A 57,671-nucleotide genomic window follows, 5' to 3' on the forward strand; every position below is an offset into this window, starting at 1 on the left:
GATCTAAAATCAGGAATACCCTCCAGGCAAGAAACTGACGAGGGGTTCTGGAAAGCTTTGTCTTTCAGAATGATGCTTGCATCATTTTCTTGATGATGCTTGATTTGTTATTCCGCTGCGCTCTTTCCAATCACAAACGCATACGCCCGGCCCGGCTGCGGATCCAGTTCTTTGTAGACGCTGTCCACCTCGGTAAAATCATGCACCGGCACATAGACCACATCTTCCCAGGTCAGCTCCGGATTGTGGCAGACGAGGAAGTCCTCAACCGCGATCCGGTGATCATGAACGCCGACGATCGTGATATGATAGGACGTTTCATCTAATTCATTCCAGCCTTCCAGCAAGCCGCCCTGAGGCAGCGGATCTTTATACAGGAACAACAGATATTCCGAACCATCACGGCCGCCATAATAGAAAGAATGGCCGATGAATGTTTTTCCATCCTGTGCCTTGTAAAGAAGCACAATGCGTTCAAATTCATCCAGACTGGTTTTAACTCTAAACGTTTCAATCATTGTTCATCACCTCTTGATTTCAGTATAAATAGCCTGCCCCAAAAGCTCAACTACGATTTTTCAGGTTTACTAAACCTATTAAGGATTTTAATCTTTCTTCTCCCCCTTCTTTTTAACCCTTCAGGATTATATCGAACACACTATATATCACATACCCATCTAATTTTTTTCATTTTACTCTTTAAGCTCACAGCTCATTTTTAAACTTAACAGAGCGATAAACTGATCGAAACTAACTGACGCCGCTAATTCAGCTACTTCCTGAGGTTCACTAAAAATTTCTACAAGCTGATCAAAAATTTCTGAAAACAGATGACGTGAAGCTTCACTAACACCTAACAAAGCAACCAGATGAACTGTCTGAGGTTCCCAGTTCATTCCCTTCTCGCTGATCGCTATCGAAATAAAATTATGTTGGATTTCCTTAGACAGCGTGTGGGGAATCGCAACCGTATTGAAAGCCGTGCTACTCATCATTTCTCGAGCCATTACTTCTGTGTAAAAGGTCGAAGAACAATAATCAAGACGTTCAACCTCATCACACATTTTTCTCAATAAATCGGCCTTTGACATAGCAGGCAGTTCTTTATAAAACAAACTTGGATTGAAGAATTCCATCAACTGACTTTTTAACCGTTGGATTTGTTTCCGCTTGATTAATTTATCAAGCCGATCACCAAGAGCTTGGATATCACCAGCGGTCAAAAAAGGATGCAGCACTAACGCATTCGGTACGTCTGGCAGCTCTGCCATTGTTAAAGTAAGCTCCGCCGGATAACGCTGCGGGTCATAATCATTAATGGACACCGCAGTCTGGATCATCAGCTGATCGTCAAATTGTCTTCTTATTTTACTAATGATCTGTGTATATTGCGCATAATAATCGGCATACACAAAACAACCGCTGATCTTCATTTTTCCTTTCCCGTTGTTTTCAAAATAAGAACCAATATGCAAGGCAATATAAGCAATCTCATGCTCATTGATTTCTAGGTTAGCTGATTTACTTAAATACTGGGCGATAAAGACCGCAATATCATAGATCAATGGATATGACATTTTAATTTCAGCTGTCAGCGGGTTATTTATTTTGTATTGATGTTCAGCGCGGTAAAACAAATTTTGAATATGGATTGCGAATTTAGCGATGAATTCCTCTGAAAAAGATTCCAGGCAGTAATGATCTTCCACTTCCCGGACAGCGTTCCTTGCTTGCAGTAAGTATTGTTCCTCAATGAATTCTTGGATGTTGCCGGCATTGATTTTTGCTGGATCCAGCTGTGTTGTGTTGTTAACGATCACCAGTGTCAGATGGTAAAGTTCAGCTTCATTCAATTCTTTGCCGAATTCCTGTTGCAGATAGTTTGCAATTTTTAGCGCAACCGAATATCCGGGGAGCTCGGCAATTTTATTCAGATCGACGGAGTCTTCTAACGAATGACCACCGCGAATACGGTCAATCATGATGATTAAATGCAGCGTGATGACGTTCAATGCGTAATCGTTGGTAAAAATCCCGCATTGATCAAACAGCTGCCGAATCATTGACCGAAATCCCCAGATCTGATAATGAAAAGTCAGCAAGCCGATTTCCTCATCAAAAACGAACCGACTGCCAGTTTCCTGCGTAATCAGAAGGCTCATAAGTCTGCGTTTAGCTACTTCTTCTCCAACAAGCTGGACTGTATTCTGCGAACGCATTAAATCTAAGTCCATGGTTTTTAATGTTTCCCGGATCACTTTTAAGTCCTTTTCCACTGTGGCAAGACTGACAAACAGAGAATCAGACAAGTCGAAAACTGACAGACTCCCAATGATCACCAGCTCCTGAAGAATATAATTTTGACGAACCGCCGGTGTATCCTTCCGCATTCTTTTTTCCAGTTGATATTGTCGGTATGCTTCCCGGTTGAGCTGATATCCTTTATCACTGGAAAGGATCACGGGCAGTGCAAAGCCATCATTCACAGCCGCCACATATTTACGGATTTGACGGGTTGACACGCCTAGCAGTCCAGCCAAACTTGCAGCCCGGATCCAGATCTCCGGTTTTGCCTTTAACAGTTCCAGCATCTGCGTTACACGTGATTCTTTCATGTCTGCACGCCCCTTCCCATCTTCTTCTTCACTATAAGTATAATGAAACTCGCGTCGAAAAGAAAACAGAAAAAGTTCCTACTCTCCGGAACTCAAGCGATTTGTAATCATTTCGGTAATGTTTTATCGTAAAGGTGTGCTTCATGAATAGCTTCGTTTCAGTTTATGCATTGCAATCGGCCGATTGTCAACGAAAGCTACGAACATTTTAAATTTAAGTGAAGAAGGAGGAAGATTATGTTACACATCTTATTAGTTTGCGGCACTGGCGCTTCCAGTGGATTTATGGCAAAGAATATTCGCAAAGCAGCCAAAGAAGAGAATTTAGAAATCAACGTCAAAGCCCGAAGCGATTCCGAAATTGAAGAATACATCGAATCAATTGATCTGCTGCTCGTTGGTCCTCACCTCCGCTACATGCTCAATGATCTTCTGCAAATCGCTGCACCTTACCACGTTCCCGTTCGTATTATTGATGAACGGGCTTATGGTTCTTTGGATGGTAAATCCGTGCTTGATTTTGCGCTGAAATGTATTCAGGAAGAAGGAAAGAAGGTCAGTTTATGAAAAGATTCATGCAATGGATGACTGAAAGCTTTGCACCGCGTATGAACAAGATCGCCAAAAATCCTTGGATTGCATCCATCCAAGATTCAATTCTCACAACAATGCCGGTCATTCTGATTGGTTCTCTGGTCACAATCCTGTCAATCTTCCGATCATTCATTCCAGGATTTCCCGATTTTACTTTACTGTCAAGCTTCTCCTTCGGCTTATTATCTTTATTCTTAGCGTATCTGATTCCCAATACTGTAATGATCAAAAAGCATCATGCCAAGACCGCAAAACAAGCCGGCCTGGCGGGAATCGCCTTCTTCCTGATGGTAGTTAATCCATTGTTTGAAGATGGCAACATGACACTGACATTTGCGAAACTGGGTTCCAGCGGCATGATTGCAGCGTTATTGTCAGGTCTGTTTACTGGAATGATCATGAATCTTTTCGCTTCACGTTCCTTTTTCTCAGAAGATACGCCGATTCCAGATTTTATCACAGTCTGGTTTGATACATTGATTCCGATTACATTAATCCTTATGGTTGGCTGGCTCTTTACTTTCCAGCTGCACATCGACATCTTTGAACTGATCGCCCAGTTATTTCAACCATGCATCGCGATCGGTCAATCATTCTGGGGATTTGTCTTTTTAAGTTTCATTGCTTATGGCTTCTTGTATTCATTCGGCATTTCAGCCTGGGTTCTGGCGCCGATCACTCAAACGATCATGTTAAAGGGTATGGGCGACAATATGGCGTTAGTCGCAGCTGGAGCCGCCCCCACGAATATCTTTCTGAAAGAAACAGTCCGATTATTTATGGTTGGTGGTTCCGGAGTCACTTTATCATTAGCGATCATGATCGCCTTTCTGGCTAAATCGAAAAGGTTACGTCTAATTGGAAAATCAACATTAATTCCTTCCTTATGTAATATCAACGAACCGCTGATCTTTGGAATTCCAGTAGCGTTTAATCCGATCTTAATGATCCCTATGTGGATCTGCCAGTTAGTATGTCCAATTGTCGTTTATCTCGCGCTGCAATATGGATTCGTACCTATTCCTGCAGCACCGTGGGACTTTGGATTTATGCCGCAGCCAATCGTTGCTTTCTTCGCGACCAAATCTATCGCCGGATCGCTTCTGACTCTCATTAATTTCGGAATTTCCTGGATTGTTTATTATCCTTTCTTTAAGATTTACGATCGGCAATGTTGTGCTGAGGAAATGCAGGAACTCGGTTTGAAAACAGACTCTCAAAACAAGGAGGAATTGACCTATGAAATACACGAATGAAGATCTCAATCAGGTAGCAATGCAAATAATTCTGCACGCTGGTAACGGCAGAACGATCCTGAACTCAATTTTTGAAAAGTTAGACGAAAATCCGGAACATTTCTTAAAAGAAGCAAAAAAAGAAATTACGGAAGCACATAAACTTCAGACAGGAGTGCTGCAAACAACGATTAATGATGATAATTTTCATCCTACCTTGTTGTTCTCTCACGCACAAGATACATTGATGAGTATTTACAGTGAATATCACACGACTGTTAATTTATTGAAGCTAAAACGCTTCTTGCAGGATCAGCCGCATGAGTGACTATCAAACCAGCTTCCCTCAGGATTTCCTGTGGGGATGCGCCATTGCCGCCCATCAATGCGAGGGTGCATGGAACGAAGGGGGTAAAGGCGTCAGTACCGCAGATATCGCCCGGCTTGGTGGAATAGGCAAAGTTCGTCAGTTGGACGACAAGGTGGATCCGGATGTTCGTTATCCATCGCATACGGGAATTGATTTTTATCATCGCTGGCCGCAGGACATTGAAATGCTCGCTCATTTGGGAATAAAGTGCTTGCGGTTATCAATTGACTGGACGCGAATTTACCCTACGGGAATGGAAAGCAAACCAAACGCCGAGGGACTGCGTTACTATCATGCACTAATCGATACTCTGCTTGCTCACAAAATCGAACCCATCATTACGATCAGTCATTTTGAAATTCCACTGGTGCTGGCACAATCGATAGGTGCCTGGAAAAACAGAGCAATGATTGATTATTATCTTCGCTATTGTAAGACCTTATTTAACGAATTTCATGGAAAGGTGACACGCTGGCTGACATTCAATGAAATCAACCATAATGAAAATACAACCGAAGCCGCGATGGCTTCCGCCTACCGGGTATCTGGCATCCGCTACGACCAGGAATATAATATTCCTCAGATCGCGGCACAAAGTTCCTATTATATGATGCTTGCAACAGCGGAAGCGGTAAGTCTAGCTCATGCAATTGACCCTCAGAATCAAGTTGGCTGTGTATTGGCGCTGCATCCCAGTTATGCGTTCGATTGCCAACCGGAAACAGCGCTAAAAAGTTTGCAGTGCTTAGAAAATGATTTATACATCGCTGATACACTCTGTCACGGAAAGTTTCCGGATTCCAAACGTCGTCAACTGGCAAAGCGTGGGATTCAGCTGGATACAAAGCTGGAAGACGACGCAAAATTTCAAGCGGGAACGCTCGATTTCATTGCCTTTAATTACTATTCCTCAACTGTATGTATGCTTGATGAAAGTCAGTATCCTCAGGGAAATCATTTCAAGGGTGGAAAAAATCCGCGGCTGCCAGAAACAGAATGGGGATGGCAAATCGATCCTACCGGCCTGCGCTATGCCTTGAACCTTATGGACCGTCGCTATCAACTACCGATTCTAATTAGTGAAAATGGAATTGGGATGGAGGAACAACTTAGTGGTTCGGAGTTGCTCGATGATGCGCCACGCATTGCTTACTTAAAGGCACATCTGCAAGCTTTAAAACAAGCCTTGACCGAAGATCAGGTTCACTGCATTGGATATTGTCTATGGTCATGTTTTGATTTGATCTCCGCAACCACGGGAGAAATGCGAAAACGCTACGGTTTAATCTATGTAGATCAAAATGATGACGGATCTGGAACACTGCAACGCTCATATAAAAAATCAGCTGCCTGGTATGCTCAAGTCATTTTGGAAAATGGAGAACTTCTTTAATGGTATCTTTCCAGATGCAGCAAAAAAACATCATCAAGAAAAAACTGGAAAACAAAGTCAAGAAAAGAGAAGAAACGTTATGATTTCTTCTTTTTTTCGCCACTCTTGTTCTCTTGTCAATCAGAAAACACGTAGATTTTATTGGATTTCTCAGAACCGTTTCACTCCTGCTTTCCTTTTTCCATATTCGTTGTTAAGATGGAAGTAAGATAAGTTAATCCGATCCCACATGAACTACTTTTTCTGAAACTAGTCTAAACCCCCACAGTCTCTGATTTCCTGATCGATCGGATTCAGCCAACCGTTGAGAAAACTTTTCGTCACCTGATCGAAACTCAGACAAAATAAGCGAAATTCTGATTTTAGTTACGCTTTTAGAAAGTGAGAATACCTTATGAAAAAACATCGCTTTTTTCTCACCAGCCTGCTGATCCTGCTTTTGTTAGCCGGCGGTCTGACCTATCGCAACGTCAATATCAAGGTTCTGGATTCCATGGAAAATCCCACCTGCACCGGCCTCCAGGTTCGCAGCGCCCCTTTCCTGTTCGTTGATACTCAGCGGCAATTTCAGGCCGGTGATCAGATGAAAGTGGTCGAAACTCTGATCTGGGCAGAAAATTTCACGCCTGTCCTGGCTCTGCCTTCCGCTGCCACCGCCAGCTATACCACCTACCAAATTCTGCGGGAATCTGGTGAACCTGTGCTTTTCTATGTGAATGAACAACAGCGTGATCAAACTTGCGGTCTGTCCACGATTTTCAGCGGTCCCAGTGCAACACTCCGCGAATCGGGCGGTGTAAAATGGACGGAACAAACCATGGCCGTTTCAGATCCCGCTTCCTCCGGTTATTCGGCATCTGTGATCTGGACCATCAGAAATGATGACCGCTTGATCGTCATGGAACTGCCCGACATTCTGCATGATCTGATAAAACCTGCCGCTGAGGAAACATTTCTAAAATTGGCGGCCTGATTATTTCCCGGGAAAGGATACGAATCCCATTCTCTTACCCTGATTTTTAGAATGTTGAATATCCGCAGGACTTTATACAAGTTCAGGGAACGCAAAGAAATACAATGATATCTTTCAAAAGGGGGAATTCCGATGTTCACTTCTGCCCGCAGCGCTCAGGTTGCCATCAACGGCGATACGATGAATTATCTTGTCTTTGGCCAAGGTCCAAAAACACTGGTCATTCTGCCCGGATTGGGCGATGGACTGGCTCCCGTTCATGGCCAGTTTCAGGCGCTCTCTTTTGCGTTCAGCTACCGGCGGATTGCCCAGCACTTTAAAATTTATTTGTTCAGCCGCCGGAATACGCTGCCCTCAATCTATTCCACGCGGCAAATGGCTGCCGATCAGGCTCTTGCCATGAAAACATTAGGCATTAAAGCCGCTTCCGTTCTGGGCGTATCGCAGGGCGGGATGATCGCCCAGTATCTCGCAGTCGATTATCCGGAGCTTGTCAGCCGGCTCGTCTTGGCCCTCACCACAGCGCAGCCTGCTCAGATGACCCGCGATGTCCTCCAAAACTGGATCCGCATGGCAAACCAGTCGGATTATTCCAGCTTGATGATCGATACAGCTGAAAAGTCTTATTCCGAAACCTATCTCAAAAAATACCGCCGATTTCTTCCTCTGCTCAGCCGATGGGGGAAACCTCAAACCTTCGACCGGTTTCTCACGCAGGCTCAGGCTTGTCTTGATCATGACGCGCTGGAAGAAATCCATCAGATCTCCTGCCCGGTCTTCGTGATCGGGGGCGAGTGCGATCACATCGTCGGCGTTCAGGCTTCCCGCGATCTGGCTGAAAAGCTGAACACCTCTTCTCTTTTGATTTATCCGGGCTTGGGTCATGCCGCTTATGAGGAAGCCGGCAATTTTCAACAACGAATCCTTGATTTCTTAACCCGGGCATAGCGATCCGCCAAGATTGTTCCCTCTGATCATCACAGTCTGGCCTTTCTTCAAAACAAAGAAAGACTCCCCCTCATGCGGATTTTGATCATTCCGGTTGAGCGAGAGTCTTTTATTTTGCTTTTGATTCTTGATTCTAAACTGATTCCCTTGACAGTCCGCTTAATAAGCCAGCGTTGTGCCCCACTGTTCTTTATCCAGTCCGGCCCAGACGATCACATGTCCCATGCCTTGGCGCTCGTTGACCAAAACCGCGTCGGACGGTCCCATATAATCCTCATGCGCGATCATCACGGTAAACTGATCGGCGCCCTTCTGGATCACCCAGCCTTCCGCAACCGATTTCGCAAACGGACGATCCTGCCGACTCACCAGACTGACCGGAGCCGGTACGGCAAAGCACGGCGCTTTTTCCCCTTTCGGGTTGAGTGAGAAAATCGTTGTGATCGAAGTGAATCCCGCTTCGTTCAGCTCGGTTTCCAACATGACCGACGGCGTCGTCGTATTGTAATGCAGCGACAGCCGCGTGTCCGTCAGCCGGACTTCGGCCTGCTCCGCCAGCGTCAGCACTTCACAGTCGCTGTTGTTCAGCGTCAGTCCCGCCGTCTGGCCTTTCAGCGTAACCTGAGCGTCCGGCGAGAAATGCCAGCGCTGCACGATTTTATGCTTATCCTTCGGGTTGGCGTAAATCTCGTCATGGACAAGAATCAGATCTTCCCTCAGCCAAACTACCTTCCGGCTGAGGACTGCGCTGCCGGTTTCCAAATCCATGTAGCCTAACGCCGCCCCCTGCGCCAGCCGGAAGCTGCCGGCTTCGCTCATCTGCGTGTTCAGCGACCAGGAACGCTTATGATATCCCCAGGAACGCTTACAGCGAATTGACGGCTGATCGTCCAGTTCGATGACATTGTGCGCTTTTGGTCCTTTAAACTCATACCGTTCCGGCTTATCGACATACGTCAGCCGGCCGCTGTCCCGCACGATATCCTCACCGCGGTAAAACAGATCGACATGCAGCTTGTCCTCATGGGCATGCCCGCCGCCGTGGACGCCGTTGGTGAAATGCAGCCACGTTTGATCCGCGGAATCATCGCTGTGCCAGAAAATATGTCCGCTATCCGGGAAGATGACGCTGCGCTTACCGGACGGGATGGACGGCATGGAAGCATACGCCGTCGCCGCTTCCGCGCCCAGATCAAACACACAGTCAAAATCAAACTCCGGATATCCGGCGGCTTTCCAGGCTGGATTGTTGAAGCTGACGGCTGCTTTGGTGATGATGTCGCGCACGTCGATATCGTCGCTGTCGCCCATCGCCATTTCGTTTCCATCCAGTTTGCGGTGTTCGACGCAGAAGTCGATCATTTTCGCCAGCCGCTCATTATATCCGGAAGGCAAGGCGATGCCGTTGCGGTCGGCCAGAATCTTCACTTCCAGGAAATCCTGCGCGACCTCGTTGTGATACATCGTCGATTGTTCCCAGTGCACGCCGTCCGGATACACCTGCCGCTGCAGCTGCAGATCCAGCCGGCGCAGCGCTTCCTTGCGCATTTCCTCACTGAACGGATGTTCCGGCATCAACAAGGCCGCCGTAAACAAACCGTGGTTTTCCAGCACGCCCCAGTTGGAAATGATCTTCGTGCTGTTCCAGACTTCCATGATGAACTTTTCCTGTTCGATAATCGATTCCTCAAACAGCGAACAGAAACCGTCGGTCAGCGCCGGACTGTTGCGGAACAGACAGAAAGCCTTGATCCACAGATTCATCCGGATTCCCGTTTCCAATGTCCGGCAGGCATTGGCACAGTCCGGATCGCGCAGGTTGATCTGGCAGATCCAGCTCTTGCATTGTTTGACAAACGCCTCGGCATATTTCTCGTCTCCGGTCAGCACATACGCCTGTCCCATTGTGATCCAGAAATGATGACGGTTAAACGCGAAGATCCATTCCGGATCATCCGCCGGCTGATGCAGCCAGTTGATCTCCTTTTCAAACACGACTGGAATTTCGGTGTATTCCATATCCCAGCGCAGATCGAAACGAAAGCTCTGAGCGCAGGCTTCGTCTGCCCGGGCGATGATCTTGTCGATCTGATCCTGCGCGCAATGGGTTAGAACATAGTCCTTCACCGCCGCCACGTCATTGACAAAAAATTGTTTCTTCTGTGCAAAAAATTCGTTTTTCTTCATGCTTTACTCCTTACCAATACCGGTTCCAGTCCGTCACCATCCGCGTCAGGGCTTCCATATAATAGTAGTCGCCCCAGCTGCAGCACTCATCGACGCCCTTATTGCGGCAGGTGTTGGTCGGCGTGTGGCGGTTATAGGTGCTGTGAAGCAGGATGCCGTTGGTCGAATCCCAATCCTTAACCTCATAGTTGTCGATCAGCGATTTCATCATCTGATACGCAAGCTTCGTATAGTATTCCGCTTCTTCTTTGTCCAGCACCTTCGCGGCTTCCAGAAAGCCGCAGATCACGATCGCCGCCGAGGAGGAATCGCGCGGTTCGCTGCTGCCGTCGGTAAAATCGAAATCCCAGAATGGAACCAGATCCTTCGGCAGATGGCGCAGATAGTAATCGCTGATGTGGCGGAACAGCTCCAGGTATTCCGGATCCTGCGTGTATTGATAGCTCAGAATCGTACCGTAAACGCCCCAGGCCTGCCCGCGTGCCCATGCGGAATTATCACGGTTGCCCTGATGCGTGACGCCCTTGAGCGGCAGTCCGGTTTCCGGATCGAAGAAATACGTGTGAATCGTCGAATAGTCCTCCCGCACGACGCACTTCATCGCGGTGCGGATATGCTTATGCGCGATATCCGCAAACTTCGGATCGCCGGTGACCTCGCTGGCCCAGTACAACAGCGGCAGGTTTAACAGACAGTCGATGATCAGCCGGTAGCTGTCCTTATCGCCCATCTCGCCCCAGGCCTGAATGAATTCGCCTTTTTCCTGGAAGCGGGTGATCAGCTTCTCCGCTGCCATGATCGCGGCTTTCTTCGCCGTTTCATCGCCGGTCAGCTTGTAGCCTGCGACGCAGGACAGGGAGTACAGGAAACCCAGGTCATGATGATCAACGCTGAATTCCTCATTGATCCGTTTGTAGAAGTCCTCCACCTGAATCAGCGCGGCATATTTGAAGATGTTCTTTTTCGTGTGTTCATAGGCCAGCCAGATTTCACCGGTCCAGAAGCCGTTGGTCCAGTCCTTGTTGATGATCGGCTGATAGAATAAATCGGTGCTGCTGGCAGCCTGGTATGAATACGTGAACGCCGGCAGATTTTTTTCTACTTGGGCACAGGCACGGTCCAGCGCAGCGGTGATTTCTGCTTTTGTCGCTTGGGGTTTATCTAAAAATTGGATACGGTCCATGATGGAAAACCTCTCTTTCTTCTCTGTCTTGAGTTTATCATCATTTTTCGCTATGATAAATAGGAAGGTTAAGGTTTTTTTGTATAAATTAAAGAAAGAAGGAAGGGTAATGCAGGATTTCAACGTGACGTTCCGCTATGCGATTCAGCGGGAATGTACTTTAGAATGGCGGGTGAAACAGGATCGCATCAATTACAACAATCTTGTGTTCATATTAAAGGGAAAAGCATTGTATAAAATTGACGGAAACGAACAGATTTTAACCGAAAATCAGGTTCTTCTGATTCCGGCGGGCAGTCTGCGGGAAGCCGAACGGTTTGTGGAGGAATCGCTGACGCTGCAATCCTTTGATTTTTTCAGCGATCAGCCGCTGCCGGCCTTGCCTCAGTCGGTTCTGACCTTGGATTCGCTTGATTTCTATCTGCCGTTATTTCAGGATTTCAACCGGCACTGGTTGACGGAAAAGCCGTTGTCCCGGCTGCATTGCAAAGCGTTATTCTATCAGATTCTGGACGAGCTGTATCAGACAGCCTGGGCAATGCAGGAAAATCCGCATGTCCGGCAGATGAAAACTTACATCGAATCGCACCTGACGCAGAATATCACCATGGAGGATCTCGCTTGGGTCAGCGGCTTAAACGTCGTGTACTGCGGTGCGTTGTTCAAGCAGGAAACGGGGGTTACCGCTTTGCGATACTGGCGCATACTCCAAATCCGCAAAGCCACCCAGCTGCTGAGCGAACCGGATATTTCTGTCAGCGAAGCGGCATGGCAGTCAGGCTTTGACGATCTGTTTTATTTTTCCAAGCTGTTCAAGGAAATCCAGGGAGTATCACCCAAGGTCTATCAGCGGCGGCATGCAGGCAGTGTTAAACTCAAAGAAAATTATCAAAGTAACCACGGATAGCGTTGATCATGCATGACTGCAAAATTGGTCTATACTTTTCCTCATCAGAAAACAGAAAGAAATTCCTTAATCCGCGATTGAACATAATAGTGAATAAAAGAAAAGCGAATTGTTTCAAGCTTTAAATTTTGCTTGAAACAACTCGCTTTTTGTTAATCCACATTCATACAAGAACTGATTGATTTGCTTCCCATGTATATAGTTTATCTCTTTTTGATATTTACAAGATCGGCAAAGCGAACACGCAGTTTATTGAGCAGCATACGCGGCGGCAGATTCTCCGGCGACTTTTCCGGTTACCGCAGCATGCGCGTTGGCATCGCCGCAAACATAGCCGTAAGCCCGATAACCGCCAGTCGCTTCCCCGGCACTGTATAAGCCCTCGATCACGCTACCGTCTTCTTTTAAGACCCGGCATTGATCGTCCAGCGTCAATCCGCCAAAGGTCATGACACCTCCGGCTGCTACCTTAACGCAGTAGAATGGCGCGGTGGTCAAAGGCTGGGTAAAGATGGCTCGGCCAAACTCATCTTTTCCGCTTTTAACAGCCGTGTTATATTGCTCGATTGTCGCTTTGAGGGTATCCGCAGGCAAACCTACTTTTTCAGCGAGTTCTTCCACGGTGTCCGCCTGTTCCACAATCCCCATATTCTGATAAACAGAAACCTTGTAAACATTATCAGCGACATTTTGATCAAAAATTTCAAAAACAAACGGTTCCTGCGTCTCGACCACACTTTTTGACGTGTCGAACGGATCACCGGTCTCATTGCAGAAGCGGCTCCCTGTGGAATCCGTCAGGATCGCTCCGCCGGAAAGCACCATCGCTGTGATCAGCATATTCTTACTCACCTCAACCGTCGGCGAGCCATAGGCCGCTTTATCCATATCCGTTAATTTCGCTCCCAGTCTTGCGGCTTCCTCAATCATTTCACCTGTCGTTCCCGGACTTCCGGCGTAGGTCATTTTCGCATACTCGTCGCCCCAATATTTAGAAAGCATTTCAGGACTGCCGCCGAAACCACCGCTGGCAATGATTACAGCCTTCGCCGTATATTCAACCGGCTGACCCTTTTGATTGGCAACAACTCCTGTAACTTTACCCTGATCATCCGTCATTAGCGACAACACCGGCGTATCATATTGGATCATCACGCCCTTTTGACTGGCAGCGTCCACCAGTCCGGAAACCAGTTCGTTCGCGTCCGGCATGGATTGGTGTGCCCGATAGGCCGTACTGCCGACGCCCTGCGTTACCTTATCTGAAAATTCGACACCGTTATCAGCCAACCAATCCAAGGTTTCGCCGGACAAAGTGCTGACCATTTTCATCTGAACAGGATCGCGATCCGCACTGGCACCCTGTGCCATATCCAGCGCATATTGTTCCGGGGAATCTTCAATTCCCGCCTGAGCTTGCAGCTTTGTTCCGGCGGCCTGAAGAATTCCGGTCGACAGAATGCAGTTGCCTCCGGCATAGGCCATCTTTTCCAGCAGGATTACCTCCGCGCCCTGTTCCGCTGCCCGCACGGAAGCGGACAAACCGGATAAGCCCGCGCCGATGACGATCACATCGGCTTCAGTTTTGATCTGGGATTCCGCTGTCGGAACAGCGGTGGATGCGGATGGATTCTGCGGCGCTGCGGAACAGCCGGCCGCAGTGGCCAGCATCGCGCCGAGCAGAAGCAGGAAGCTTTTCTTTTTTAATGCCATAACACTTTCCTCCCTTCGATACTTAACTTGTGTATCGTTGGACAAAGTATAAGCGTTATATAAGGTTGAAGGTCAAGCGCTGAAGGTCAGAGAATTTCCCGATCTTTGATCGGCAGCCACACGTCATAGTAGTGAATTATGGTATTTTCCTTCCCCATTACCCGCGCGATACTGCGGCCAAGAATGTCCCCGGCCAACGCGAACGCGTGTTTTTCAAGATAGCTGAGAGCGGGTTGAAGGTTTTCATAGCGCAGGAGCACTTCGTTATGCGTACAGAATACCATCCGGACGCACGGCACGGCGGGGTAGTAGACGCTGTCCTGCTTGTCCAGCTCCAGCGCCTCGGCCAGCGGTGCTTCCATCGCGAATCCCCAATGCAGCGCATGCTCCGGATCCACGGCTGAAAACAGGAAGGACAGATCCGCTGCCGGCATCCAGTCAGTCCAGTTAGCCCGCGCGGTGACGGCTGCTTTCTGTGCCCTAAATTGATCCTCGATCTGATGATCCATCCGCCAGAGAGCTGGCCGCATACCCAGCGTGATCTGATTCAGCTCGGTTTCCAGACTTTCGATCAGCGCGATTTTCCGCTGGAATCCCTGCAGCAGAAGTTGTTGGCGCTCGATCCGTTTTTGTTCAGCCTGTTCCAGCTGACGGAAACCGGCGCAGTATTCCTCCAGATCCACGTCGTTCAACAACCGGACCGAGTCCTGCAGCGAGGCCCCGACGTTCTTCAGTTCCTTCATCTTGATCAGGTAGTTGCCATCCACCACGGTATACTTTCGGTATTGATTATCTTCGTCGCGATGCGGCACAACCGCGCCCTGACTGTCATAGAAGCGGATCGTCGGCGCGCTCATCGACAACAGACCCGCCATTTCCCCTACGGTATACTGGTGAAAATTCCGTGTTTTTTCCTGGTCGGCATTGATTCTATTTTTCATCGTCCTTCTCCTCATCGGTTCCCCGTTATTCCCTGGGTGGGAACCGGATCGGCGTCTTCCTTGAGCGCTTCAATATAAAAGCTGACCGGTCGGAAGCCGTCGTTGCAGGAGATCATCGCAGAGCGGGGATTTTTCATCCAGCCTTCGTAAAGATTTTCCCCGCCGTGGGCCAGCGTCATTACGAACGCTGAGAGGCTTGACCAAGCGCTATCACATAAGCCCTCCGGCTTTTCCCAGCCGTTGGCGATGAAGACCTGGCCTTCCCGCAGGTCGCAGGCATGGAGCATCGGATTTTCATAGCGTTCCATCAAATCGGTATGTTCTATCACTTTCATCACGGTAATTCTGCATTTCTTCATCGTTTATCCCTGCCTTTGTCTTTCTCATTGTAGCATATTCATCCTTGCGGATTCATGAGATTCTGCGTTTTAGCTTCATCAAAAGGAACCAACTTTCATTTCGGTTTCTGCCGCGATTCTTTTTATTTTCCAGTTCTTGATGTTTACGAATGAATCGGACAAAAACAAAAAAACCCTTGTCTGGATGGCAAGCGTCTATTTCAATCATTCAAAATTCTAAAAATCTGAATCCGCGGGTGGTCTTTTTCATTCCCTGCAGATTTATTGACAGGCAGCGTTGAATAAGTTTTCTGCCAAGTTCTCTTTGTTTACCAAGAAGTTCTTCGCCCATCTTCGTTATCCGTCAACAATCATCAGAAATGAAACTGAACGCTCAAGACCCTCGCTTTCCTTTATTCCGGCTTTTGATTCTGATTGCGGATCTCGTTGATTTCATCAATATCGTCGAAGCATTGAGAATCGAAGAACTCTTTGAGCGAAAGATTCAGCGCCAAGCAGATACTATAAATCGTCGGCATATACAACGTTTCCTGATCCTTTGACATAAAACTGGAAATCGTACTGTTGCCGCAGGCCTTCTGACTCAGCGTACTTGGATTCATGTGATATTCCCCGCACAACTCTTTAATTCTGATTCGTAATGCTTCACTAAATTTCATCGTTATAGTCCATCCTCTAAATTATCGAATAACTCACTGTCGAAGAACTGACTAAACGACATATCGAACGCGCCTAAAATCTTACAACAAGTATGAAGCGTCAGATACTTATCCGGCTCCCGCTTATAATTGTAAAATGTATTCTTGCTGACACCGCTCACCTTGGCCAGCTCATAATACGTCCAGCCCCGTTGTGCGCGAAGTTCATCGATTCTCTTAAGCGTTGCCTCGTTCAATTTCATGCCATCGCTACCTTTGCATCCACCCTGAATTAGTCAATAACTTCCAATTCCTGCTTTTATTATAACTAGCCGCATGATAAAATTGGTTTGGAGGTTATGTGCTAACTTATGGAAAACAAAGAATTCCCGGATGTCGGTTCCGCTGTGCGCCAAATCCGGATTGACAAAGGCGTGACAATCGAAGCCCTTTCCCGTATTACTAAAATTAGAATTGAAGAGTTGAACAGCCTGGAACAAGGCGGAAACTGCCCGGTTCCTGATTATTTCATGATCTTAACCGCGCTGGGTTACGATTGGGATCAGATCGTCGACTTCCTGCAGCACGGCCAGACCCCGCTGACATAAAATCACCGCTCCGGATGCCGTTCATTCCTCTGTCTGTATCCAAAAGAAAGTAAAAGAAAAGAGGATGACCCTCTTCTCCTCTTCCTCACTTACTATCCCGGAATTGAATATCTGTTTCGTTTTCCAATCCCGGCGAGCGTTTAAGGAAGCGAAGCGAAATCATCCTGCTTCTGTTGTTGGCTTAGATCCCTAAGAACTGGTAAAAATCAAATAACGGAAAAGTACCTGATAAAACAGATAAGTAAATTGACTTCATGGTTGATTACTCCTCTCTTTTCAAGTACTTGATACAAAAATTATATTATCCGAACTCAGATTAAACAAGGAAACACGCTTAATAAAGATGGTTTAAAACACGGCGCTTCCCTGTGCCGTTTTTATAGAATTTACAGTAAAGGAGAGCGAATGAAACAAGTCAACGCTTTAATAAGGATAACCCGTCTGAAAAAAGGAATTAAAGCGGCGGCGTTAGCCCATGAATGCAATATCACAGCCAGTTATTTAAGTCAGATCGAGTCCGGGAAGGAAGTCGATCCGGCGATCACTTCGAAAATCCTGCGCCAGCTGGGAATTGAGATCAAGAAAAATAACCGGCAGGTTCAGAAATACGACAGAATGATGGACGACTTGATCCACGCGGCGGCGTATTACGATCAGGCCCGGGTCAAGGAACTGATCGATCAGCTGGCTAAATCCGAGGCTGTTCTCATGGAGTCCGAGCTTGCGCTAAAGTGGATGCTGACAACCTTTATTGCACAGGTCTTGAATAAAAATAACGGGGCGATGAAAGAAACACGGGAGATTCTGAAAAAATGCGTAAAATTGTTTACTCCGGAGCTACTTCAGATTTATTATTTGTATCTGGGGATGTCCTTTGCGAACAGCCGCAGCGATTTGTTTAAGGAGTCCATGTTGAAAGTTTTGGGGATGAAGGAGAGAGAATCCGTAACTTCGATCGCCCATTACAATTTGGCAATCTGTTATGCCCGGGAAAATAATCATTTCCTGGCTGACAAGCACAATCTCAAAGCGCAGCGCGCCTTTCTCGATGAACAGAATTATCTCCGTTTGATTTTCAGTAAATCTTTCGAGGCTGTTTTGTATTCGGAAAACGGGATGATGGAGGAAGCGCTGGAAATTTCCTGTTCCATTCTGGATCAGACGACCATCAAGATTCCGCTTTACCAGCGTCAACAGGTCCTTCATAATATTCTTTTCACCTGTATTCTGGCGAAGCGCTATGAAGATGTCCAACGCTACTGCGTTCAATATAGTTCTTCTGTCGAATTGAATGATTTCCACCGCGCCTTGCAGGCCTGGGCCTTCATCAAACTGAATCGTCCCCAGGAAGCGGAAGTCTTGATTCAAAGCTGTACGCCGGATAAAAACGATCCGTTTGCCTCGCACTTTATTGCGATCGTCCATTTGACACTGGCGCAGGATGAAGCGGGACTGCAGCGTCTATTGATCCAGTTTCAAAAGTTCGCGCTCAAAGCGGGCAACGACCTTTCCGCCAAATTCATCACGGACTTGTTATGCGAGACTTATATTCGCAAGAACAATTATTCGAAAGCCGTTTATTATCAAAATCGAATTGCACGCAAAAATTAAATCCAGGAATTCAGGAAGAAAGAAGGTTACGAAGATGCCGGAAGAAGTACAAGATCTGCTGGAACAGCTGGCTCAGGACAATCAGGTAAGTGTCGATGAAATCAAACAGGATCTGCAAAATCGGATCAATCAGGCGTGGGAGGATCCGGAAGATAAATATCCCGAGTTTCGGCGATTCTTTAAAAACAAAAAACCAACCTCGGTATTTTTCCTGTATGCCTTCGATCAATTACAGAAGATGAACGATAAAATCCAGGAAATCATTGAGGAAGTTTATTTAACGGAGATGAAAGCGGGAACGGAACCCTCGATTGAAGTCGCCGCCCGGCTGGACGCCCGCCAAATGGAAGATCCGATCGAGACCTTCCTGGCAATTTTAACCTGTCTTCAAAGCAACGCGCTGATCATTGAAACCATCCGGAACATGGACATCTGAAAGTTTAATGCCTCGCTTGCTTATTGCTTTAATCCCCTGACTGATGAGCTTTTTAAAGGAAACAATAAACACTACGAGAAAAAGCTGTGATTGATAGCTCAAAAGAAAATAAAAAAATGTGCGAATTTCGGAAGGAAAAAGCACATTTTTTAGTATTGTGAATCGATGCTAAACGGATGAAGTCCATGGGAAGACTACAACGCAATTCCGCTCTCATGCTCTATGAAACTTCTATTTCGTTTAAGAATATCGCCGATACGATTTCCTTTTAAGGGAGTGCCTGGATCCGGCATTATCCATCACGGCACAGGCGGAAAGTGATGAAGATTGTGAATCGAAATAGCGGAAACACTTTAAAAATCCAGCTGTCTTCCGTTGGAAGCTATGACTTGTTGGTACCAGGCGAAGGAATCCTTTTTGATCCGGGCATAACTGCCGCGGCCTTCATCATCCCGGTCAACATAGATAAAACCATAGCGCTTTTTCATTTCGCCGGTCGACACGCTGATCAAATCCAGACAACCCCAGGCCATGTAACCAATCAGATCCACACCGTCGTCCACCGCTTTGTTCATCTCCAGGATGTGATCCCGCAAATAAGCGATACGGTAATCATCATGTATTTTTCCATCGGCACTCAGCTGATCCACGCAGCCGATGCCATTCTCTGTAATCATGATCGGCACCCGGTAACGATCATATACCTTTAACAAGGTTGTGCACAGACCGACCGGATCGATCGGCCAGTTCCACGCCGTTTCCTGCAAATAAGGATTCTTGATGCCGCCCATGATGTTGCCGCTGGTTTCTTCGCTGAATTCCTGAGTGCTTTCTGAAATACTTTGATAATAGGAGAAGGTGTAATAATCGCAGACGCCTTCTTTCAGGATCGCTTTTTCTTCCTCATTCAGCTGCAGCCGCACGCCGCGTTTTTCAAATTCATTCAATGCGTAAAACGGGTATTCGCCCTTCAACATCACGTCCGCGCAGGTATTGTTATAGAACAAATCATTCTTCAATACGAGCAGCACATCCTCGGGATGACAGGTTCGCGGATAGCGGGTGATGTGGCAGATCATCGTACCAAAGTGAAAGTCCGGGTTGATCTGACGGCCGCGGACCACCGCTCTGGCTGAGGCGATCATCATGTTGTTCAAGGCGTTGAAGCGCTCGTCAGGATCGTCTTTCTGTTGATGAATGAACTGGGCCTGCGGATCGATCAAAGCCCCCTGCCCCAGCGCGCTCATCGGCAGGAACATGTCGTTGATCTCATTGAAGGGAATCCAGTAGCGGACTTCATCCTTATAATTTTCAAACAGCGTGAGTGCATAGCGGACATACAGATCGATCACCTGTTTGTTGATCCAGCCATGATATTTCAACGCAATCGCCAGCGGAATATCGCTGTGCGAGAGAGTAACCACCGGTTCAATGTTGTATTTCTTTAATTCCGCAAAGACGTGATGATAGAATTCCAGCCCTTTGGGATTGGGAGCTTCATCGTCGCCGTTGGGATAGATGCGCGCCCAGGAAATCGACATCCGGTAGGCCTTAAATCCCATTTCAGCGAACAGCGCGATATCTTCCTTGTAATGATGATAGAAATCAACCGCAGTGTGCGACGGATAGTGATAAGCTTCGTTTTGATCCAGTGCAATCCGGCGGGGTGAGGTATGCGAGCCAGATGTGACAACATCCGCGACGCTGATCCCTTTTCCATCTTCCAGATAAGCCCCTTCCACCTGATTGGCGGCGGTGGCGCCGCCCCAGAGAAAATCATTTCTGAACTGTTTCATCGTTTACTCCTCAAATTTCAACAGACTCATGGCGATCCAGGTCACAACCATCGAAACGCCGACGCCCAGCATGTACCATGGGAAGGTTTCCGTCATCGCCAGTACGATCGTGCCAAACGGAACGAAGCCAAACGACAGATACTGAACCGTGAACGCGCCCATGATCGCGCCGCCGGCCGCCCCGCCGATCACCGTGGCCCACAACGCTTTCTTATATTTCATAATCAAGCCGAACATGACGGGTTCCGTGACGCCGATCAGTGCGGTAACGCCGGTTGATAAACCCAGCGATTTCGTTTCTTCCTTCTTCGCCTTCCAGAAAATGAACAGCGCGCAGACCGCCATCGCCGCATTTGACGCTGCGGTGCAAGGATAGATGAAATCGTAGCCGAGCGTCGCCAGATTCTGCACCGTGATCGGCGACATCGCCACCTGCATGCCGGTCATCAACATGAACGGGTACAGCGCGCCGCACAAAGCGCCGCCAACCGGGCCTAACGACGTATACAGCCAAAGGATGCCCTGGGCGACAAAGGTACCGATCCAGTTGCCGATCGGCGCCAGAATCATCCAGCCAACGACGGCGGAAAGCATGACGGAAACCAGCGGCGTGACGATGATATCGATCATCTTCGGAACTACACGCTTGCAGGCGCGTTCGACATAAGACTGGAAATAAACGATCAGGATTGCCGGAATCACGGTCGACGCATAACCGGCATAGGTGATCGGCAGAAAGTTGAACAGCTTCACCGAGGTCCCCGCCATTCCGGAGAAGGTCGGATGCATAATGATCGCGGCCGTGGTTGCCGCTAAATATGGATTGCATTTGAAACGCTTGCCTGCCGAGAAAGCGACCAGCACAGGCAGAAAGTAGAACGCGGCTTGGGAACAGGTGAAGAAGAAAGTATAGGTTTCCGAGGCCGGATCGATCAGTCCCAGCGTCTGAATGGAATACAGAATGCCCTGAAGCAGGCCGCAGGCGACGATCGCCGGAATGAACGGGGCGAAGATCGAAGACAACGTTTCCATAAACGTTCCCAACAGGTCTTTCAGCCCGCGCTTTTCCTTTGGCAGATCGCGATCGAGATTTTCTTCGATGCCTTCCTGCCGCTTGAGATCGCCGGCCTCGCAGATCGCTTCATAGACGTCGTTGACCTCGTTGCCGATGATCACCTGATACTGATTGTTGCTCCACTTGGAACCAAACACGGATGGCAGCTTATCGATCGCTTCAGCCTGTACCTGGTTTTTATCTTTGACGGTGAAGCGCAGGCGTGTAACACAATGCGTGACGAAGGAAATATTCTCCTTCCCTCCGACATGGCTGAGTATTTCGGCAGCTAAGGCTGTGTAATTTTTTGTCATACCCCAAATCTCCTTTACATAGAAATGACTTCGTTTCTTGCCTTTTCTGGGCAAGCTTGCTGACTATCGTTTTTTGATATTTCTAACTTTGAATATCTTCTCTGTGAAATCCGCTCGCGCATGCCTGCGCGGATTCGCAATTTCTTCGTTGGCGATCAGGAACGCAACCGGTTTATTTCATTCCTGATGAAACTTCATCTTACCGAAAGATCGGGCGTCCCCGGAACTTTCTTTGAAAAGGTTAAGGCTGAGTTGTCAGACAACGTTCACGGTCGCATAACCGCTGAACATGCAGGATCAGATAAAACTTTTCTTCCTCACTGACCGGATAGCCGTTCACCTCCAGATAAACCGCCATCCCGTTGACGATCCCGGCAATCTTTGCGTATTGTTCCTTCATCGTTTGATAGAGAGAATAAGAACAATTCTCGCTTACGCCTTCGTTGATCCGCCGAAGCAGATACCGCATGTGCGTCGCGAACCGGGCGTAATTGAACGAATTCAGATGGATCGTCTGATGCAGATGTGCTTCGATAATCCGCGTACACCCGGCGATTAATTCTTCTTCCTTCTGCGTGTTGGACGCTTTGACCGTCAGTTCGGAATTGATGATATTCAAAGCGATCCCGGCTTTCTCACTTGCCGGCAGACAAACCCCCAGCTGTTCCTCAATCCGTTCCAGCGCGTTCTCCGCCAGTTTCATTTCCAGCGGATAGCTGCTTTCCAGTTCATAAGTCAGCGGCATTTTCAGCTCGATGTTCTTGTTCAGTCTTTCGATACAGAATTCGAGATGATCGGCCAGGGTAAACGGCAGGTTGGGATTCAGCTCCGCCGGGATTTGATCAACGGCTTCGTTGTAGAGCTGGTCGGCAATCTGTAAGATCTGCGGATTGACCGTCTGAATCAGCCGGATGGTTTCTGAATTAAAACCGTAATAGGTCCGGGGAATGGACGAGAGATCGTTCAGCTCGCATGGCATTTTCTGAAACCCGACGCCGCGGCCTTCGACGATCACTTGTTCACCCTTGGAATCTTCGGCTAAGGCAAAGTTGTTATTGATCTTTTTCAATAGCTTCATAAGCGTTCCCCTGTCATCACACGATCGCCGGCCTCGACCCGGCTGTTTTCCAGATGCTTCTGCCAGCGTAAAGCCTGCGGTTGAGTCACGAACATCATCACCGTCAGATCATAAGCGCTTAAACGCTCGCGGTCGAAACGGATGATGGGTTCGCCCCGGCGGACTCTGTCGTTCACCTTTTTCAGTGCGGTAAAGCCCTGCCCCTGCATCTGCACCGTATCGATGCCGATATGAACCAGCACCTCCACCTCCCCGCAGCGGATGCCGAACGCATGGCGTGTTTCAAATACCATGACCAGCCGGCCGTCGCAAGGGGCGCAGACGGTCTGCGACTGCGGGATCACCGCCACACCGTCGCCCAGGTTTTTACTGGCGAAAAAGGGATCGTTGACCTGCGTGATATCGAGCAGCTGCCCGGCGGCGGGCGCACCCAGAATCATCGCTTTTTTTGAGAATAGCCCCAACATGTTAACACCTCCTTTAATGCAACAAAAAAGGGAGGCAAACCATAACCAAAACAAATGTTCTGGTTAGTTATGCCTCCCTTACGAGTTACAGTCTAACGATAATTTAAAATTACACCTGAGCACGATTTTTGTCAAGCGCTTTCATTTTATTTCTTTTGTCAATTTTTCCCTTTTCTGATTCCAAGACTCATTTTCGGAAGCCATCCTTGACAAAGGCTGCAGCGAATCTGCCTGATCTCGGATCCTCCTTTCCCCCTTCATTCGGAGAATTCGGGATTCTGTGAAATCTTGGCACAAAAAAAGAGCTGGATTAGATCCAGCCCATCTTCCTCACTTTCCAAATCAGTTGTTCACGCTTTTAGAGAAAGTGTGTGAGGTTTCTTAGAATTCCTTATTTCGCCTGATCTAAGCACTCAGTAACGCCTTTGATAACTGCGTTAGAGGAATTCGTTGCGCCGGAAACCGTATCGACTTCCGCAGAGTTTGCTTCGACGATCGCCGCGCAGACCTTTTCCATCGCTACATCGCCCAGACCTGCAGTTTCTGCCTGTTCCGGAGTTGTAACGCTGGTGATCTTGCCGCCTTCAATCTTCACTTCGACTGTGACGTCGCCGTTGTTGCCCTTCTGTGTGGATGTGTATGTGCCGTCTTTGTAGCCTGCAGCTTCGCCGCCCTTATCCTTGCTTCCGCAAGCGCTCATGGACAGAACCATCATGCCGGCCAGAGCCAATGCTAAAAACTTTTTCATCTTAATTTCTTTCTCCTTCCAAAAATATCGAACGTTGTCGATAGTTTAATCATATCAACACCGGTTTCCAATGTCAATTCCCGAACGCCGCATTCTTGTGAAAAATCGCCTTAAAATAAGGATGAAAGCGGCTTACAAGTCGTCTTTAAGCGCGGAAGCTTTCGCATACGCACTGGAACGAGCTTCAAAGAAATCCGTTTTGATCAGGTTGGCGTTGGCATACTGACTGACCCATTTCATGGATGCCGGTTCTTCTTCTTCACCCGGATACAGAATTTCCAGATGAATCGCCTTAGCCCGCAGATTGCCGAGATAGCGGATATAATCGCGGATCATCGTTTTGTTCAGCCCCGGGATCTCATCGCCCAGGATCGCACAGCCCCATTCGATTTCTTCCTCGACGCCCTGCTTTAGCATCTCCCGGTAAAGCTGTTCCCGTTCCGGTGTGAACAGCTGCGGTTCTTCCTTGCGCAGTTCCAGAATCATGCTGCGGAACAGCCACAAATGAGTGTTTTCATCGCGATTGATATAACGGATTTCCTGAACTGAACCCGGCATCAAGCCCATCCGGCCAAGGTTGTAAAAAAACATGAATCCCGAGTAGAAGTAAATTCCTTCGAGAATGTAATTCGCGATCAGGGTTTTCATCAGCTGCACTGGCGTGCGTTGTTCAATAAATTCGTTATACAGCCCGCCGATAAACTCGTTGCGCTTCAATAACCGCGGATCTTCCTTCCATTGATATAGGATCTCCGTGCGCTGATCCGGCGAACAGAAGGAATCGAGCATGTAGCTGTAACTCTGGGAATGAACGGCTTCCTGAAAAGCCTGGATTGTCAGGCACAGATTGATTTCATTGGCCGTGATCACTTCGCCGATATTCGGCAGGTTGGCCGTCTGAATACTATCAAGAAAGATCAGAAATGACAGTGTTTTATCGAGCGCCGTCTTGACGGCTGGTTCCAGTTTGGGATAATCCTTGAGATCCTGGCCGAGATTGATTTCCTCGGGAATCCAGAAATTATTCATCGCCTGACGGTACCAGTCGGACACCCAGCCATATTTCAGCGTGTTGAAGTCGTTGAGGTTGGTCGTGTTGCCGTTGATCATCCGGCGCCGGCGGACATCGGTATCGCCCTGGGCGTTAAACAGAGCTTTGCGTTTGAGTGATTCAGACATGGGTTCCTCCTTGATTGATGACGGACAGCGAGCTGCGAACGCCGCAGACTGTGTTCTTTTGATTGATTGACGCTGGGACTGTTGCTTCCTTAGCCAGACCTGCCGCTGACTTAAGCCGAACAGGATTCACATTCTTCGACTTCCAATGACTGACTGCGGACATAATAGAGGGTCTTCACACCTTTCTCCCAGGCCAGGATCATCAGATTTAATAAATCCCGCAGGGAATAATCGGTCGTGATATAGAGATTAACGGACTGCGCCTGATCAATATGCCGCTGCCGCACACCCGCGGCCCGGACAACCCAGGTTTGATCGATCTGATGCGCTTTCTTGTAATACCAATAGGTTTTTTCGTTGAGCTCGGGAGCGACGCGGGCGATGATGCTGCCTTTTTTCTCCTCGAGGAAAAATTTGTTCATAATCGGATCAATGCCGGCGCTGGTCCCGGCGATCACCGACGTGGAGCTGGTCGGCGCGATTGCCAGCAGCCAGCCGTTGCGCAGACCATACTGAGCCACTTCCTTAGCCAGTGTCTGCCAGGCGTCAGAGGTGTAGCCGCGCTTGGTAAAGTACGCGCCGGTCTGCCAGTCGGAGCCTTCGAAATCGGCATACCGGCCTTTTTCCTGAGCCAGCTGCAGACTGGCACGAATCGCGTTGTAGTTGATCGCTTCAAACAGCTTGTCGGCGGCGTTCAGGTGTTCTTCAGACTCGAAGAAGATCGAACGCTTCGCCAGCCAGTGATGCAGACCGCTGACGCCCAAGCCGATCGCCCGGCTTCGACTGGCAGTGCGCTGCGCCTGCGGCAGCGGATAGGCGTTGAGATCGATCACATTGTCGAGCGCCCGCACGGTCACTTCGATGACCGACCGCAGTTCTTCTTCATCTTCAGTATTCAGCCGGCCCAGATTCAGCGAGGCGAGGTTGCAGACAACCATCTCCCCGGCCTTCGCCTGTTCGATGATCACCGTTTCTCCATTGATCTCGGCCATCCGGGTTTCGATCTCTCCGGCCGGCGCGATATTCTGCGCGATTTCCGTGCATAAATTGGAGCAGTAAATGACACCGCGGTGACCATTGGGATTCATCGCATTGACAAGATCGCGGTTAAAGACAAAAGGCGTGCCGGTTTCAGCCGCTGATTTCAGAATCAGCCGGACAAGGTCTTTTAATAAAATCACGCGTTTTTCGATCCGTGAATCGGCGACGCATTCCTGATAGCGCTGCTCCCACAATTCTCCGGTGCAGTCTTCCAATGCGTACCCTTTGACAGTCTGGATCTGATGGGGATCCATCAGATACCAGTTCTGATCCAGACTTGCCTTCGCCATTCTCCAAAACAGATCGGGATAACAGACCGCCGGGAAAACGTCGTGCGCCTTCATCCGGTCGTCGCCGTTATTGGTGCGAATCTGAAGGAATTCCGGCAGATCCCTATGCCAGCAGTCCAGGTAAACCGCGACGGCGCCCTGCCGCACGCCCAGCTGATCGACGGCCACCGCCGTATCGTTGACCAGCCGGATCCACCGCAGGACGCCACCCGCTGCACCTTGAAAGGCGCGGATATCGCTGCCGGAAGCGCGGACCTTGCCGAAGTACAGCCCCATGCCGCCGCCTTGTTTGGAGATTTGCGCGAAGCTGTCAAGCGACTTATAGATTCCCTTCAGGGAATCCGGGACAACGTCGATAAAACACGAGGCCAGCTGGGCTTTAGGTTTGCGGGCGTTAGCCAGCGTCGGCGTTGCCATCGTGACTTGGAGCTGACTTAAAACATCATAAATCTTGATCGCCCATTCGACGCGGTGTTTCCCTTCCGGAATCGCCAGGTGCATCGCAATCCCCATGAACATCTCCTGCGGCAGTTCCAGAACTTCGCCCTGGTGATCGCGGATCAGGTAACGTTTGATCAACAATTCCAGGCCGCTGGCGTTGAACAGCTGATCGCGCTCATTGTCGATCGCCTGTTCCAGCCGGTTTAAATCGTTATAGCTGTAATGCTCGGATAAGTCTTTATTTAACAGACCCTGAGCTTCCAAATAAAGCAGCTTCTGCGCCAGCGTGCGGATTCCCTGTTGTTCCATCCGCCGGCTGACGGAGCGGCGCAGCTTGATCATCATAAATCGGGCCGCGGCCTTTTCCCAATCGGGCGCTTCCTGGCTGACCAGCTCGACACAGGCGCGGATAAGATTGTCAAGCTGTTGGGAGCGTTTCATCTTCTCCTTGGAAAAAGCCTGAATCTTTTGAATCAACGCGTCAAGCGACATCGCCGGCTGGGAAAAGTCACGCTGCAGCTGACGGCAGGCTGCGAGGATTTCCGGATCCGGAATAATCCGCCGCAGCTGATCGATCTGATCGCGCAGTCTGGCATGTTCCTGGCGGTACAGAATATAGTGGCGGGCTTCTTCATAACAATTCTGACGCATTAACGCCTGTTCTACCCAGTCCTGAATTTGTTCGACGCTGACCGGGGCCGTTTCCGCCGCGCCGCGGATCTGGACTTCAACCTGATCGAGAATGGCTTCCTTTGTCATTTCCGGCAGCGGATGGCCGACGCTGGCAAAAGCCGCGCTCACCGCCCGGCTGATTTTCCGGCGGTCATAGGCTTGAACGCTTTGATCTCGTTTGATGATCTCCATTTTGATTCTCCTTTTTCTCACACGTTCCGCCTGGCAGGTTGTGGGTCTTCTGCCGGGAAATGTCGTTCTTCTTGATTGAAATCGACTTTCCGCTTCAGGCGTTGGTGTGCTTATTATACAAAAGTTGTCCGCGCAAAGGAAAAGATATGCCCGTGATTTCCGGAGCAGCATTGAAAAGAAAGGCGGAAGATTAAATTCGCAGCCTGGAGGACAGAAAAAGAACCGCAGGGTTCAGCGGTTCCTCTTGGAATAACACTTCATTTTCAGCCCGCGGCGATTCATCAGGATTCGTCCTTCAACTCCGCCATCATCGTTAAGGCCCGGCGGCTCAGGCCGATTTCATAATCCATTCGGAAACGGTCCGACACCCGAACGGCCGGGATTTTATCACTGTTGTAGCATTGTTTCAGCCGGTCGGCAATTTCCTGCTGGCTCTGCAGAAACAGCGGGTGCGAATAAAGCTGGATGATATCGGGATCCGCGACCAGCGCATAAGTCAGGATACATTGCAGAACGGATTCTGGAAGCGTGTTGGCAGAGACGTCCTGCGTCAGCTTTTCCTGGTGAATCCATGGCAGCAATTCGATTTCGCCGGCCACATTATGGGAGCCCTTAAGCGCTTTGCCGTTGAAGACGAAGCTGGAACCAAAGCCGCACTTTCCCAGATAGAAGCTGATCAGCGACGTTTTATCATTCAAACGCAGACGCTGCCAGCTGCCTTCCGCGGAGAATTCCATATCGTTGCCTACCGCGCCCTTTAATCCGCTGGCGCATTCCAGTTCCTTGAGAATATTAATTCCTTTCAGTTCCGGGTATTCATAGCTCTGCTGGACAACTGCGCCGTCAATGTTGGCGGCGATTCCCAGCACGAAACAGCAAAGCGAGGGTTCGCTGCGGCGTACGGTCTGTAAAAGGAGCGCCATCGTTTCCAGCAAGCCGGCTTCTACGTCAATATGTCCCTGGTTCTTCGTCATCCCCAGGCTGTCCAGTAAAAACCAGTCGATGGTCTGACCTTCCAGAATCAGCACGATCGCGTTGCGGAAATCCGGATTGTATTGATATAACCGGCTGCACCGTCCGCCAGACGAGCTCTGCATGCCCATTGCCTGAAGTTCGCGAGTTTTTACCATTTCGTCCACAATCTTGCCGACGGTCGGAAAGCTCAGGCCGGTAATTTCCGCCAGCGCCGTCTTACTGAGCGAACATCCGCTGCACAGAACCGCTCGTATCTTACCGAGATTCATTTCTTTAAGAACTGCTGCATCTGCCATGATTATCCTCCTTTATCCCCGCTTTTTCAGCGGTTTTCATGATCATCATATTCTCTTTAAATTCTGACGTTGGATGAGTCCGAAGCTTAAAAAGCGCGGTTAATCAAAGGGATAAAATCCGCGCATTCATCGCTCGGTACCGTCTGGGCAGTAATCCGAACTCCTTTGGCGGCGATGTCGCGGAATATCTGAGCTTCTTCGGCGGTGATGCAGACTGAGCGGATGATGCGCACAGAGCCCAGTTTATTCGAGATATTCCCGACATTGATCACGGGCAGGAAATACCCGGCTTCCAACACTCGTTTCGCGGTTTCCGGACCCCGCATGACGATGAACAAACGATCCTGCGGATACGCTTCCTGCTGAAGCCGCTGAACTGCTTTTTCCACCGAGAGGATGGAGAGCTTAACCGTTGACGGACAGGCCATCCGCAGCGCCATTTTCTGGATGTCATCCTGCGCCGCCTGATCGTCGATGACCAGAATCCGCGTGGCGTTCAACAAGTTTGTCCAGATTGCGGCGACCTGCCCATGAATCATTCTTTCGTCAATTCTTGCGTTTACAATTTCCATTCTTTTTCTCCTCCTGAGTATTTATTAAAACGCTTTTTAAATCTATTTTAATAATAGAATGCATTTGATTTCTTGTCAATCATATTTTAAAATAATTTTAAAATGTATTTTAATTATAGTTGATCTTATGGTTTATCACCCTTTTTCCTGAAATTCCTCCGCAAAACGGAAAATCTAAGGATATCGGAAATTTCTATTACTTTCCCTCGTAAAGAATCCGTTCTCCCCTTGCTTTCCACGGTCTCCGTTAAAAGTCACGAGAACAGAACCAGAATCTGTTAAGCAAACGAAAAACACCGAAGCCTTGCCTCGGTGTACTTTCTGATCGTTCTCTCGTGATTCCTGATTATTTTGTCTTGATCATCAGTTCCTGAAGGTTTTCCAGTTCCTGACTAACCCGCTGAGCATTTTCCGCCGCCGGCTGAAACAGCGAATTGTAGCTGAAGATGGAGAATCCGGCCACCGCCGCATGATCGCGCAGTTCCAGAATCTGACGTTTCAGAATATCGTCGTGCTGCTGCCACTCGTATTTGCCATCTTTGGCATAGTTGTCCACGGTGTTGATTTTATAGGCGGCCAGCCCCACGATCAATTCGGTCGAGGTGCCTTGAGTGAGGTCTTCCCATTGTTTCAGGCATTGATCAAACGGCAGTGTGCCATGCTCGTAGCCGAAATAAATCTGCGGGAGAATGTAATCGAGATAGCCGTCGTGGCGGACCCATTCGCGGACATCGCCGTAAATGCTTTCCACGGAATATTCCAGATTGCCGGCCGGACTAATGCCGACCTGAATCGTTTCGTCAACCTGTTTCACTGCGGCGTACAGGCTGGCCACCATCTCGTTGATATTCTGCCGCCGCCAGTCGCCCAGCGACAGCTCCCCACCCGTTTGCCGGTAAGCTTGGTAGGCAACCTGATCAAAGCTTTCACTCACGCCGTCGGGATAGAAATAATCATCCAGGTGAAGGCCGTCAATCGGATAATTCTGCGCCAGCTCTTTCGCCACCGCGCAGATCAGCTCGCGGACTTCAGGATAAGCGGGATTGAGATACCAGCGGTCGCCTTCCGCAACAATCCGCGTGCCGCGCATCGTTGGATCGCTCAGCCACTGGCCGATTACCGAGCTGACAGGAATCTGACTTTCCTGATCCGTGCGGAACGAGCGCATCGGATTGATCCATGCCTCGATATGAAAGCCGGCTTCATGGGCTTGCTGAACAAACAGGCCGAACGGATCGTAAGTCACATTCTGCCCGATCTGGCCGGCGACGTATTGCGCCGTCGGATAGTATTGCGACGGATAATAGGCGTCGGTAAAAGCGGATGCGTGGACATAGACCGTATTGAAGTTCATCGCTTTTAAATTTTCCAGCATCGTTTTGACGCCTTGGATGTAATCGGCCTCGCTGCGGTTATCCAGAATCGATGACAATTCGATGTAAGAAATCCAGGCTGCCCGGACTTCGCCCATGGTTCCGGTTTTTTTGCGCGGATGACAGCCGGCGAAGATCAGCAGGATCACGAAGACGGCGATCAGAATTCGTTTTATGTGCATAAGCTCGCTCTCCTTCACCCTTACTTTATGCGCGCCGCCGGCGGCTTATGAAATCATTCAGGCCGTTTTGCCGGTGATGAATTCGCTGTACGGCAGCGTTTCGATCCAGGCGCAGAAAGCCCGCCATTCCGGCAGCCGGTGCGTGCGGCGCTGCAGATAGATGGTTTTGAGCTGACGGTAATTGGTCGTCATGCGGGCCGTAATGCGGAAACCACAGGGATTGGAGTAAAGAATCTGCAAGTAGCGTTCATTCAGCTCCGCCTGCAAAGTCTGCTTTTCCGCCGGTTCTTCCGTTTCCTTCATCCGGGCCTGCAGGTCGTTGTAGGCCTGGACTTTTTCCTTCATGATCTGAACCATCCGCGGATCGACGTAATCAATGTACGCGCTGTCCAGATCAAATTTCGTTATCCGGTGCATCGTCGACTGGCTTGAAACGAAGTCGAGGAAATGGTAGCGCTCGGCTTCCACCCAGGCTTTGTTGGTCAGCGTCAGATCCATCTGCACGATAATGCCGTTCATAAAATTGTCGTGGCCTTCGCCCTGCTTGCTGGTGGCGAGCTTGACGACGGTCGGGGTGACGTCCTCGCTGACCTTGCTCAGATCGGTCGCCATCGGATATTTGCTTCCGCGCACGCTTTCTTCTAAGCCGTAAACGTGAACGCGGGAAATCACTTCTTCATAGTTCATTGTTATTGTTCCTTTCTGTGACGTTGTTCGAGAACCATCGCGAGCATCGCGACGTCAGCCGGCGATACGCCGGAGATGCGGGAGGCCTGGCCCAGGGTATGCGGCTGGATCGCCTTGAGTTTCTGGCGGCCTTCCAACGAAAGGTGCTGAACCTGATCATAATCCAGGTCTTCCGGCAGGACGACGTGGTCCATCGCCATCATTTTCTCCGCTTCCTTGCGTGCTTTATTGATATATCCTTCATATTTCAGCTCAATTTCCGCTTGCGCGGCCGCGGCGGGGTCGAAATCAAAGTCCAGCGCCGGTTTCAGCATCGCCACAGTGATGTGCGGACGGCGGACGAGTTCCTCCGCGCTTACGCCGTCGGTCAAGGCTGCATAGCCGACCGCTTCCAGAGCGTCCTGGATCGGACTTTTCGGCGTCAGACGGCAGGTTTTCAGCTGTTCCTTGAGTTGTTCAACCTGAGCACGGCGGTGTTGATAATCCTGCCAGCGCTGCTCGCTGATGCTGCCCAGCTCATAGCCGTAGCGCATCAAGCGCTGATCGGCATTGTCGTGCCGCAGCAGCAGCCGGAATTCCGCCCGGGAGGTCAACAGCCGGTAAGGTTCCTGCGTGCCCTTGGTGACCAGATCGTCGATCATCACACCGATGTAAGCTTCATCCCGGCGCAGAACTAGCGGCGGTTGATTGCGCAGCTTGAGCACCGCATTGATCCCGGCCATTAACCCCTGGGCGGCAGCTTCCTCATATCCGGAGGTGCCGTTGATCTGACCCGCTGTAAACAAATTTTCCACCACCAGGGTTTCCAGCGAGGGTTTCAGCTGAAGCGGATCGATCGCGTCATATTCAATCGCGTAGGCATATTTGCGGATCACAGCGTGTTCCAGCCCCGGCAGCGAATGCACCATCAATTCCTGCAGATCCCGCGGCAGCGAGGTGGAAAAGCCCTGGACATAGGTGGTATCCAACGCTTCTGATTCCGGTTCCAAAAAAATCTGATGGCGCGGCTTATCGGAAAACCGCACGAGCTTATCCTCAATCGAAGGACAGTAGCGCGGGCCGACGCCTTTGACCACGCCGGAATACATGCTCGACTTTTTCAGATTGGCTAAAATCAGTTCATGCGTCTGAGGCGTCGTATAGGTCAGATAACAGAGCTTCTGATCCTCCGGCTTGCGAATCGTCTGCGTCGTCGTGGAAAAGGCGACGAACTGATCGGTGCCGGGCTGCGGTGTCGTTTTGGAGAAATCAATCGATTCCGTCAGCACCCGCGGCGGCGTCCCGGTCTTTAACCGGAAGGTTTTTAAGCCAGCCTGACGCAGCGATTCGGAGAGCTTGTTCGTGGTAGGTTCTCCATCGGGACCGCTGGGCGTGACCTCGCTGCTGATCATAACGGAAGAACTCATATAGGTACCGGTCGTCAGAATGACGGCCCGGGCTTCCAGGATCTGGCCATCCTCCATCGTGATGCCGGTAATTTTTCCGTTTTCAACGAGAATCCCGGTGCAGATCCCCAGGATCAGCCGCAGGTGTTCCTGACGTTGAATTTCTTCCTGCATCCGCCGGGCATAGGCGAGCTTATCGGACTGCACCCGCAGCGATTGTACGCCCGGGCCTTTCGTGGTATTCAACATTTTAAATTGCAAAGCTGTCTGATCGGCAGTGATGCCCATCTGACCGCCCAGCGCGTCGATTTCCCGGACGACGATCCCTTTAGCCGGGCCGCCGACTGAAGGATTGCACGGCATCTTGCCGATGTTTTCCAGACTTAACGAAATCAGCGCCGTTTCGCAGCCCAGGCGGGCCGCAATCAGCGCCGCTTCAATTCCGGCATGACCGCCGCCGACAACGATGACATCCAGCATGTTTGATCAAATCCTTTCTTCTCCCTGATTTAAAGCGTCGATGGCTCGCATGACCTCGGCAGGCAGCGGTTCTTCACCGACGATCTCAAAATGCAGCGGAATGTGATATTCGCTCCACCGGGAAAACTCCAGCTTCATCAGCGCGCAATGGCCGATCAAATACTGCAGCTTCCGGTAGAAGTCTTTTGAAGTATAGACGAATGGGATCAGGATTTCAATCCTTTCCCCCGTATAACAGACCAATTCGGTCTTGCTTCCCTTGATCAGCTCTGTAATCTTTTTCTCCTCAGCCTTCTGGTCGATGGTTTGGCGGGCTAACCGCCGCAGTCGCTTTTTCTCGCTTTCCGTGTAAAAGGAGTCGCCGGCCTTTTCAATGATCTGCGACAGCTGATGCTTGATCTGTTCCTCTTCCAGATCGAAGTTCTGGCTGAGAGTTTCGCTCATCGCCGCCATCCACATATCGACGCCGGTTTCCTTGGCTTTGTTCAGCACCTTGGACGTCGCCTGCGGGTCTTCCTTATCGAGATAGATATAGCTTTCCACTTTATTGGAGATGGCGACACCGATCTCGCTTAAATAAATTGGAGCTTGAAAAAACACAACGTCGGTGAGATACAGGCAATTCATCAGCTTCGGCATTTTCTTATTTTTAGAAACCTTGACAATCGCGTCGTACAGTTCATCCTCGCTGGCATACCCGTTTTCCGTGCCGTAGACGTTCCACATCTGACGAAAACTGAGCGTATGGGCTTTCTGAAACCGACCATAACCCACGATCCCCTTCTCGCGGTGCCGCCCGCGCTCGCTGCCTTTCGCCAGAAAAAACAACAGGTCGCCCGGCTTGAAATCCGTAAATTTCTTGGAATTGCTGGGACGCCAGAAATTCATCGTCCGGTTTCCGTTCAGGCGATGAAATTCGATCATATTCCGGTCTGTAATGTATGCGATGGATGCCATGAAAACTCACCTCTATGCCTTTTATTTTACCATTTTCCACGTGCTGTGAAAAGGAAACAAAGTTGAACAAGTCCGGAAGTTGCAGGAATTTTTCAGTGTTTCTCCTTTCTGCCCGATATGGGTCAAACTCATTTCCATTTCTATCAAAATTTTAAGTAGTTAAGGGTTCCCTGAATTCTGCATATCGCTTTGATACAGGCAATAGATTGAAAATTATTCAAGCCATTTAGATCTGTCCTTCCTCTTTTCATTGAAAAGATAAAAAAAGATGAGGCCGTTTATAACCGCTTCATCTTCTGTTATTCAATTTATCCGGGGTTTCCATACTTTTCAACCCGTTCATTTTAAGACTTAGAAAATTCCGTAGGAAATGCCCTTTTCATTGATGCCCATGTGGAGCGCCGCCGGATCCTTCGGCAAGCCTGGCATCGTCATGATGTTTCCCGTCAGGACAACGACGAAGCCCGCGCCTGCGGAAATCCGCAGTTCCTGAACATGAATATCAAACCCTGTCGGCCGGCCGACAATCTTCGCGTCGTCTGTCAGTGAATTCGGAGTTTTCGCCATGCATACCGGCAGCTTATCCCAACCAGCCTGCTTGAATTCTTCCAGCTGAGCTTTTGCCCGGTCGCTGAAGATAACCGAACGTCCGCCATAAATCTTCCGAACGATCGTTTCGATCTTTTCTTCCAAAGACAGATCGAGATCATACAACGGTTCAAATTTGGAGTCTTCTTCGCACATTCTGACGACTTCCTGCGCCAGATCCACGGCTCCCGCTCCGCCGCTAGCCCAGGCATCGGATAAGACGACGCGATGACCGTTCTCTTTGCACCATTGCAGAATTGCGTTAACTTCCGCCTGTGTATCCGCGCTGAACTTGTTGATCGCGACGATATACGGCACTCGGTATTGCTTAATGGATTCGATATGTTTTTCCAGGTTTTTGATGCCTTCCAGAATGGCTGGAACATTTTCTTCTTTCAGCTGATCCGCCGGAACGCCGCCGTGCAGCTTCAGCGCTCTGGCCGTTGCGACAATGACGACCGCATTCGGTTTCAGCTCGCCGTAGCGGCATTTGATATCAAAGAATTTCTCTGCGCCCAAATCCGCACCGAAGCCGGCTTCCGTAACGACATAATCTGAAAGCTTCAGCGCCATCCGGGTGGCGATCAGACTGTTGCATCCATGCGCGATGTTCGCAAACGGCCCGCCGTGGATGAACACCGGCGTTTTTTCCAGCGTCTGCACGAGGTTCGGTTTCAAGGCTTCCTTCATGACCAGCGTGACTGCGCCTTCAACCTGAAGATCGCCGACCGTGACCGGCTGATCGTCATAGGTATAAGCGACAACCGCCTGACTGACGCGCTTTTCAAAGTCCTGAAGATCTTTGGACAGGCACATGATCGCCATGATCTCCGTCGCGACCGTGATGATGAATCCGTCTTTGCGTTCGACGCCGTTGGTTTTCTTATCCTGCGCGATCGTAATGCTGCGCAGCGTCCGGTCATTCATATCCAGACAGCGCTTCCAGACGACCTTTGTCGGATCGATGTTCAGTTCGTTACCCTGATAAATGTGATTGTCCAGCACAGCGCTGATCAGGTTATTGGCCGCTGTAATCGCGTGCATATCACCGGTAAAATGCAGATTGATTTCTTCCATCGGCACCACCTGGGCATATCCGCCGCCGGTCGCCCCGCCTTTTAAGCCGAAAACCGGCCCCAGAGAAGGCTCGCGCAGACAGCCGATAACCATTTTATTGATCTGAGCCAGACCGTCGACCAATCCGATCGTGGTCGTCGATTTGCCTTCGCCGGCTTTCGTCGGATTGATCGCCGTCACCAGAATCAGCTTGCCGTTGCGGTTATCCGCGATTTTATCCATGATTTTTAAATCGATCTTCGCTTTGTTTTTGCCATATACTTCGAGGTAATCAGGATCAATTTTGGCCTTTCTCGCAATTTTCTCGATATTGTCCATCGTATTTTCCTGTGCGATTTGTAAATCTGTTTTCATCTTAACCCCTTCTCTCTTATTTAAGGCTTTTACGCCCTTCAAACGCTTTAATGAGCGTCAGTTCATCAGCATAATCCAGATGACCGCCCATCGGCAGACCATGGGCGATCCGGGTAACAAGCACGCCCTTTCCGGAAAGCAGCTTATCTAGGTACAGCGCTGTGGTTTCACCTTCAATGGTCGCGTTGGTGGCAATGATCACTTCTTCCGTTTCCGGTGTAATCCGCTCCAGCAGCGCATCAATATTCAGGTCTTCCGGCATGATCCCCTTCGATGTGGAAATCAAACCGTTCAGCACATGGTAAACGCCGGCGTATTCCTGCATTTTTTCCATGGCGATCACATCCTTCGGCGACTGCACAACACAGATCATCCGGGAATTGCGATCCTCGTTCTGACAGATCGGACATTCGTCCTGATCGCTGATATTGCCGCAGATCCGGCAGCGTTTAATGTCGTTCTTGCAGCTAATTAACGCCTGTGCAAACAAATCAATCTGTTCCTGCGGCGCATCGAGCATCGTAAAGGCGTAGCGTTCGGCCGTCTTGGCGCCCACGCCCGGCAGCAGCTGAAAGCATTCAATCAGTCGTTCAAATGACTTCGGATACATGCAATCAGAAAGCTCCCGGCATCTTCACGCCCTGCGTAATCTTATTCATGCGTTCTTCTTTATCTTTTACCGCGGCGGCTAAAGCGGCGTTCACCGCAATCATCATAGTATCCTGAAGCATTTCCCTGGAATCCGCAGTCAACAGATCTTCGCTGATCTCAATACTGGTTACTTCCATCTTTCCCGTCAGCGTGACTTTCACAGCGTCGCCGCCGGCCGTTGCCGTATATTCTGTGGCTTCGATCTCTTTCTCGACCTTGCCGATCTGATTCTGCATCTGCTGCGCCTGCTTTAATAAATGTTGAATGTTCATTTGTTATTCCTCCTCGATGATTTCGACATTCTCGGTCCCGAACAAATCGTACAGTTTCTCAACTACGCCTTGTTCCGGCTCGGTTTTCTCTGCATTGCCTGCTTCCTCGCAAATTTCAACCGGCGCTACATGTGCGGGTTCCGGCAAAGTTCCGCTGCGTGAGCGGGCGAGGAAATCGTTCGTTTCTATTTTAAACTGTTCCTGCGTAATCGCAAAGAGTTGTTTTCTGATTTCTAAATTTTCATAACAAAAGCGGTTGATCTGCGACTTCATGGCCGGGTCGTTGATCTGGTTGGCCAGCGCCTGATAGGACACGCAGATCAGGATGTAATTTTCTCCGCACGCCACAATGCGTCCGTTCCGCAGAAGATTGGCAATCCGCGCGCAGTTGAGATCACGGTCACGGCATTTCTGATCGATCAGCTTCCACTGATTTTCATCCTTCATCCGCATTTCTTTATTTGCGCCCGCTAAGAGCTGCATCACGAATTCATAATCCAACGGTTGAATTTCGAACTCTGGATGGACTTCGACCGGTTTTTCCTGGATTACGCGTCCGGTTTCTTCCGGGGGTGCCGGAAGCGGCGACATCATTTCTAGTGGCAGCGTATCTTCTGTCAAATCAACTTCCTCCGGCATCAGCGTCGATTCACTCTGCACTTCCGGCTGAGGCTTTCCCGCTGAGGCCTGAGGCGAAGCTGGAATTGACGGAGCTGCCGCCGGCTGGGAATAAACGGGCGGAATCACCGCAGCGGTGCGCTGGGATTGATCCAATTCCGCCATCATTTTCAATACCGCAACCTCAAAATAGGAAGCGGCGCTGCTGGCAGTGCGGTATTTTTCCAAGGTTTCCATCAAGATATCGATCAACGCTAATAAATCGCGCGAGCTTTTTCCGTTGATGATCGCATTGGCTTCTGTTTCATTAATTTTATTTAATAACGTAACATCCTGAGTATAAATGAAAATGACGCACTCTTTCAGGATTTCGATCAGATCGGAAGTCAAACGTTTAATATCGACGCCTTTTTCGTTCAACACGCGGATTTTTTCCAACAAAGACTGAGCCTGATGCTGGAAAATCCACTGAAGCATCTCGATCTTCTCACTCACGGTCGTGATCCCGTAAATTTCATTCACATGCGCGGCAGTGATGTGATTCTGTGCATACGCAATGCATTGATCCATGATGCTCAAGGCATCGCGCATTCCGCCGTCAGCCAGCTGAGCGACTAATCGCAGCGCTTCATCCTCACATTCAATGTGTTCTTGTTCCAGAACGCAGCGAACACGCGTGATGATCTCATTTTGACCGACTTTTGAGAAATCATAGCGCTGACACCGCGAAATAATGGTCGGCAGGACTTTCTGCGGTTCTGTCGTTGCCAGAATAAAGATAACGTGGGACGGGGGTTCTTCCAATGTTTTTAACAGAGCGTTAAAGGCACCGGAAGACATCATGTGAACTTCGTCGATGATATAGACTTTATAGCGTCCTTCCAACGGCGCGTATTTTACTTTTTCAATCAGTTCGCGGACTTCGTCAACGCCGTTGTTGGAAGCGGCGTCAATTTCCACGATATCGGGATGATTACCCTGTTGAATTGCCAAACAGCTGCGGCACTGATTGCATGGCGCATTCTGTTGATCTTCGCAGTTCACCGCTTTCGCCAACAGCTTGGCGATCGTTGTTTTTCCGGTTCCGCGAGGGCCGCAGAATAAATACGCGTGGGCTATTTTATTTTGTTTTACCGCGTTTTTCAGCGTAGTGACAATGTGCTGCTGACCTACGACTTCTTCAAAGGAGGATGGTCGGTAGGTCCGATATAACGCTTTATAACTCATGCCTGATTCCTCCTTCGCTGACTTACTTATTATAACAAAAATGAGCCATCATTAAAATGAAAACCCATTTTTTTACGATATTCGTTTCTGTTATTTTTTGGCGTCCTGACAGGCTTGTCCCGGATTAGAAGACGCTGTGGATTTTTGTTCTTTCTGTGCGTTTTTCTTCATTCTTTTTTGTTTGAAAAAGGTTTTAAGAAGCATGGCGCAGTCCTCGCTCAGCACTCCGCCCAGCACTTCGGGATAATGATTAAAACCCGGGATATCATAAAGGTTAAAACACGTTCCGACGCTTCCACCCTTCGGATCCGCAGCGCCGTATACAACCTTTGCGATCCGCGACTGAAGAATTGCCCCGGCGCACATCGGGCAGGGTTCCAGCGTAACGTAAAGGACACAGTCTTCCAGACGCCAGGATCCGATTTTCCGGCAGGCTTTCTCAATCGTGACGATTTCCGCATGAGCCAGGGATGATTGCTTCTTTTCCCGCAGATTATGGCCCCGGGCAAGAATCTTTCCATCATGGACAAGAACTGCTCCGATAGGAACTTCGTCCAAAGCTTCTGCTTTCCTTGCTTCTTTGATCGCCTGACGCATGAAGTATTCATCATTTTTACTTTTACTGTTTTCCGCCATGTTCTGAACCTCGATTCAAGAAAATAAAAAGGGTACACACAAACAGGGATTCTTATGGCTGCTACCTTCCGGTCCTGACCAGGTTCAAATATGTTTGTTGTACCGTTTATTATTATACTCAATCCTTGCTTAAACCGCAAGTGACTGCCTGGCTTTTTTGACACAAACTCTTTATAAGCCTTAATGAGGAAATTTTGAATGTTTCACGTGAAACATTTCAGATGAATTCAAAGAAAATATTCAGTTTTTTAATCAATCTCAAATCATTTATCCGTTATTTATGATTATTCTTATTGATCTTTGTCATTCACAACGCGGATGACTTTCCCCACTCCGACTGCGTTTCTTCCTTCCATGATTTGAAACATCTGACCTTCCTTTACCTGATCATAGTGACTGTTCTGAAAAGTAAATTTGATTTTCGCTGTCGACCAGGTGTCAAATTCTGATATAGAACAATCCATAAAGGTAATGCCCCAGTATTCATCCGGATTCTGCCCTTCGAACAGGGCATCTGGCCGGTATCCTACGACAGGCAGATATTGACGCTTGTTGGAATAAAAGAACACTTCGGATAGGATGACTTTGTTATCCTCCATAAAAACACCTTTCCTTCGATATAAACTAACAAGTTCGCATTCTTTTCATTAAACTTTGTTTAAACAACAGTTACAGAAGACTATTGATAAAGACGTAGTCTTTAAGTGTCTTCAGTTATACTTTAAGCTTAGAAATCGATTTTAATTGTCTCATACACTTCTCTTGATGGATTGCCATCACAAAACTGGATTTTCTCATCATTGAGATCATAAATCACAGACCAGACTGTATCTCCGCCGCGTTTGCGGTCATATTGACATAGAAACCCTTGTTTTCCCATTAATACGTCTTTCAAGTATTCCATACTCAGCACATTTTGATGTTGAAAGGCTTTCTGACACGTTTTCAATCGCAATCCTGATTCCATATCATCAATATTTCTTGGATTATAGGGCCTCATGGCATCGCTGACAAACTGATTTACAGAATATAAGATGGAATGAGATTGAATGATCTCGATATGCTGAGCGCTGCATTCAACAACCGCTTTATTTCCTGTGCTGTCGGCCATCGTTAAGACCTGAGATGAGCCAATCTTCATCTTTTTGAGCATAGCAATTGCTTCATCCACGCTTGCACAGTGCTCTAATAAGATCCTGACGATCATTCCAGCATTTAAGCCACAATGTTTTTGTGCGCTGTAAATAAAAGTCAGTCCAACTGCGAAGCCTTTTTCATTTATTCCGTCTTCCATTTCAACAAAAGCCGTTGTGTTACCTGTAAAAGCATAGCCTGATGTCGGTTTAATGACACAATGACTATACATTGGCTGCATCGCTGTCAAAAAATCACTGTTTCTTCCTAATAAGAGATGGCCGCGATGATCTAATCCTGTAATACAGGTACAGAAATTCATTGCGGTATAAACATACATGCTTAATAAGAATTGAGTCAATGCCTCCGCATCGCATCCATTTCCTTGCGCCACTCCTTCAATTTCTTCCAGAATTGCCGGATAATCAGATTTATACAAGAATTTTACGGATTCAGTGTACTCTTTTCGTTCTTTCGTACCGGAAGGCAACGTCGAGGACAGATTAACGCCCTGTTCCGCAAAATATTTTCCATATTGAAAACCAATCTCTCGCGGAGTTCCGACTAAATTTAAATTGTTCATCTTCTATTCTCTCCTGATTTCAGGAGCTGGCGCCAACCCCATAATTAGGATAACTGAATAAAAATTACTTGTCTATGCTTAAATTTTATTCTTAATTTTCTTTTGCTTTTACGGAAATTCACTTGTTGTATTCTGATGTTTCACGTGAAACATTCAAAATAACTGTTTTTAATGACATTCCTCGATTATGGACGTTTCCATTGCATGAGAAACTCGATTTCGCCTGTTTCCTCATCAATAAGCTGTTTATGAATAACAAAGCCTTCCTTAAGATAAAATTTCAAGGCTCTCTGATTCTTTTGATATACGTACAGCGTCAATACTTCATTTCTTGTCTTTGCCCATTCGATCAAAGAATGTCCAATCCCTCTTGATTGAAAGTTGCTATTCACAAATAAACCTTCAATCTTGGTTTCATTCATTCCAATGAAACCGACGATATTACCCTCAATCTCCGCAATTTCAATAAGACTATGGGGAAGCATTTTCCTCACTTCTTCTTTATTTTTCTCCCAATAATCGGCTTCAATAAACGAATGAGCCTGCCGATTGCTTTCCAACCAGATCTGAACAACAGGATCAAGATCGTCTGTTTTCATCTTTCTTAACATTTTTACCTCCATTACTGCGCTTTGCGCAGTCACAAATATTGCATGACAGCAAGCTAGATTGCTTTACTTTCACACTTTTCTCCTTATCAATGAAAAAGGGGATCGATTTCCCCCTTCATCACTATTTTTTCTCGATTTTTGTCTTTCCGCCCATATACATTCTTAACGGTTCAGGAATATTCACCGTTCCGTCAGCGTTTAAATTGTTTTCCAGGAAAGCGATCAGCATTCTAGGCGGCGCAACCACTGTGTTGTTCAGAGTATGCGCGAAGTACTTGCCTTCTTTGTTTTGAACACGAATGCCTAAACGACGAGCCTGCGCATCGCCCAGATTGGAACAGCTTCCAACTTCAAAATACTTCTTCTGACGCGGAGACCAGGCTTCGACGTCGCAGCTCTTTACTTTCAGATCCGCCAGGTCGCCCGAGCAGCATTCCAGCGTTCTGACAGGGATATCCAGGGAACGGAAGAAATCGACCGAGTTCTTCCACAGCTGATCATACCAATATTTAGAATCTTCCGGCTTGCAGACAACGATCATTTCCTGTTTTTCAAACTGATGAATCCGATAAACACCGCGTTCTTCAATGCCGTGCGCCCCTACTTCTTTACGGAAGCACGGGGAATAAGATGTCAGCGTCTGCGGAAGCTGTTCTTCATCAATAATCGTATCAATGAACTTGCCAATCATGGAATGTTCACTGGTACCGATCAAATACAGGTCTTCCCCTTCAATTTTATACATCATGTTTTCCATTTCCGCAAAGCTCATGACGCCGGTGACCACGTCGCTGCGAATCATAAACGGCGGGATGTAATAGGTAAAGCCACGATCGATCATGAAATCCCGCGCATAGGACAGAATTGCGGAATGCAGACGGGCAATATCGCCTTTTAAATAGTAGAAACCATTTCCGCTTGTTTTCCGGGCGCTGTCCAGATCAATTCCATCAAACGACTCCATGATATCCGTATGATAAGGAATCTCATAATCAGGAACAACTGGCTCGCCGAATTTCTCAATTTCAACGTTTTCACTATCATCTTTTCCAATCGGTACTGTTTCATCAATGATATTCGGCAGCACAAGCATAATCTTTTTGATCTCCGCCGCTAATTCTTCTTCCTTCACTTCCAGATCAGCCAGTTGTTTCGCAATATTAGCGACTTCTTTCTTCGCTTCTTCCGCTTTATCCTTTAATCCCTGCTTCATGAAGCCGCCGATCTGCTTACTGATAGCATTCCGCTGTCCCCGCAGACTGTCGCCGTCGGTTTTTGCTTTTCGGAACTGCCGATCTAATTCAACAACCTTATCGACTAATTCCAATTTCTGATTCTGAAACTTCTTTTTAATGTTTTCTTTGACTACTTCTGGATTTGTACGCAACAAATTGATGTCCAGCATAACTATTTCCTCCTTTTAACATAAAAAAGGCCCGCCCAGTCAGGGACGATGCCTCGTGTTGCCACCCTAATTACTGATGTTTCACGTGAAACATCAGTCGCTTGAATCGTTAACGGCGATAACCGGAAAGGTTTACTTTCACTCCGAGGTGGATTTCAGTACAGATTCACAACAACTCACACCAACCGCTGTTTCTCTTGAGAAAATCTTATACTTACTTGTCCTCATCTACGTTTTAACATCTTCATTTTAATCAAGCCTTATTTTTTTGTCAATGGATAAAACAAAACCGATGCATTTCTAGTCCCTTTCCCTTCAGTTTGGCTTAAAACAAAGAGAATAAACCTTAAGTGAAGCTAGTTTATTCAAAATCTAAGTTCATTACTCTAATACCTTACGAACCGGCCGGATATATTTCCAGGTTTGCTCCGGATTGAAGTAAAAATAAAGAATCCGCCCTGGCGTCGTTGTATCATAACAATATCCCGTTTCACTGAAATCAAATTCAGCCATTGCTTTTTCAACCTGTTCCTCAATACTCCGGTTTTCCTGTTCATAATTAAACGGTCCATGTTCAAATACGAGATATTCACCTTCAGGAATCTCTGTTAAAATCATCTGCGGAGGTACTTCCCCATGATAATCTGCAGGAAGCCGCACGCCGTAACATTCTGTTCGAGGAAATCCCCAATCACACAGCCGACCTTTTGGATCATTCATATAAGCCATAACCTGTCCGCTGCCGCTGTTTGTTTCACTGCCGCCGTCATCATCCAGTTTTCCTTTAATGCTGTCCAGTAAACCGCAGATTGTTGCCTGATCCTGTCCTGAAATCAAATTTTGTTTCTGCCAAAAATCCCAATATCCATTACTTTCATAATTTTTGATATACAGGAACTTATGAGCTGGAATTGTAACAAAGTAAATCTTCAAGTCTTCTGTTGTTTTCATCATACCGATTTCTCCTAATCCTAAAAAGTAGCGGTCAAACGGATTGATTTTAGTGCGTAGAACGACAGGTTTCGGATGTTTCCGATAGTCGCTGGGCGTTATGCCGTAGGTATGTTTGAATGAACGGGTAAACGCTTCATGAGAAGAAAAGCCATAATTCAAAGCAATTTCAAGCATGCTTTTCTCACTATCGCGCACTTCTTTTAAAGCAAACGCCAGTTTCCGATACCGCAAATAATCCCGGAACGACATTCCCGATATAGCTTTGAATTTACGCGTCATATAAAATTCAGAATATCCTGATCGTTTCGACAAATTAGCCAGGGTTAAATCTTCATTACTCTGTTTCTTGATTTCCTCGTCGATTTCATCGACGACCTGCTGAATTTGTCTTTGCCATTCAAACATCACGTTCTTTCTCCTTCCGCTGCTTTAACTGTATTATAGAAATTCAGAAAATTTTCCGCTTGATCTGAATTGCCTTCTTTACCTACTAAAGTTTTTTTCCAGCTTTGTTTTTCTCATCTTCTCAACCTTTGAATAACTTGAATTATTTTCTATTTATCTATTGTTTCTTATTTCTTTTTACGATTCCTCGTTCAATTCTTCTTTTTCCAACAATATGTATGATAAATAAATTGAAAAAAAGCTATATCTACTAAGTAATATAGCTTTTTCTCTTATCTGTTAGCTTTGTTTCTAACGTTATCTACTCAGCATTTTCCTCAGTCTGAGCATCTTCTTCCTGAATTCCAGCTGTTTCCTGATCTGTTTTCTGATTCAGCTCGCCGTTTTCATTATCGCCTTCTGTTTCCTCATCGTCTTCCGATTTATATACAATCGCTACCGTAGAAACGGTCTGATTGTCTTCCACAGAAATCAACTTCACGCCCTGCGTATTCCGGCTGTAAACCGAAACTTTCTCCAGACTGATTCGGATGACAATGCCCTCGTTGGTCATAATCAGGCAGTCCTCATCGCCGTTGACTGCGCGTAAGAAGACCAGCGGTCCGTTCTTATCCGTAACCTGAACCGTCTTTACTCCCTTGCCGCCGCGGTTGGTCATCCGGTAGTCCTCCAGCTTGGATTTCTTACCATAACCCTTTTCCGTAACAGACAGGATGTACTGACCTTCAAAGTCAGTCGTCATGCCGATCACCCGGCTGCCATTGACATTGAAGCCCTTCACACCGGTCGCGGTCCGGCCCATCGGACGAACGTCGGTTTCGTTGAAACGAATCGCCTGGCCATTGGCCGCCGCAATCAGAATCTGACTGCTGCCGGTCGTCGGTTTCGCGCTGATCAGTTCGTCACCCTCGCGCAGATTGATCGCAATCTTACCCGACTGACGGATATTCTCAAATTCTTCTATCGGCACACGTTTGACGATTCCCTGAGCCGTTACGAAGAACAAGAACTTCGCCGGAGAATTTTCGCGTTCCACCGGCACCATCGCCAGCACCTTTTCATCCTTATCCAGATTCAACAGGTTGACGATCGGAATGCCCTTGGAAGTCCGGGAAGCCAGCGGGACCTGATAGCCCTTGATCCGGTAAACTTTACCCTGGTTAGTGAACATCAACAGGTAATCGTGCGTCATCATCGTCAGGAACTGATCGACAATATCATCTTCATGCATACTCATGCCCTTGATGCCTTTGCCGCCGCGGTTCTGCAGCCGGTAAGTATCGACAGGAATCCGCTTGACATAGCCGTTGACCGTCATTGTGATCACGACGTCTTCCTGCGGAATCAGATCTTCATCCTGCATATCAATTTCAGCGTCGATGATTTCGGAACGGCGCTTGTCATTGTACTTTTCTTTAATCTCCGTTAATTCTGTACGGATGATTTCCAGGACGCGGCTATGATTATTCAGAATATCCTTCAAATCGGTAATCTGCGCCATCAAGCTGTCATACTCTTCTTCAATTTTCTGCCGTTCCAAACCGGTCAGACGTCTGAACTGCATATCCAGAATTGCTTTCGCCTGAATTTCGCTCAAGCCGAAGTTTTCCATCAAACCGTTCATCGCAATGGAAGTATCCTTAGAACTGCGGATCAGGCTGATGATCGCGTCAATGTGATCCAGCGCAATCTTCAAGCCTTCCAGGATATGCGCACGATCCTCCGCTTTCTTCAATTCAAAGCGTGTCCGGCGCACCGTAACGTCGATTTGATGATCGAGATAGCATTTTAAAACATCCTTCAAGCCCAGCTGCTGCGGAGCATTGTCCACCAAGACGATCATATTCACGCCAAACGACGTCTGCAGCGAGGTCATGCGGTACAGCTGATTTAAGATGACGTCGCTCTGTACGTCCTTTCGCAGCTCAATGACGATGCGGATGCCTTCCATGTTGGATTCATCACGCAGATCGGTGATCCCTTCGATGATTTTCTCACGGACCAGGCTGGCGATCTTCTCGACCAGCGCCGCCTTGTTGACGACATACGGAATTTCCGTAACAATAATCTGTTTTTTGCCGTTGGGCATATCCTCGACCTTGACCTTGGAGCGGATCATGATCGATCCTCGGCCGGTTTCATACGCCTGCTTAATGCCGGCACGGCCTAAAATATAACCGCCCGTCGGAAAATCCGGTCCGCTGATGTAATCTTCCATCAGTTCCATAACCGTAATATCCGGATTATCCATCACCGCGAAAACCGCGTCGATCGTTTCACCGAGGTTATGCGGCGGGATGTTGGTCGCCATGCCGACGGCGATCCCGGTTGTGCCGTTGACTAATAAGTTCGGGAACCGGCAAGGCAGAACCACAGGTTCGTGTTCCTCACCATCGTAGTTATCCATCCAATCGACAGTATCTTTGTTGATATCGCGCAGCAGCTCCATCGAAATTTTGGACATGCGCGCTTCGGTATATCGCATGGCCGCCGCGCCGTCGCCGTCGACCGAACCGAAGTTGCCGTGGCCGTCGACTAACGGGTAACGGTAGCTGAAATCCTGGGCCATCCGAACCATCGTTTCATAGACCGCGGTATCGCCGTGCGGGTGATATTTACCGATGACTTCACCGACGATACGCGCCGATTTCTTATGCGGCTTATCCGCGACGATGCCTAAGTCGTTCATCGCGTACAAAATGCGGCGGTGAACCGGCTTCATCCCGTCCCGGACGTCCGGCAGCGCCCGCGCCACGATAACGGACATGGAGTAATCCAGAAAGGATGTCCGCATTTCACTGGAAATATTGGTTGTTTTTATATTTCCGTGATTAAAATTGTTCTCATCCATCGACGATCCTCCTTAAATATCCAAATTCTTGACGAAATGCGCGTTTTCCTGAATGAAATTGCGGCGCGGTTCGACTTCGTCGCCCATCAGCATCGAGAACACGGCATCCGCATCCATCGCGTCTTCAATCGTCACCTGAATCAGCGTTCTGACTTCCGGATCCATCGTCGTTTCCCACAGCTGTTCCGGATTCATTTCACCTAAACCTTTGTAGCGCTGGATGTTCAGCCGATCGCCCATTTCCCCTTTCGCCTTATTCAGCTCGTCGTCCGAATAGGCGTAGCGGACCTGTTGACCCTTCTGGATCTTATACAGCGGCGGCTGCGCGATGTAGACGAATCCGCCTTCGACCACCGGCCGTAAATAGCGGTATAAGAAGGTCAGCAGCAGCGTGCGGATATGCGCGCCGTCGACGTCGGCATCGGTCATGATGACGATTTTATGATAGCGCAGCTTCGTCACGTCGACTTCCTCGCCGACCCCCGCGCCGAAAGCGGTGATCATCGATCGGATTTCGTTGTTGTCAAAAATACGATGCAAACGGGCTTTCTCGACGTTCAAAATCTTACCCCGCAGCGGCAGAATTGCCTGAAACTTGGAATTTCTTCCCTGCTTCGCGCTTCCGCCGGCGGAGTCACCTTCCACCAGGTAAATTTCGCAGATCTCTGCGTTTTTACTGGAACAATCGGCGAGTTTCCCCGGCAGTGCGCTGATTTCCAACGCACTTTTCCGGCGCGTCAGTTCCCTGGCTTTTTTCGCTGCCAGCCGGGCTTTCGACGCCAGCTGCGCTTTTTCGATGATCAGCTTCGCGCTGTTTGGATTTTCCATTAAAAACCGTTCCAGCTGTTCGCCTAAGATGTTGGAAACGATCTTGCGCACCTCGGCGTTGCCCAGCTTGGTCTTCGTCTGTCCTTCATACTGCGGATCCGGATGCTTGACGGAAATGATCGCCGTCAGTCCTTCGCGCACATCATCGCTCTGCAGTCCTTCCTCGTCTTTTTTTAACAAGCCCGCTTCCTTGGCATAGTTATTTAACGTGCGGTTGAGCGCCAGCTTAAAGCCTTCCTCATGGGTGCCGCCCTCGCCGGTGTTGATGTTGTTGCAGAATGAATACACGTTCGGCACGTAGCCGTCGTTGTACTGCATCGCAATCTCCACCTGAATACCGTCCTGTTCGCCTTCCACGTAAATGATTTCTTCATGGATCGGCGTTTTATTTTTATTCAAAAATGCGATGTATTCTTTTAAGCCGCCTTCATACAGGAACGTATGCGACCGCTTCGCTTCATCTTCCATTCTTTCATCCGTAAACAACAGCTTGATGCCTTTGTTTAAGAACGCGATCTGGCGCAGCCGGTCATACAGGACGTCATGGTTGTACGCGACCGTTTCCGTAAAGATCGTCGCATCCGCCATGAACCGGACCAGACTGCCGTGCTTGGATGGATCGCAGGTGCCGATCTGTTTCAGCGGTGCGACCGCTTTCCCGCCGTTTTCAAAGCGGATAAAGAAGACCTTGCCTTCTTTGTAAACCGTGACTTCCAGCCATTCGCTCAACGCGTTGACGACCGAGGCGCCGACGCCGTGCAGACCGCCGGAAACTTTATAGGCCCCGCCGCCGAACTTTCCGCCGGCATGCAGCACTGTAAAAATCGTTTCGACCGTTGAAATTCCTGTTTTCTCATGAATTTCAACCGGCATGCCGCGGCCGTTGTCTTCAACGGTAACGATATTCTGAGGATCGACAGTAATCTCAATCTCTGTCGCATAGCCGGCCAGCGCTTCGTCAATCGAGTTATCGACGATTTCCCAGACCAGATGATGCAGGCCCTTTTCCGAAGTCGAACCGATATACATGCCAGGCCGTTTTCGGACTGCCTCTAACCCCTCCAGCACTTGAATATCATGCGAGGTATAAGAATGCTCTACTGGTTTTTCCATATTCAATTCATGTCCTCCTTCCAAGGTCGTATCTGACCGCTGTCTATTTCTGCAATTTTAGGTTTTCGCGACAGAAACGGAAGCAGTTCCGCGATTTCTGTCGTCGTAATAAACGTTTGGATTTCCGGGGAAATCAAAGAAAAAAGGTTTACCCTTTTCTGTTGGTCAAGCTCCGACAGTACGTCGTCTAAAAGCAGCACCGGCAGCTCGTTAAGCCGCTCTGCAATGAAGTCGATCAGCGACAGCTTCCATGCCAGCACGATCATTCGCCGCTGTCCCTGGGAAGCATAGCTCAGCACATCCCGCCCGTTGAGCTGAAAACTCAGATCATCGCGGTGAACGCCGCTGGACGTCGTCTTCAAGATCCGGTCGCGTTCACGGTTTTCGAGCAGTTTCCGGCTGATTTCTTCCCGCATCGCATCCGGTTCGGTTTGTTCTGTGATCGTGTGATAAGCCGCATTGACCTGCGCTTCTTCTTGCGCTAACGCGCTGTAAGTCCGGCTTAAGCTTTCATTCATCTTGGCGATGAACTGCCGCCGCATCGCAATGATCGTCAGCTGCTGCTCAATCATCTGCTGATCCAGAACCTCCAGCATCGCGTTGTCAAGATGTTCGCGTTTCAACAGGCTGTTGCGCTCTTTTAAAAGCTTCATCATGGCGCTCAGCGCCTGCATGTACCGCGGCGACACCTTGCCGATCTCCACGTCCATCAAACGCCGGCGAACCTTCGGGGGCGCTTCAAAAAGCTCTAAATCTGAAGGCGCAAACAGCACCGCGTTGAGCTTACCGATGAATTCGCTGGATCGGGAAACCGGCTTCTGATGAATCATCAGCGTTTTTCCTTTTCCATGAATCACCGCCGACAGCACCATCTCCGGCTCTGTGTTCAGCCGGCATTCCGCTTTGCAGAAGTCCTGGCCTTCCCGGATCATATCCTGATCCCGCACAGCCCGGTGAGAACGTGTCGTCGAAAGCAGTACGATGCTTTCCAGAAGATTGGTTTTGCCCTGCGCGTTTTTCCCGATGATGACATTCATATGCGGATCCGGGATAAACTGGCAGGAATCATAGTTTCTGAAATTCTTCAGGCGGATCTGATTGATCTTCATCGTTCGATCGTATAGCGCTTATCCTCAATACTGATTTGATCACCCGGATAGAGCTTGCGGCCGCGCCGGTCTTCTTTTTCACCGTTGACCGTGATCTTGAGTTCTTTCACGGCAAACTTCGCTTCACCCCCGGAGGAGATCCAGTCCGTCATTTTCAGCAGCTGTCCCAAGGTAATGAATTCAGTATCAATTTTGATCATTGTCAGAGTCCTTTCCTGCCTATGGCCTATCAGGTAGATTATACCACAAAAGCAAGTAAAAAGCACCGCCTGGGTGCCTTTTATTTCGTGTTTCGCGAACTTTTATGAGTAGGTTCTGACCGGCAGAACGAGCTGCAGAATTGAGTCGTCGTCTGTGTTGCGGATGACAAACGGTTTCATCTCACCGCTGAACAGAATCTTGATGGTGGTCGCGGATAAGACGCGGATCGCTTCAAAAACATATTTGCCGCTGAATGAAATTTCAAGCGGATTGCCTTCATAAGTGAGAATGTTTAAATTTTCGACCGAAGATCCGACTTCCTGCGATTTGCTGGAAATGACGACTTCTTCGCTGTTGGCGCTCAGCTTGACGATGGAAATACCTTCGTTCTTGATAAACGACGCGCGGTCGATCGCATTCAGCATATCACGGGAATCGACTGTCAGTTCATGCGCGAATTCTGTCGGAATTAAACGAGCGGTTTCCGGATAGGCGCCGTCGATCAGACGGGTCTGGATCACGGTTTCACCAATCCAGAACTGCGCTTTCTTATCCGAGACGGCAATCAGCACGCTGCTGTCCTGAGCGATCGTCTTGGACACTTCATTTAAGCTCTTGGCTGGAATCGTGATGTTAAAGTTGTTTTCCGAGGTCAGATCGACGATCTTGCGGGCTAAACGGTAGCTGTCGGTCGCGACGCATTCCAGTCGCTTGCCGCTGCACTTCATGTTGACGCCGGTTAAGACAGGACGGGTTTCCCGGTCGCTGGTCGCGAATGTCGTCTGGCTGATGACCTTTAATAAGACGTCGGCGTCCATTTCAAACTGCTGACCCGGACGTGTAAAGTCGATTGCCGGATAGTCCAGGGCACGCATGCCGTTAATTCTGAATTCTGCCGACATTCCGCTGATTTTGGTCAGGGAGCCGTCGACGATTTCCAGTTCAATTTCGTCAGCGTCGATCTTTCTGACAATTTCAAGGATATATTTCGCTTCGATGACAATCGAGCCGGTTTCTTTGACGATCAGATTGATTTCTTCATCGCTGCCCTTCAAGGTGGTCTGGATGGAGATATCGGAATCGCTGCCGGTCAATACGATGGAATCCTGATTCACTTCAATTTTGATGCCGGACAACGCTGGTAAGGGCGAGTTGGAAGAAATCGCTCTGGATACGGTATTCAGCGCGGAGTAGAAAACTCGCTTGGAGATTTTGAAATTCATGGTGTACCTCCCTTGTGTTTTTATTAAGTATTTAAGTTCAACATCATTAGGACTGTGGAAAAGTGGATAAAGTTTCAAAAAGCCTTATATTACAGGTATATTTTATCACTTTTGACGGCGGAAATAAAGTGGAAAGCAGTGGTTAACTATTTGACCTGCATGAGCTTTTCCAGTTCGCCGACAGCCTGCCGGTACGTTTCGTCGTTCTTTAAACCCTTCTCAACTTTCTCGCAGGCGCTCATGACGGTCGAGTGATCGCGCTTGCCGAATTCATCGCCGATTTTGACATAAGGCATGTCGAGATGCTTGCGGCACAGATACATCGCCATGTGCCGGGCGGTCGCAATGTTTTTGGTGCGGGTTTTGGAGACCAGCTGCAGTTTGGTCAGACCGTAGTAATCGGCAACGCAGCGGATGATCTTGGAGGCGGTCAGATCGTTTTTATCAATCGTCTGCGCCTGTCCTCGGAAAGCGGAAACTGCCGTTTTAAAGTCGATCCGGGTACTGTTGGAGAAATTGATCGAATAGAATAACAAACGGTTGAGCGCGCCTTCCAGCTTGCGCACGTCCTGCGAAAAGTTCGATGCGATGTAAGCCAGCACGTCGTCGTCGATGATCGACGGATCGACGCTTTGTTTTTCCAGCTTGACCTTCAGGATCGCGACGGACGTTTCAAATTCCGGCGAGTCGACGCCGACGGACAAGCCGGAGGAGAAGCGGCTGATCAAGCGTTCTTCCAGCCCTTTGATCTCGGTCGGATGGCGGTCGGAAGTCAGGCAGATCTGCTTCTTGTTGTTAACGAGTTCGTTGAAGATGTAGAAGAACGTTTCATGACTCTTTTCCTTGCCGGCCAGAAACTGAATATCGTCGACCAACAGGACGTCCAGATCGTTCATTTCCTCTTTGAATTCCTGAATCTGGCCGTTTTTGATGGAATTGACGACCGCGTTGACGAAGTCTTCGCTGGTCGTGTAGTAGACTTTTTTGTCCGGTGCGTGTTCGCTGACATAGTTGCCGATCGCGTTTAACAAATGCGTCTTGCCTAAGCCGGAATTGCCGTAGATGAACAGCGGGTTGAAAAACTGTCCGGGATTGTAAGCACAGGCCAGCGCCGCGGAATGGCTTTCGCGGTTGCTTCCGCCGACCACGAAATTGTCAAACGTGTAATCCTGAATCAGATTCGTCGTGTTTAATCCGGTGATCGCCGGCGCTTTCTTTTTCGCCGCCATCGGCCGGATTTTCTGCAGCTGACTTTCCATGACGATCTCGCAGCTGATTTTGCGTTCCTGGACTTCGCTGATCGCTTCTTCGACGATCTCTTTGTTTTGCATCATAATCGTTTGCTGGATATACCCGGGCACGACGACCAACGCTTTCTTTTCATCGAGGTCCATCAGCTTGGAATCGGAGAAAAACTGATTAAAGATCAGATTGTCCAATTTCTCCTGCTGTTTCCCCTTTTCTAAGATCAGCGTCAGGGTTCGTTTCCAGATATCGGATAAGTAAGAATCCATTACTGTCATTTTTTATACAACTCCCATTCGTGGATAAGTTTCCTTAGCACTACTAGTTTAGCTAATTTATCATCATTTTTCCACGATGTTTTTCTTCCAAAAAAAGTTTTCCACAGGATAAGTGCCGTTAAATCCGTGTTTATTGTTTGTTTATGCCAGGTTATCCACTGTAATCCACATCTTTTCCATTGTGGAGAAAGTGGGGAAAAGTGGACATGGATAACTTTTTTGGGGAAAATGGGGATAAAACGGGAGAATCATAAAGTTATCAATATGTTTTCCATATCAAAATACCGCTCTATAAAAGCGTATTTGACATAATCCACCATTATCCACAACTGTGGATAACTGTTGAATGTGGAATGCGGAGAAGGCGTGGGCAACAAATTCTTCACCGGCGAAAAAACCCCGGAAATCCGCAGAATGGACAGAAGCCGCGGTTTTTCCTGTGGATATCTTAGGATTTGCTTAACATTCCCACGATGGTATAATTACAATACGATAAAGTGAGGACTTAAAAATGATACGTTTGATCTTTTGCGACGTTGATGGAACCTTAGTTCAAGATAACGACCAGGGGGAGTACACCATTTCGGTGGAAAACCTTCAGGAAATCAACAAGACGATGAATTCCGGCGTCCACTTCGCGCTGGCGACCGGCCGTCCGGCGGACTTTGTCCCGCGGACTTACGGGCGGCAGTTCAGCTTCGATACGGTCGCTTATTCCGGCGCCTATGTCACGGCCTCCCAGAAACTGATTTATGAAAGTGTATTCACCCTGGAAGAAGCGCGGCATATCCATGCAGTGTTGGAAAATCAGCCGGCTGAGCTGTTGTGCATTACCAATCAGAATGATTATTGCTTTGCGGATCGGAAACAGGAATATATCGACGAATTTTCCGATCCCGATAACGTGCCGGACCACCGGGAAATTCTGCCATGGACGCTTTCTGAGCTGACGCGGCGTAAACCTGAACAAACCTTTGTTTCCCTGGTCATCCTCGCGCATCAGCCGGAAATACTAAAGCAGCTGGCTGAGCAGGCGGCCCGTTTGGGCTATGATCCGGTCATGACCCGCCACGATGGCATTTCGGTAATGAAACCGGGCGTCAACAAGGCCAGCGGAATTCAGAAAATTGCCGCGCTGAACCATGTGCCGCTGTATGAGATCGCCGTTTTAGGGGATTCTATCAATGATCTGGAAATGTTTGATTTGATCGAAGAAAGCTACGCCATGGAAAAAAGCAATCCCGAAATCCTGGCGCGTGCGAAATATATTGTCCGCGACGTAGCCGAAGCGTTGCGCCGGATTCAAGAGAAAAACCGGGAAGAACAGGAGATGAGCAAATGCTGAAAATAACAAAAATTACGATCGCTTTCCTGTTGATCGCCGCACTGGGCGGCTGCGGGAAAAAAGCGAAGACCCCGGAGACCGATAATCCCGCGCCTTCGGAAACACCGCAGGAATCGGTTCAGCCGACGATCACGCCGGAAGCGACGCCGGCCTCTGACAACAAAGACGGAGAAGGAGATATTATGATGGAAGTTCCAGATCTGACCAGTCTTGACAGCATCACTCTGATCGTCAACAAGCAGCGCCCTTTAGGCGAAGACTATGAACCGGCGGACTTAGTGAAGCCGGACGTGCCGCTGGCGAAATCCTCTGTCACGCTGCGCCAGGAAGCGGCGGATGCGATGAAAGTCATGTTTGATGCGGCAAAGGACGACGGGATTTCATTAATGATCGGCAGCGGTTACCGCTCTTACGATTACCAGAAAAACTTGTATAACAACTATGTTGCCCGCGATGGCGAAGAAGAAGCGAACCGTTATTCCGCCAAACCTGGGCAGAGCGAACACCAGACCGGGTTAGCCGCTGATTTATCCGGCACCAACAGCAGCTGTTATCTCAAGGGATGCTTCAAGGACACGGACGAAGGCATCTGGCTGAAAGAAAACGCCTGGAAATACGGTTTCATTCTGCGTTATCCGGAAGGAAAAGAAGAAATTACCGGTTATATCTTTGAACCGTGGCATTACCGCTATTTCGGCAAGGAAGAAGCGCAGAAAATCTATGAAAGCGGTTTAACTGTCGAAGAATATTACAATTTGCAGGATTAGGCTTTTCAATTTTAAATTCATCTTCTATAATGGGGCTGTTTTCAGACCAGAATGAAAGATGAAGGAGAAATGATGAAGAAAAAATGTCTCTTTTTTGATATCGACGGCACGTTGGTCGATGAACAGACGCACCAGATTCCTCAAAGTACAATCGAAGCGCTGCGGGCAGCCCGGCGCAGCGGCAGCGTTGTATTCATCAATACCGGCCGGCCCTATTCGCATGTTTCGGCGATGATCAAGGCATTGGATTTTGACGGTTACTGCTGCGGCTGCGGCACAGAGATTCTCATCCAGGGCAAACCGCTGTACCGCCATCAAACTCCCCAGCCGGTTTGTCAGCAGATTAAGGAAAAAGCCGACGCCTGTGGAATTGATTTGTTTGGTGAAAATACACCGACTTGTTATGTCAGCTTAGGCCATGTGGAAAATGGTTTTGTGAAGTCCATGGAGATTTTGAGAAGCGAAGGCTTTAATAATATTGTTCCCTGGGTTGATCATCAGTCGGAATTTGTAAAGTTCTGCATCGCTTATGATCAGCACAGCGATCTGGAAGCCTTCAAGCTGTTTTTAAACGAGATGAAGTTTGAGTTTATCGACCGCTTCGACGGATTTGCGGAGATTGTCCCGCAGGCTTGCAGCAAAGCGACGGCAATCGATGTCGTACGGGAAAAATACAACGTGGATCTGCACGACTGCTACGTCTTCGGCGACAGCACAAACGATCTGCCGATGCTGAAGCATGTTCCGCACAGCGTTCTGATGGGCAACGGCACACCTTCGCTGAAGCCGATCGTCGAAAAAGTGACGGCCCGGATTGATCAGGATGGAATCGCAAAGGCGCTGAAAGAATACGGGTTGATCGGATAAATTGAATAAACAAGCAGAAACTTTCCAGTTTACAAGCGGCTGGGGAGTTTTTTTATTTTCATGCAAAGAAAAACAGAGGCAGGAAGAACGATCCCAGAAAAATAAAAAAAGAACTCTCAATTCATTCTTCATGGCGTAAGCATCGCTTACACAAGAAAGTCTTGAGCGTCCTTTTTTGAGTATTGGTTCAGGTTTTAATCAATCCAAAGCTTTCCTGCCGCAGTCATCCGCAGGATTAAGCCGATGTTTCAAAGGAATCCTCCGGCCGCGGCTTCCGCAGAAAATAGCTGTTTTTCCCCTGTCGTTTCGCCTGATACATGGCTTTATCCGCCGCGTCGTACAGCTGATCGTAAGTTGTACCGTCCAGCGGCGCGGAAGCAATTCCAATGCTGACAGAGAACGCTCCGGCTTTTTCAACCGCAAGCCGGTTTAAGATATG

At 48.5% G+C, this 57,671-nt stretch carries 52 protein-coding genes, 1 other RNA gene and 1 other annotated feature (1 of these 54 running past the window's edge); of the genes, 13 read left to right on the plus strand and 40 right to left on the minus strand.

Annotated features, from left to right (window positions below; all coding sequences use genetic code 11):
• Nucleotides 1–107: 107 nt before the first annotated feature.
• Entirely contained in the window at nt 108–518 is a 411-nt protein-coding gene (locus DWY25_RS13985) for a hypothetical protein (protein ID WP_117895758.1), read from the minus strand.
• A gap of 174 nt (nt 519–692) precedes the next feature.
• Nucleotides 693–2,615: a BglG family transcription antiterminator gene (locus tag DWY25_RS13990; RefSeq protein WP_117895759.1), complete on the minus strand. Its 1,923-nt coding sequence runs from the start codon at nt 2,613–2,615 to the stop codon at nt 693–695.
• A 237-nt stretch (nt 2,616–2,852) separates the two neighbouring features.
• On the opposite strand from DWY25_RS13990, the gene DWY25_RS13995 reads away from it, so the two are divergent.
• From DWY25_RS13995 to DWY25_RS14020, 6 genes are all read left to right on the plus strand, one after another.
• Complete coding sequence (locus DWY25_RS13995; protein WP_117895760.1) at nt 2,853–3,182, plus strand: PTS sugar transporter subunit IIB; 330 nt, start codon at nt 2,853–2,855, stop codon at nt 3,180–3,182.
• Complete coding sequence (locus tag DWY25_RS14000; RefSeq protein WP_117895761.1) at nt 3,179–4,465, plus strand: PTS sugar transporter subunit IIC; 1,287 nt, start codon at nt 3,179–3,181, stop codon at nt 4,463–4,465. Before DWY25_RS13995 ends, DWY25_RS14000 begins: the two co-directional genes overlap by 4 nt.
• Nucleotides 4,449–4,772 carry a PTS sugar transporter subunit IIA gene (locus DWY25_RS14005; protein ID WP_117895762.1) on the plus strand — a complete coding sequence of 108 codons (324 nt, stop codon included), beginning with the start codon at nt 4,449–4,451 and terminating at the stop codon, nt 4,770–4,772. Before DWY25_RS14000 ends, DWY25_RS14005 begins: the two co-directional genes overlap by 17 nt.
• Nucleotides 4,765–6,207: a glycoside hydrolase family 1 protein gene (locus DWY25_RS14010; RefSeq protein ID WP_117895763.1), complete on the plus strand. Its 1,443-nt coding sequence runs from the start codon at nt 4,765–4,767 to the stop codon at nt 6,205–6,207. Before DWY25_RS14005 ends, DWY25_RS14010 begins: the two co-directional genes overlap by 8 nt.
• A 394-nt stretch (nt 6,208–6,601) precedes the next feature.
• Nucleotides 6,602–7,180 carry a hypothetical protein gene (locus DWY25_RS14015; RefSeq protein ID WP_117895764.1) on the plus strand — a complete coding sequence of 193 codons (579 nt, stop codon included), beginning with the start codon at nt 6,602–6,604 and terminating at the stop codon, nt 7,178–7,180.
• Nucleotides 7,181–7,312: 132 nt separating this feature from the next.
• Nucleotides 7,313–8,128, plus strand: a complete 816-nt coding sequence (locus DWY25_RS14020) for an alpha/beta fold hydrolase (protein ID WP_117895765.1) — start codon at nt 7,313–7,315, stop codon at nt 8,126–8,128.
• Between the two features lie 159 nt (nt 8,129–8,287).
• Here the strand turns inward: DWY25_RS14020 and DWY25_RS14025 are convergent, their stop codons facing one another.
• A complete protein-coding gene (locus DWY25_RS14025; protein ID WP_117895766.1) occupies nt 8,288–10,315 on the minus strand; it encodes an alginate lyase family protein in 2,028 nt (675 codons plus the stop codon).
• A 10-nt stretch (nt 10,316–10,325) separates the two neighbouring features.
• On the minus strand, nt 10,326–11,498 hold the full coding sequence (locus DWY25_RS14030; protein WP_117895767.1) for a glycoside hydrolase family 88 protein: 1,173 nt from the start codon (nt 11,496–11,498) through the stop codon (nt 10,326–10,328).
• A 109-nt stretch (nt 11,499–11,607) separates the two neighbouring features.
• Between DWY25_RS14030 and DWY25_RS14035 the strand changes: the two genes are divergently transcribed.
• On the plus strand, nt 11,608–12,405 hold the full coding sequence (locus DWY25_RS14035) for an AraC family transcriptional regulator (RefSeq protein WP_181981840.1): 798 nt from the start codon (nt 11,608–11,610) through the stop codon (nt 12,403–12,405).
• Between the two features lie 249 nt (nt 12,406–12,654).
• Here DWY25_RS14035 and DWY25_RS14040 read toward each other — a convergent pair whose 3' ends face one another.
• The 5 genes from DWY25_RS14040 to DWY25_RS14060 all read right to left on the minus strand — a co-directional run bounded on the left by DWY25_RS14040 (nt 12,655) and on the right by DWY25_RS14060 (nt 16,319).
• Entirely contained in the window at nt 12,655–14,118 is a 1,464-nt protein-coding gene (locus tag DWY25_RS14040) for an FAD-dependent oxidoreductase (RefSeq protein ID WP_117895769.1), read from the minus strand.
• 86 nt (nt 14,119–14,204) lie between these two features.
• On the minus strand, nt 14,205–15,059 hold the full coding sequence (locus DWY25_RS14045) for a MerR family transcriptional regulator (protein WP_181981841.1): 855 nt from the start codon (nt 15,057–15,059) through the stop codon (nt 14,205–14,207).
• 11 nt (nt 15,060–15,070) lie between these two features.
• Nucleotides 15,071–15,418, minus strand: coding sequence for a TIGR04076 family protein (locus tag DWY25_RS14050; RefSeq protein WP_006058130.1), 348 nt, complete (start codon nt 15,416–15,418; stop codon nt 15,071–15,073).
• 392 nt (nt 15,419–15,810) lie between these two features.
• Nucleotides 15,811–16,077 (minus strand): helix-turn-helix domain-containing protein, encoded by a 267-nt coding sequence (locus DWY25_RS14055; protein ID WP_147336695.1) that lies wholly within the window; start codon nt 16,075–16,077, stop codon nt 15,811–15,813.
• 2 nt (nt 16,078–16,079) lie between these two features.
• Nucleotides 16,080–16,319 (minus strand): helix-turn-helix transcriptional regulator, encoded by a 240-nt coding sequence (locus DWY25_RS14060; RefSeq protein ID WP_006058133.1) that lies wholly within the window; start codon nt 16,317–16,319, stop codon nt 16,080–16,082.
• A 108-nt stretch (nt 16,320–16,427) separates the two neighbouring features.
• On the opposite strand from DWY25_RS14060, the gene DWY25_RS14065 reads away from it, so the two are divergent.
• From DWY25_RS14065 to DWY25_RS14075, 3 genes are all read left to right on the plus strand, one after another.
• Nucleotides 16,428–16,664, plus strand: a complete 237-nt coding sequence (locus tag DWY25_RS14065) for a helix-turn-helix domain-containing protein (RefSeq protein ID WP_117895772.1) — start codon at nt 16,428–16,430, stop codon at nt 16,662–16,664.
• Nucleotides 16,665–17,069: 405 nt separating this feature from the next.
• Nucleotides 17,070–18,275, plus strand: coding sequence for a helix-turn-helix domain-containing protein (locus DWY25_RS14070; RefSeq protein WP_117895773.1), 1,206 nt, complete (start codon nt 17,070–17,072; stop codon nt 18,273–18,275).
• Between the two features lie 34 nt (nt 18,276–18,309).
• Nucleotides 18,310–18,711: a hypothetical protein gene (locus DWY25_RS14075; RefSeq protein WP_006058136.1), complete on the plus strand. Its 402-nt coding sequence runs from the start codon at nt 18,310–18,312 to the stop codon at nt 18,709–18,711.
• A gap of 353 nt (nt 18,712–19,064) precedes the next feature.
• Here the strand turns inward: DWY25_RS14075 and DWY25_RS14080 are convergent, their stop codons facing one another.
• The 30 genes from DWY25_RS14080 to dnaA all read right to left on the minus strand — a co-directional run bounded on the left by DWY25_RS14080 (nt 19,065) and on the right by dnaA (nt 54,253).
• Nucleotides 19,065–20,507, minus strand: coding sequence for a glycoside hydrolase family 1 protein (locus DWY25_RS14080; protein WP_117895774.1), 1,443 nt, complete (start codon nt 20,505–20,507; stop codon nt 19,065–19,067).
• A gap of 3 nt (nt 20,508–20,510) precedes the next feature.
• The gene (locus DWY25_RS14085; RefSeq protein WP_117895775.1) at nt 20,511–21,875 is read right to left on the minus strand and encodes a PTS transporter subunit EIIC; all 1,365 of its coding nucleotides are present in this window, start codon (nt 21,873–21,875) and stop codon (nt 20,511–20,513) included.
• A 241-nt stretch (nt 21,876–22,116) separates the two neighbouring features.
• Nucleotides 22,117–22,953 carry a PRD domain-containing protein gene (locus DWY25_RS14090; RefSeq protein WP_117895776.1) on the minus strand — a complete coding sequence of 279 codons (837 nt, stop codon included), beginning with the start codon at nt 22,951–22,953 and terminating at the stop codon, nt 22,117–22,119.
• Nucleotides 22,950–23,420, minus strand: a complete 471-nt coding sequence (locus tag DWY25_RS14095) for a PTS sugar transporter subunit IIA (RefSeq protein WP_117895777.1) — start codon at nt 23,418–23,420, stop codon at nt 22,950–22,952. The genes DWY25_RS14090 and DWY25_RS14095 overlap by 4 nt, the downstream gene beginning before the upstream one ends.
• A gap of 391 nt (nt 23,421–23,811) precedes the next feature.
• Nucleotides 23,812–24,168: an FMN-binding protein gene (locus tag DWY25_RS14100; protein WP_117895778.1), complete on the minus strand. Its 357-nt coding sequence runs from the start codon at nt 24,166–24,168 to the stop codon at nt 23,812–23,814.
• 132 nt (nt 24,169–24,300) lie between these two features.
• Nucleotides 24,301–25,347, minus strand: a complete 1,047-nt coding sequence (locus DWY25_RS14105) for a ribonucleotide-diphosphate reductase subunit beta (RefSeq protein ID WP_006058145.1) — start codon at nt 25,345–25,347, stop codon at nt 24,301–24,303.
• Between the two features lie 110 nt (nt 25,348–25,457).
• Nucleotides 25,458–27,983 (minus strand): ribonucleoside-diphosphate reductase subunit alpha, encoded by a 2,526-nt coding sequence (locus tag DWY25_RS14110; RefSeq protein WP_117895779.1) that lies wholly within the window; start codon nt 27,981–27,983, stop codon nt 25,458–25,460.
• A gap of 281 nt (nt 27,984–28,264) precedes the next feature.
• On the minus strand, nt 28,265–29,254 hold the full coding sequence (locus DWY25_RS14115) for an ROK family protein (protein ID WP_117895780.1): 990 nt from the start codon (nt 29,252–29,254) through the stop codon (nt 28,265–28,267).
• Between the two features lie 86 nt (nt 29,255–29,340).
• The gene (locus DWY25_RS14120) at nt 29,341–29,826 is read right to left on the minus strand and encodes a PTS sugar transporter subunit IIB (protein ID WP_006058150.1); all 486 of its coding nucleotides are present in this window, start codon (nt 29,824–29,826) and stop codon (nt 29,341–29,343) included.
• Between the two features lie 346 nt (nt 29,827–30,172).
• Nucleotides 30,173–31,381, minus strand: coding sequence for a glycoside hydrolase family 10-like protein (locus DWY25_RS14125; protein ID WP_117895781.1), 1,209 nt, complete (start codon nt 31,379–31,381; stop codon nt 30,173–30,175).
• Between the two features lie 57 nt (nt 31,382–31,438).
• Nucleotides 31,439–32,068, minus strand: coding sequence for a hypothetical protein (locus DWY25_RS14130; RefSeq protein WP_117895782.1), 630 nt, complete (start codon nt 32,066–32,068; stop codon nt 31,439–31,441).
• 2 nt (nt 32,069–32,070) lie between these two features.
• Nucleotides 32,071–33,933, minus strand: coding sequence for a tRNA uridine-5-carboxymethylaminomethyl(34) synthesis enzyme MnmG (mnmG, locus tag DWY25_RS14135; protein WP_117895783.1), 1,863 nt, complete (start codon nt 33,931–33,933; stop codon nt 32,071–32,073).
• Nucleotides 33,934–33,939: 6 nt separating this feature from the next.
• The gene (locus tag DWY25_RS14140) at nt 33,940–34,890 is read right to left on the minus strand and encodes a hypothetical protein (RefSeq protein ID WP_117895784.1); all 951 of its coding nucleotides are present in this window, start codon (nt 34,888–34,890) and stop codon (nt 33,940–33,942) included.
• Nucleotides 34,891–35,241: 351 nt separating this feature from the next.
• Entirely contained in the window at nt 35,242–36,909 is a 1,668-nt protein-coding gene (locus DWY25_RS14145) for a formate--tetrahydrofolate ligase (protein ID WP_117895785.1), read from the minus strand.
• 16 nt (nt 36,910–36,925) lie between these two features.
• Nucleotides 36,926–37,519, minus strand: coding sequence for a recombination mediator RecR (gene recR / locus DWY25_RS14150; protein ID WP_006058165.1), 594 nt, complete (start codon nt 37,517–37,519; stop codon nt 36,926–36,928).
• Nucleotides 37,520–37,523: 4 nt separating this feature from the next.
• Nucleotides 37,524–37,832, minus strand: a complete 309-nt coding sequence (locus DWY25_RS14155; protein ID WP_006058166.1) for a YbaB/EbfC family nucleoid-associated protein — start codon at nt 37,830–37,832, stop codon at nt 37,524–37,526.
• A 3-nt stretch (nt 37,833–37,835) separates the two neighbouring features.
• A complete protein-coding gene (dnaX, locus tag DWY25_RS14160) occupies nt 37,836–39,677 on the minus strand; it encodes a DNA polymerase III subunit gamma/tau (protein ID WP_117895786.1) in 1,842 nt (613 codons plus the stop codon).
• Nucleotides 39,678–39,767: 90 nt separating this feature from the next.
• Complete coding sequence (gene tadA / locus DWY25_RS14165; RefSeq protein ID WP_117895787.1) at nt 39,768–40,313, minus strand: tRNA adenosine(34) deaminase TadA; 546 nt, start codon at nt 40,311–40,313, stop codon at nt 39,768–39,770.
• Nucleotides 40,314–40,329: 16 nt separating this feature from the next.
• Nucleotides 40,330–40,427, minus strand: an RNA gene (ffs, locus tag DWY25_RS14170) — signal recognition particle sRNA small type.
• A gap of 176 nt (nt 40,428–40,603) precedes the next feature.
• Nucleotides 40,604–40,912, minus strand: a complete 309-nt coding sequence (locus tag DWY25_RS14175) for a hypothetical protein (protein WP_117895788.1) — start codon at nt 40,910–40,912, stop codon at nt 40,604–40,606.
• A 128-nt stretch (nt 40,913–41,040) separates the two neighbouring features.
• Entirely contained in the window at nt 41,041–42,030 is a 990-nt protein-coding gene (locus DWY25_RS14180; protein ID WP_117895789.1) for a C45 family autoproteolytic acyltransferase/hydrolase, read from the minus strand.
• A gap of 185 nt (nt 42,031–42,215) precedes the next feature.
• Nucleotides 42,216–42,641, minus strand: coding sequence for a GNAT family N-acetyltransferase (locus DWY25_RS14185; RefSeq protein WP_117895790.1), 426 nt, complete (start codon nt 42,639–42,641; stop codon nt 42,216–42,218).
• Nucleotides 42,642–42,762: 121 nt separating this feature from the next.
• The gene (gene serS, locus DWY25_RS14190; RefSeq protein WP_117895791.1) at nt 42,763–44,046 is read right to left on the minus strand and encodes a serine--tRNA ligase; all 1,284 of its coding nucleotides are present in this window, start codon (nt 44,044–44,046) and stop codon (nt 42,763–42,765) included.
• A 38-nt stretch (nt 44,047–44,084) separates the two neighbouring features.
• Nucleotides 44,085–44,286: a binding site (T-box leader), on the minus strand.
• A 141-nt stretch (nt 44,287–44,427) separates the two neighbouring features.
• Complete coding sequence (locus DWY25_RS14195; protein WP_117895792.1) at nt 44,428–45,405, minus strand: helix-turn-helix transcriptional regulator; 978 nt, start codon at nt 45,403–45,405, stop codon at nt 44,428–44,430.
• A gap of 301 nt (nt 45,406–45,706) precedes the next feature.
• Complete coding sequence (gyrA, locus tag DWY25_RS14200; protein WP_117895793.1) at nt 45,707–48,256, minus strand: DNA gyrase subunit A; 2,550 nt, start codon at nt 48,254–48,256, stop codon at nt 45,707–45,709.
• A gap of 12 nt (nt 48,257–48,268) precedes the next feature.
• Nucleotides 48,269–50,197, minus strand: a complete 1,929-nt coding sequence (gyrB, locus tag DWY25_RS14205) for a DNA topoisomerase (ATP-hydrolyzing) subunit B (protein WP_117895794.1) — start codon at nt 50,195–50,197, stop codon at nt 48,269–48,271.
• A gap of 2 nt (nt 50,198–50,199) precedes the next feature.
• Nucleotides 50,200–51,306, minus strand: a complete 1,107-nt coding sequence (gene recF, locus DWY25_RS14210) for a DNA replication/repair protein RecF (RefSeq protein ID WP_117895795.1) — start codon at nt 51,304–51,306, stop codon at nt 50,200–50,202.
• Nucleotides 51,303–51,506, minus strand: a complete 204-nt coding sequence (gene yaaA, locus DWY25_RS14215) for a S4 domain-containing protein YaaA (protein ID WP_117895796.1) — start codon at nt 51,504–51,506, stop codon at nt 51,303–51,305. The genes recF and yaaA overlap by 4 nt, the downstream gene beginning before the upstream one ends.
• A gap of 102 nt (nt 51,507–51,608) precedes the next feature.
• The gene (dnaN, locus tag DWY25_RS14220; protein ID WP_006058296.1) at nt 51,609–52,730 is read right to left on the minus strand and encodes a DNA polymerase III subunit beta; all 1,122 of its coding nucleotides are present in this window, start codon (nt 52,728–52,730) and stop codon (nt 51,609–51,611) included.
• Between the two features lie 146 nt (nt 52,731–52,876).
• A complete protein-coding gene (dnaA, locus tag DWY25_RS14225; RefSeq protein WP_006058297.1) occupies nt 52,877–54,253 on the minus strand; it encodes a chromosomal replication initiator protein DnaA in 1,377 nt (458 codons plus the stop codon).
• A gap of 511 nt (nt 54,254–54,764) precedes the next feature.
• Between dnaA and DWY25_RS14230 the strand changes: the two genes are divergently transcribed.
• The 3 genes from DWY25_RS14230 (at nt 54,765) to DWY25_RS14240 (ending at nt 57,232) form a co-directional block, all read left to right on the plus strand.
• Entirely contained in the window at nt 54,765–55,598 is an 834-nt protein-coding gene (locus DWY25_RS14230; RefSeq protein WP_117895797.1) for an HAD family hydrolase, read from the plus strand.
• Nucleotides 55,592–56,365, plus strand: a complete 774-nt coding sequence (locus DWY25_RS14235; RefSeq protein WP_117895798.1) for a M15 family metallopeptidase — start codon at nt 55,592–55,594, stop codon at nt 56,363–56,365. The genes DWY25_RS14230 and DWY25_RS14235 overlap by 7 nt, the downstream gene beginning before the upstream one ends.
• Before the next feature lie 72 nt (nt 56,366–56,437).
• Entirely contained in the window at nt 56,438–57,232 is a 795-nt protein-coding gene (locus DWY25_RS14240; protein WP_181981842.1) for an HAD family hydrolase, read from the plus strand.
• A gap of 235 nt (nt 57,233–57,467) precedes the next feature.
• Here the strand turns inward: DWY25_RS14240 and DWY25_RS14245 are convergent, their stop codons facing one another.
• Nucleotides 57,468–57,671 carry the final stretch of a GGDEF domain-containing protein gene (locus DWY25_RS14245; protein ID WP_117895800.1) on the minus strand. Its footprint extends 1,674 nt past the window's final position, so the window shows 204 of its 1,878 coding nt (coding positions 1,675–1,878); its start codon lies off the right edge, out of view; its stop codon occupies nt 57,468–57,470.

It is taken from the genome of Holdemania filiformis (assembly GCF_003459085.1).
Lineage (GTDB): Bacteria > Bacillota_I > Bacilli_A > Erysipelotrichales > Erysipelotrichaceae > Holdemania > Holdemania filiformis.

Bases quoted from the DNA above. Each gene is read 5' to 3' on its own strand.
- DWY25_RS14130 (WP_117895782.1), bottom strand. From the start codon at position 32,068: ATGAACTATGAAGAAGTGATTTCCCGCGTTCACGTTTACGGCTTAGAA.
- DWY25_RS14050 (WP_006058130.1), bottom strand. From the start codon at position 15,418: ATGAAGAAATGCAGAATTACCGTGATGAAAGTGATAGAACATACCGAT.
- DWY25_RS14235 (WP_117895798.1), top strand. From the start codon at position 55,592: ATGCTGAAAATAACAAAAATTACGATCGCTTTCCTGTTGATCGCCGCA.
- dnaA (WP_006058297.1), bottom strand. From the start codon at position 54,253: ATGACAGTAATGGATTCTTACTTATCCGATATCTGGAAACGAACCCTG.
- DWY25_RS14085 (WP_117895775.1), bottom strand. From the start codon at position 21,875: ATGACAAAAAATTACACAGCCTTAGCTGCCGAAATACTCAGCCATGTC.
- DWY25_RS14035 (WP_181981840.1), top strand. From the start codon at position 11,608: ATGCAGGATTTCAACGTGACGTTCCGCTATGCGATTCAGCGGGAATGT.
- DWY25_RS14055 (WP_147336695.1), bottom strand. From the start codon at position 16,077: ATGAAATTTAGTGAAGCATTACGAATCAGAATTAAAGAGTTGTGCGGG.
- DWY25_RS14140 (WP_117895784.1), bottom strand. From the start codon at position 34,890: ATGGCATCCATCGCATACATTACAGACCGGAATATGATCGAATTTCAT.
- DWY25_RS14045 (WP_181981841.1), bottom strand. From the start codon at position 15,059: ATGAAAAATAGAATCAATGCCGACCAGGAAAAAACACGGAATTTTCAC.
- DWY25_RS14105 (WP_006058145.1), bottom strand. From the start codon at position 25,347: ATGTCTGAATCACTCAAACGCAAAGCTCTGTTTAACGCCCAGGGCGAT.
- DWY25_RS14080 (WP_117895774.1), bottom strand. From the start codon at position 20,507: ATGAAACAGTTCAGAAATGATTTTCTCTGGGGCGGCGCCACCGCCGCC.
- DWY25_RS14040 (WP_117895769.1), bottom strand. From the start codon at position 14,118: ATGGCATTAAAAAAGAAAAGCTTCCTGCTTCTGCTCGGCGCGATGCTG.
- DWY25_RS14240 (WP_181981842.1), top strand. From the start codon at position 56,438: ATGAAGAAAAAATGTCTCTTTTTTGATATCGACGGCACGTTGGTCGAT.
- tadA (WP_117895787.1), bottom strand. From the start codon at position 40,313: ATGGCGGAAAACAGTAAAAGTAAAAATGATGAATACTTCATGCGTCAG.
- gyrA (WP_117895793.1), bottom strand. From the start codon at position 48,256: ATGGATGAGAACAATTTTAATCACGGAAATATAAAAACAACCAATATT.
- DWY25_RS14115 (WP_117895780.1), bottom strand. From the start codon at position 29,254: ATGGCAGATGCAGCAGTTCTTAAAGAAATGAATCTCGGTAAGATACGA.
- DWY25_RS14110 (WP_117895779.1), bottom strand. From the start codon at position 27,983: ATGGAGATCATCAAACGAGATCAAAGCGTTCAAGCCTATGACCGCCGG.
- recF (WP_117895795.1), bottom strand. From the start codon at position 51,306: ATGAAGATCAATCAGATCCGCCTGAAGAATTTCAGAAACTATGATTCC.
- DWY25_RS14010 (WP_117895763.1), top strand. From the start codon at position 4,765: ATGAGTGACTATCAAACCAGCTTCCCTCAGGATTTCCTGTGGGGATGC.
- DWY25_RS14145 (WP_117895785.1), bottom strand. From the start codon at position 36,909: ATGAAAACAGATTTACAAATCGCACAGGAAAATACGATGGACAATATC.
- DWY25_RS14030 (WP_117895767.1), bottom strand. From the start codon at position 11,498: ATGGACCGTATCCAATTTTTAGATAAACCCCAAGCGACAAAAGCAGAA.
- DWY25_RS14195 (WP_117895792.1), bottom strand. From the start codon at position 45,405: ATGTTTGAATGGCAAAGACAAATTCAGCAGGTCGTCGATGAAATCGAC.
- DWY25_RS14155 (WP_006058166.1), bottom strand. From the start codon at position 37,832: ATGAACATTCAACATTTATTAAAGCAGGCGCAGCAGATGCAGAATCAG.
- DWY25_RS14090 (WP_117895776.1), bottom strand. From the start codon at position 22,953: ATGAAGCTATTGAAAAAGATCAATAACAACTTTGCCTTAGCCGAAGAT.
- DWY25_RS14060 (WP_006058133.1), bottom strand. From the start codon at position 16,319: ATGAAATTGAACGAGGCAACGCTTAAGAGAATCGATGAACTTCGCGCA.
- serS (WP_117895791.1), bottom strand. From the start codon at position 44,046: ATGCTGGACATCAATTTGTTGCGTACAAATCCAGAAGTAGTCAAAGAA.
- yaaA (WP_117895796.1), bottom strand. From the start codon at position 51,506: ATGATCAAAATTGATACTGAATTCATTACCTTGGGACAGCTGCTGAAA.
- DWY25_RS14020 (WP_117895765.1), top strand. From the start codon at position 7,313: ATGTTCACTTCTGCCCGCAGCGCTCAGGTTGCCATCAACGGCGATACG.
- DWY25_RS14180 (WP_117895789.1), bottom strand. From the start codon at position 42,030: ATGAACAATTTAAATTTAGTCGGAACTCCGCGAGAGATTGGTTTTCAA.
- DWY25_RS14065 (WP_117895772.1), top strand. From the start codon at position 16,428: ATGGAAAACAAAGAATTCCCGGATGTCGGTTCCGCTGTGCGCCAAATC.
- DWY25_RS14075 (WP_006058136.1), top strand. From the start codon at position 18,310: ATGCCGGAAGAAGTACAAGATCTGCTGGAACAGCTGGCTCAGGACAAT.
- recR (WP_006058165.1), bottom strand. From the start codon at position 37,519: ATGTATCCGAAGTCATTTGAACGACTGATTGAATGCTTTCAGCTGCTG.
- DWY25_RS13985 (WP_117895758.1), bottom strand. From the start codon at position 518: ATGATTGAAACGTTTAGAGTTAAAACCAGTCTGGATGAATTTGAACGC.
- DWY25_RS13995 (WP_117895760.1), top strand. From the start codon at position 2,853: ATGTTACACATCTTATTAGTTTGCGGCACTGGCGCTTCCAGTGGATTT.
- dnaX (WP_117895786.1), bottom strand. From the start codon at position 39,677: ATGAGTTATAAAGCGTTATATCGGACCTACCGACCATCCTCCTTTGAA.
- DWY25_RS14005 (WP_117895762.1), top strand. From the start codon at position 4,449: ATGAAATACACGAATGAAGATCTCAATCAGGTAGCAATGCAAATAATT.
- DWY25_RS14185 (WP_117895790.1), bottom strand. From the start codon at position 42,641: ATGTTAAGAAAGATGAAAACAGACGATCTTGATCCTGTTGTTCAGATC.
- DWY25_RS14015 (WP_117895764.1), top strand. From the start codon at position 6,602: ATGAAAAAACATCGCTTTTTTCTCACCAGCCTGCTGATCCTGCTTTTG.
- DWY25_RS13990 (WP_117895759.1), bottom strand. From the start codon at position 2,615: ATGAAAGAATCACGTGTAACGCAGATGCTGGAACTGTTAAAGGCAAAA.
- DWY25_RS14095 (WP_117895777.1), bottom strand. From the start codon at position 23,420: ATGTTGGGGCTATTCTCAAAAAAAGCGATGATTCTGGGTGCGCCCGCC.
- gyrB (WP_117895794.1), bottom strand. From the start codon at position 50,197: ATGGAAAAACCAGTAGAGCATTCTTATACCTCGCATGATATTCAAGTG.
- DWY25_RS14230 (WP_117895797.1), top strand. From the start codon at position 54,765: ATGATACGTTTGATCTTTTGCGACGTTGATGGAACCTTAGTTCAAGAT.
- DWY25_RS14100 (WP_117895778.1), bottom strand. From the start codon at position 24,168: ATGAAAAAGTTTTTAGCATTGGCTCTGGCCGGCATGATGGTTCTGTCC.
- DWY25_RS14120 (WP_006058150.1), bottom strand. From the start codon at position 29,826: ATGGAAATTGTAAACGCAAGAATTGACGAAAGAATGATTCATGGGCAG.
- DWY25_RS14025 (WP_117895766.1), bottom strand. From the start codon at position 10,315: ATGAAGAAAAACGAATTTTTTGCACAGAAGAAACAATTTTTTGTCAAT.
- DWY25_RS14175 (WP_117895788.1), bottom strand. From the start codon at position 40,912: ATGGAGGATAACAAAGTCATCCTATCCGAAGTGTTCTTTTATTCCAAC.
- dnaN (WP_006058296.1), bottom strand. From the start codon at position 52,730: ATGAATTTCAAAATCTCCAAGCGAGTTTTCTACTCCGCGCTGAATACC.
- DWY25_RS14125 (WP_117895781.1), bottom strand. From the start codon at position 31,381: ATGCACATAAAACGAATTCTGATCGCCGTCTTCGTGATCCTGCTGATC.
- DWY25_RS14070 (WP_117895773.1), top strand. From the start codon at position 17,070: ATGAAACAAGTCAACGCTTTAATAAGGATAACCCGTCTGAAAAAAGGA.
- DWY25_RS14000 (WP_117895761.1), top strand. From the start codon at position 3,179: ATGAAAAGATTCATGCAATGGATGACTGAAAGCTTTGCACCGCGTATG.
- mnmG (WP_117895783.1), bottom strand. From the start codon at position 33,933: ATGCTGGATGTCATCGTTGTCGGCGGCGGTCATGCCGGAATTGAAGCG.